Genomic DNA, 42,057 nt, shown 5'->3' with positions numbered 1-42,057 from the left:
TTCCTCCCCCCCCCCCCTCCTCCCTCCGCCCCCCCCTCCCCCCCCCCCCCCCCCCCCCCCCCCCCCCCCCCCCCCCCCCCCCCCCCCCCCCCCCCCCGCGGCCATTTCCGAACGGCATCTGCGGACCGACCGGTGGTGGGTGCCACCGCTGGTCACCGCGCTCGGCCTGGCGGCCTTCGTCGTCTACTCGACCTGGCGGGCCTTCGCCAACAGCCACTACTACGCGGCGCCCTACGTCTCGCCGTTCTACTCGCCGTGCCTGGCGTCGAACTGCGCGGACATGAAGGGCGGCGCCAACTGGCCGCTGTTCGGCGACTGGTGGGGTCTGTCACCGGCCCTGCTGGTGCTGGTCTTCCCGCTCGGCTTCCGGCTGACCTGCTACTACTACCGCAAGGCGTACTACCGGGGCTTCTGGGCCTCGCCGCCCGCCTGCGCGGTCGCCGAACCGCACGCGAAGTACACCGGCGAGACGCGGCTGCCGCTGATCCTGCAGAACGTGCACCGCTACTTCTTCTACTTCGCGCTGCCGGTGGCGGGCATCCTCACCTACGACACGGTGCTCGGCTTCCGCGACGAGCACGACCGCTGGGGCCACATGGGTCTGGGCACGGTCGTCCTGCTCGTGAACATCATCCTGATCTGGGCGTACACGCTGTCGTGCCACTCGTGTCGGCACATCATGGGCGGCAAGCTCAGGCACTTCTCCGCGCACCCGGTGCGCTACCGCCTCTGGGGCTGGGTCGGCGTCCTCAACGGCCGTCACATGCTGCTCGCCTGGTCGTCCCTGATCAGCGTCGGCCTCACCGACCTCTACATCTATCTGGTCTCCAGCGGCGTATTCGACGATCCGAGGTTCTTCTGAGATGACACAAGTCGAACGGCACGCGTACGACGTGGTCGTGGTCGGCGCGGGCGGCGCCGGGCTGCGGGCCGCGATCGAGGCCCGGGAGCGGGGCATGCGTACCGCCGTGATCTGCAAGTCGCTGTTCGGCAAGGCCCATACGGTGATGGCCGAGGGCGGCATCGCGGCCAGCATGGGCAACGTCAACTCCGGTGACAACTGGCAGGTGCACTTCCGCGACACCATGCGCGGCGGGAAGTTCCTCAACCACTGGCGGATGGCGGAGCTGCACGCCAAGGAGGCTCCCGACCGGGTCTGGGAGCTGGAGACCTGGGGCGCGCTGTTCGACCGCACCCCCGACGGCAAGATCTCGCAGCGCAACTTCGGCGGCCACGAGTACCCGCGGCTGGCACACGTCGGCGACCGTACGGGCCTCGAGCTGATCCGCACCCTCCAGCAGAAGATCGTCTCGCTCCAGCAGGAGGACTTCGCGGAGACCGGCGACTACGAGTCGCGGCTGAAGGTCTTCCAGGAGTGCACGGTCACCCGCGTGCTCAAGCAGGACGACAAGGTCGCGGGCGTCTTCGGTTACGTGCGCGAGTCCGGGCGGCTGTTCGTGATCGACACGCCCGCGGTGGTGCTGGCGACCGGCGGCATCGGCAAGTCCTTCAAGGTGACGTCCAACTCCTGGGAGTACACCGGCGACGGGCACGCGCTGGCGCTGCTGGCCGGGGCGCCGCTGATCAACATGGAGTTCATCCAGTTCCACCCGACGGGCATGGTCTGGCCGCCGTCGGTGAAGGGCATCCTGGTCACCGAGTCGGTGCGCGGCGACGGCGGGGTGCTGCGCAACAGCGACGGCAAGCGGTTCATGTTCGACTACGTGCCGGACGTCTTCAAGGAGAAGTACGCGCAGTCCGAGGAGGAGGCCGACGGCTGGTACTCCGCCCCTGACACCCACCGCCGACCGCCGGAGCTGCTGCCCCGCGACGAGGTGGCGCGCGCGATCAACTCCGAGGTGAAGGCCGGGCGCGGCACCCCGCACGGCGGCGTCTTCCTCGATGTGTCGACACGGCTGCCCGCCGAGGAGATCAAGCGGCGGCTGCCGTCGATGCACCACCAGTTCAAGGAGCTGGCGGACGTCGACATCACCGCGGAGCCGATGGAGGTCGGCCCGACCTGTCACTACATGATGGGCGGCGTCGACGTGGACCCGGACACGGCCGCGGCGCGCGGGGTGCCGGGGCTCTACGCGGCGGGCGAGGTCGCGGGCGGCATGCACGGCTCCAACCGGCTGGGCGGCAACTCGCTCTCCGACCTGCTGGTCTTCGGCCGCAGGGCCGGGCTGCACGCGGCGCGGTACGCGGCCTCGTTCGTCGAGGGCGCGCGTCCCGTCGTACCCGAGGAGCAGATCGACACCGCGGCGGCCGAGGCGCTGCGGCCGTTCAGCGCGGAGGACGCGGACGCGGCGGAGGCCGCCGGGGGCGCGCAGGCGGGCGGGGCGCGGCCCGCGGAGAACCCGTACACCCTGCACCAAGAGCTCCAGCAGGTGATGAACGACCTGGTGGGCATCATCCGGCGCGGTCCCGAGATGGAGGACGCGCTGAACCGGCTGACCGGGCTGCGGGCCAGGTCGCGGCGGGCGGGCGTCGAGGGGCACCGGCAGTTCAATCCCGGCTGGCACCTGGCGATCGACCTGCGGAACATGCTGCTGGTCAGCGAGTGCGTGGCGCGTGCCGCGCTGGAGCGGACCGAGAGCCGCGGCGGCCACACCCGCGACGACCATCCGGAGATGGACCGCGCCTGGCGCAAGGTCAATCTGGTCTGCGAGCTGACCGACCCCACCGGGGGCCTGGCGGCCACCGACCCCGACCACGGCCAGATCGGTCTGCGCCGGCGCGCGACGGACCCGATCCGGGGCGACCTGCTCGACCTCTTCGACAGGGACGAGCTGCTCAAATACCTGACGGACGAGGAGCTCGACGGGTGAGTTACGAAGCGCACTTCAAGGTGTGGCGCGGTGACGCCGAGGGCGGCGAGCTGCGCGACTACCAGGTCGAGGTCAACGACGGCGAGGTCGTGCTCGACATCATCCACCGCCTCCAGGCCACCCAGGCGGGCGACTTGGCGGTCCGCTGGAACTGCAAGGCGGGCAAGTGCGGGTCGTGCAGCGCGGAGGTCAACGGACGGCCGCGGCTGATGTGCATGACCCGCATGTCGGTCTTCGCACCGGAGGAGACGATCACGGTCACCCCGATGCGGACCTTCCCCGTCGTGCGCGACCTGGTCACCGATGTCTCCTTCAACTACGACAAGGCCCGGCAGGTCCCGGCCTTCGTGCCGCCGAAGGGGGTCGCGGCCGGGGAGTACCGGATGCAGCAGGTCGACGTGGAGCGCTCGCAGGAGTTCCGCAAGTGCATCGAGTGCTTCCTGTGCCAGGACACCTGTCACGTGGTGCGCGACCACGAGGAGAACAAGACGTCGTTCGCCGGGCCGCGCTTCCTGATGCGGATCGCGGAGCTGGACATGCATCCGCTGGACGCGGCCTCCGAGGCCGGTCTGACCCGCGCCTCGTCCGCGCAGGAGGACCACGGGCTCGGCTACTGCAACATCACCAAGTGCTGCACCGAGGTGTGCCCGGAGCACATCAAGATCACCGACAACGCGCTGATCCCGCTCAAGGAGCGGGCGGTGGACCGTAAGTACGATCCGCTGATCTGGCTGGGCAACAAGATCCGCCGCCGCGGCGAGTAGCTCCCCTCTCCCCTGCCTGCCTGCCCCGCACGGGGCGGGCAGGCAGGGGGAGCAGGCGGGCTGGCGGGCTGGCGGGCGGGCGGGCGGGCGGGCGGGAACAGAAACGGAACTCCGAGTCGCGCTCCGGACACACCGGACATAGCCTCCGAAAAGGAGCACGCGGCAAGCGGCCGTGGCGCGGCGAAGGGCGCGGTACGCATGCGGCGACTCGCGGGAATCGTTGCGGCGCTCGGCGCCCTGATGCTGCTGTCCGGCGCGCCGTCGGCACGGGCGGACGACCCGATCACGCTGTCCAGGTCCGGCCAGATAACCGACAAGGTCGGCGCACTGGGCGACCGGCAGCCGCAGGTCGTCACGGCGCTGGACGGCCTCTACCAGAAGCAGCGCGTCCAGCTCTTCGTGGCGTACGTCCGCACCTTCTCCGGCCGCGCTCCGCAGGACTGGGCGAACGCGACCGCGACCAAGAACGGCCTGGGCCAGCGGGACGTCCTGCTGGCGGTGGCCACCCACGACCGGCAGTACGCGGTCTCCGCCGACCAGGACTCCGGCCTGACCGCGGCCCAGCTCAACGAGGTCAGCAGCCAGGCCGTCGAGCCCGCGCTGCGGCAGAACGACTGGGCGGGTGCCGCGATCGGCGCGGCCACCGGCTACGACGCGGTCCTCAGCGGCCTTCCGGTGACCGTCCCCTCGATCACCCCCGGCACCGCGGACCCGGGCGGCAGCGGGGCGCCCCCGGGCGACTCCGCAGCCGACCTGTGGATTCCGGTGGTGGCCGTCGGCGCCGCGGGCGCGGTCGGGGTGTGGGCGTTCCGCAGGAAGCGCGGCCCGCGGCAGCCCGCCCGCCCGGCGCCCGGCGAGCGCGGCTGGGGCGCCCCGCAGCCGACCCCGCTGCCCGAGCTGGACTCGCAGGCCAAGCACCTGCTGGTGGAGACCGACGACGCGGTCCGCACCAGCCAGGAGGACGTGGGCTTCGCGGCGGCGCAGTTCGGCGAGGAGGCCGCGCGGCCGTTCGCCGAGGCCGTCGAGTACGCCAAGACCGAGCTGACCGCGGCCTTCCGGCTGCGCCAGCAGCTCGACGACGCGATACCCGAGGACGACGCGACCCGCCGGCAGATGCTGGACGAGATCCTGTCCCGCTGCACCCAGGCCAACCGGCGGCTGGACGCGGAGTCCGAGGCGTTCGACCGGCTGCGCGCCCTGGAGGCGAACGCGCCGGAGGTGCTGGAGCAGGCCGAGGCGAAGGCGGCGGCGCTGCCGAGCCGGATCGACACCGCCGAGGCGTCCCTGGCGCCGCTGGCCCAGAAGTACGCGGACGCCGCGCTCGACCCGGTCACCGGCCACCCGGCGGAGGCCAGGGACCGGCTGGAGTTCGCCCACGCCAGCCTCGTACAGGCCAGGGCCGCCGTCGGCACCGACCACGGCAAGGTCGCCGTGTACGTACGGGCCGCCGAGGGCGCGCTGGACCAGGCGGTCATGCTCACCGACTCCGTCACCCGAAGGGCCCAGGAGCTGGCGGAGGCCGACGGGAAGCTGCGGGACGCGCTGACCGAGGCCGACACCGACCTCGCCGAGGCCCGCGGCCTGCTCGGCGGCACCGCCGCCGGGGTCTCCACCGCCGACCTCCAGGGCAGGATCGCCCGCGCCGAGACGGTCGTGGCCGACGTACGGCAGGAGCTGGCGGCGGGGCGCTACGACCCGATCGCCGGGCTGCGGCGGGTCGAGGAGGCGGACGCGGCGCTGGACGAGGCGCTGGCCGGGGCCCGCGAGCGGGAGGTCAGCGAGCAGCGGGCGCGCGGGCTGCTGGACCAGGCGCTGCTGGGGGCGCGCAGCGAGGTGGCCGCCGCCCGCGACATGGTCACCACCAACCGCGGCGCGGTCGGCAGCCAGGCCCGTACCCGGCTCACCGAGGCGGAACGGCGGCTCCAGCAGGCCGAGGCGCTGGCCGGTTCCGACGCGGCGGGCGCGCTGGCGCACGCGCAGGAGGCGGACCGGCTGGCCCGGCAGGCGCAAGACGCGGCCCGGCGGGACGTCGGCGGGTACGGCGGGGGCTTCGGCGGACCCGGCGGCCGGCGCTCCGGCGGCGGCATGGGCGGCGCGGTGCTCGGCGGGATCATCCTCGGCGAGATCCTCGGCGGCGGGCGCGGCCGGGGCGGCGGCGGCTTCGGCGGGGGCTTCGGGGGCGGCGGCTCGGGACCCGGCAGCTTCGGCGGCGGCCAGACCCGCGGCCGGATGGGCGGCGGCGGCCGCTTCTGAACTCCCCTGACCCTCCTTCTATCCGCCCCCTTCCTTTCCGGCCCCCCTACTTTCCGGCCCCTCTTTCCGGCCCTTTCTGGCCCACGGATACGGACACGCAAGGAGTACGACCATGACGAAGCAGACCGTCCTCGGCCGGGTGACCCAGCTCGCCAAGGCCAACATCAACGCCCTCCTCGACCAGGCCGAGGACCCGCAGAAGATGATGGACCAGCTCATCAGGGACTACACCACCAACATCCGCGAGGCCGAGGAGGCGGTGGCCACCACCATCGGCAATCTGCGGCTGATGGAGCAGGACCACGCCGAGGACGTCGCGGCGGCCAAGGAGTGGGGCGACAAGGCGCTGGCGGCCAGCAAGAAGGCCGACGAGCAGCGCGCCTCGGGCAACACCGCGGAGGCCGACCGTTTCGACAACCTCGCCAAGATCGCGCTGGGCCGTCAGCTCCAGTCCGAGAAGGAGGCGCGGACGGCCGAGCCGACGATCGCCTCGCAGAACGAGATCGTGAGCAAACTCAAGTCCGGCCTGGACTCGATGAAGGCCAAGCTGGGCGAACTCCAGGGCAAGCGCGACTCGTTGGTGGCGCGCGCGAAGTCCGCGCAGGCGCAGAACCAGATGATGGACGCGGTCAAGAACATCGACGTGCTCGACCCGACCAGCGAGCTGGGCCGCTTCGAGGACAAGGTGCGGCGCGAGGAGGCCAGGGCCAAGGGCAAGGAGGAGCTGGCCGCGTCCTCGCTCGACGCGCAGTTCGAGTCGCTGGACGCGCTCGGCGACAGCGCGGAGATCGACGCGCGACTGGCCAAGCTCAAGGACCGCGCGGCCTGACCGCCGAGGGCCGTCCGCCTGCCGCGCGCGGCAGGCGCTAGAACATGCTCAGCAGTTCGTCCACCGAAGGACCGCTGGAGTGGGACTGCTCGCCGGGCAGGGCGAGTTCGAACCAGACGGTCTTGCCGCGGTGGGTACGGCGGCTGCCCCAGCTCTCGCTGAGCATGGTGACCAGTTGCAGGCCGCGCCCGCCCTCGTCGGTGTCACGGGCGCGGCGGCGGCGCGGCTGCACCAGGGCGCTGTCCCACACCTCGCACACCAGGGTGCGGTCCAGCAGCAGCCGCAGTCGTATGTCGCCGTAGCCGTGCCGCAGCGCGTTGGTGACCAGCTCGCTGACCAGCAGTTCCGTGGTGTCGACCAGGTCGCCGAGCCCCCAGCTCAGCAGTTGCTCGCGGGCCAGCTCGCGGGCCCTGGCCACCGACGTGGGGCGCGGTTCCAGCGTCCAGTCGCCGACCTGCTCCGCGGGCAGACCGCGGATTCTGGCCATCAGCAGGGCGATGTCGTCCTCGCCGTGCGCGGTGTCCAGGGTGGCCAGCACGTGGTCGCAGATGTCCTCGAGCGGCCTCGGCGGCCCGGCCAGCGAGTCCCGGAAGGCGTCGAGGCCCTCGTCCAGCGGGTGGTTGCGGGACTCCACGAGACCGTCGGTGTACAGGGCGAGCAGCGCGCCCTCGTTCAGCTCGACCTCGATCTCCTCGAACGGCTCGCCGCCGACGCCCAGCGGCACTCCCCTGGGCACTTCGAGCAGCAGCGGCGACTCGCCCGACTCCACGACGACCGGCGGCAGATGGCCCGCGTTGGCGATCGTGCAGCGCCGGGTGACCGCGTCGTAGACCACGTAGATACAGGTGGCCAGGTAGACCTCGGACAGGTCGGCGCCGCCGCGGTCCTTGGCCCGGCGGGTGCGGCCCTGGTTCGGGGAGCCGAGGCCGTTGGCCACCTCGTCCAACGCGCCCAGCACTTCGGCGGGTTCGAGGTCGAGCGCGGCCAGGGTCCGTACGGCGGTGCGCAGTTCGCCCATCGCGACGGCGGCGCGCAGGCCGCGGCCCATCACGTCGCCGACCACCAACGCGGTGCGGTGGCCCGGCAGTTCGATGACGTCGAACCAGTCGCCGCCGACCTCGGTCTCCATGCTGCCCGGCAGATAGCGGCAGGCGATGTCGAGGCCCGCGGCCTCGGGGTCGTCGGGGGGCAGCAGGCTGCGCTGGAGGATCAGCGCGCGCTCGTGCTCACGCCGGTAGAGCCGGGCGTTGTCGATGAACACCGCGGCGCGGGCCGCCAGTTCCTCGGCGAGCATCCGGTCGCGGTCCACGAACGGCTCGCTGCCCTTGGCGCGGGAGAACTGCACCAGCCCCAGAACGGTGTCGCGGGCGACCATCGGCACCACGAGCGTGGACTGCACGAGGGTGCCGCCGAGATCGGGCCCCCCGTCGCCGTCGATCACCTGCGGCTGCGCGGTGCGCAGCGCCCGCGCGCTGGCGGAGCTGAAGCGGTAGCGGTGCACGGCGCCGACCGCGACCGGGCCGTCCGCCACATCGTCGTCGTCCCCGGCCATCGCTATCGGCGCGTCCGACACGGAACTGGCGAACGCCACCCGGCGCACGTCCCCGCTGCCGTCGGTGGTGCCCGTCAGATCCTCGGCGCCGGACAGCAGGGCCTGGTAGAGGTCGACGGAGGCGATGTCGCAGAAGTGCGGGACGGCGACGTCCAGCAGTTCGCGCGCGGTGGTCTCCAGGTCGAGCGAGGTGCCGATACGGGCGCCCGCCTCGTTGAGCAGCGCGAGATTGCGGCGGGCGTGCGCGGCCTCGCGCTCGGCTCGCTGACGTCCGGTGACGTCCATCGCGAGTCCCGCGACGCCGATCGGCCGCCCGGTGCCGCTGTGCAGCCGGTACAGCGACATCGACCACCGCCGCCGCCCCGGATCGCCGGGCACGGTGCCGACCAGCGGCATGTCCAGGACGGGCTCGCCGGTCTCCAGCACCTGGCGCAGCGCGGCGCTGAGCCGGTCGGCCTCGACGCGGGAGAGGAAGTCGTGCGGGCCGCGGCCGTGGTTCTCCTCGGCCTCACGGCCGAAGACGGTCGCGAAGCGCTCGTTGACCCGGATCAGCCGCAGGCTGGTGTCGAAGAGCACGAAGCCCATCGGCGACTGCCCGAACACCGCCTGGGAGGCGGCCAGATCGGTCTCGATCTGGCGCAGCGTGGCGACGTCGACCGCGATGCACAGCGCGCCGTGGTCGGCGGGCATCACGTAGACCTCGGCCAGGCCCTGGCCGCCGGAGGCGTCCCGGTACGGCACGAGTCCGGTCCACTCGTGGCCGTCGAGGATCTCCGCGAGGCGCTCGTGCGCGCGCTCGCGTAGGTGCTCGGGCGCGAAGGCGTTCACCGGGTCGCGGCCGAGCGCGCGTTCTGCCGGTACGCCGAAGAACTGCGCGGCCCGCGCGCTCCACTGGTCGATCCGGCCGTCACCGTCGAGCGAGAACGACGCCACGCGTATGTAGTCGTAGAGCGAACCGGGCGGACTCGACTGCCAGACCGCGTCGACCGCGTCCGTGTCGTCTCGGGGCGGTACCGCCCTCGCTGGCATGTCGCTCACTCGCCCGACCCCTCCAGCTCAGCACACATGGACCGGTTGGAGCCGAGTATTCAGCATGAGGACCGTCCAGCACACGGTCTTGTCGATCACAGCATCATCTCGGCTCCTGGGGTACGGGGACCGTCCCCGGGACAGCGCGGTCACACCCCTCGCTCCCGCGTCTTCGGCATACCCGGCACAGCTCCCGTGAATCATCGCGCGCGTCACGGCAGAGCCAGTTCGAACCAGACGGTCTTTCCGAACGGTCCGTGACGCGTTCCCCAGCGCCGTGAGGCCCGTGCGACCAGTTGCAGACCACGGCCGCCCTCGTCCTCCAGGGTGGCGATCCGCTCGCGCGGCGGGTCCGGCAGCGGGTCGGAGACCTCCACCAGCAGCGAGCCGCCGCGCACCATCCGTACACCGATCGGTCCGTGCGCGTACCGCAGCGAATTGGTGACCAGCTCGCTGACCAGCAGCATCGTGACGTCGGTGAGCTGCGCGAGACCCCATTCGACCAGGGTGTCACGGACCCGGCGGCGCGCCAGCCGGACGGCGCTGGGCTCGGCGGGGAACGTCCAGGAGGCGGTGGATCCGGCGGGCAGCCCGCCGAGCCTGGCCATCAGCAGCGCCACGTCGTCGGGCTCGCGGCCCGGCTGCATGATGGCCAGCACGTCGTCGCAGGAGTCCTCCAGTGAGGGCAGCGGGCGGCACAGCGTCTGGCGCAGCCGTTCCAGGCCCTCGCCGATGTCCTGGCCGCGGGTCTCCACCAGGCCGTCGGTGTAGAGCACGAGGACCGTGCCGTCGGCGACCGCCAGCTCCGTGGTCTCGAAGCGGACGCCGCCGACGCCCAGGGGGACGCCGGAGGGCAGCTCGACCAGCCGGGCATGGCACTCGTCCGGGTGGGCGCCGGGTTCCCCGCCGCCCGGCGCCCGCGTGACGGGTTCGACCAGGACCGGCGGCAGGTGGCCCGCCTGCGCGATGGCGATCCGGCGCGTCGAGGGGTCGTAGACGGCGTAGACGGCGGTGGCCATCCAGCCCTCGGCCTGGCCCTGCGCGAGGTCGTCGCCCAGCTCGTTGACCCGGCGCAGCAGCTCGTCCGGCGGCATGTCGAGCCCGGCGAGCGTCCGTACGGCGGTACGGAGCCGGCCCATGGTGGCCGCCGCGCCCAGGCCGTGGCCCATCACGTCGCCGACGACGAAGGCGACCCGGCCCCCGGCCAGCGGGATCACGTCGAACCAGTCGCCGCCGACCTCCGCGCCGCTGCTGCCGGGCACGTACCGGAAGGCGACGCCGACGCCGGGCGGTTCCACGACGCTCTGCGGGAGCAGGCTGCGCTGGAGCATCAGGGCGCCCTCGCGCTCGCGGACGTAGAGCCGGGCGTTGTCCAGGGCGGCGCCCGCGCGGTTGGCCAGTTCCATCGCGAGGGCCAGGTCGTCGTGGTCGAACGGCTCGCGCTCGCGCGCCCTGCTGACCACCAGCAGGCCGAGGACGACGCCGCGGGCCCGCAGCGGCAGCACGAGCAGCGAGTGGACGCCGAGCGCGATGGCCGCGCGCACCTTCGGGTCGCCGGGGAAGGTGGTGGCCAGCAGCTCCTCCTCCGAACTCACCATCCGGGGCTGCCCGGTGGTCAGCACCGTGCCGAAGATCGACTTGCGGGTGAAGCGGATCGGCTGCCCGGTCAGGATCATCCGCTCGACCTCGGGCCCCCAGCGCACCGCGCCCGTGCCGAGCTGCCGCATCGGGGTGTTGTCCCCGTACGGCGCGGTCGGCAGCTCGCCGCCGTCGGCGACCTCGGCGTGCAGGATCACCCCGGAGTAGTCGCTGAAGGTCGGCACGACGGCGGCGGCCAGCGCCTCGGCGCACCGGCGGACGTCCAGCACGTTCGCGATCCGGGTGCCCACGTCGTTGAGCAGCGCCAGCCGCCGCCGGGCCCGCTCGACCTTCGCGGCGGCCTGCACGCGCTCGGTCACGTCGATGACGGTGGCGCTGATCCCCAGCACCCGCCCGGCCCGGTCGACCAGCCGGTGGTACGACAGCGAGCGGTGGCCGCGGCCGTGCGGCGCGTACGTGACCAGGTCGATCACCGGCCGCCCGGTGGCCAGGACGTCCCGCTGGAGCGCGGTGAGGTCGGCGGCCGACCGCTCGTCCAGCACCTCCTGCACGGTGTGGCCGATGTGGTCGGCGACGGGCCTGCCGTTCATCGCCGCCAGCGCCTCGTTGAGCCGTACGTAGCGCAGGTCGCGGTCGAAGATGGCGACGCCGAGGGGTGAGGAGTCGAAGAGCGAGTCGAGGGCGGCGAGGTCGTGCTCCAGCGTCCGCAGGCGGCTCGTCTCGACCATCGAGGCCAGGACGAAGGGGCGGCCGTCGCCGTCGACCAGCAGCGAGGCGCGGGTCTCCACCTGGACGGTGTGGCCGTCGCGGTGCCGCAGCGAGAGGATGCCGTCCCAGCGGCCCCCTCGCAGCAGGTCGGCGAGGATCTGCTCGGCGGGGCTGGGGTCCGGCATCCGCGGGATCTCGTCCGGCCCGCGCCGCGGGGAGTGTCCCGGCGGGCTCTCGGGCGGCCCGAACAGCCCGCCCACCCGGCGGCCCACGATGTGCTCCCCCGCCCAGCCCAGCACTTCCTGTGCCAGGGGGCTCCACAGCAGCACCCGCCCCGACGTGTCCAGCATGACGACCGCCACCCGCAGTGTGTCGAGCAGCGTCCCCGTGCTCTTTCCCCGCCCCTCACCCCACGGCTCCGGATCGGGATCCAGATCCGGATGATGATGCCGATGCGGCCGCCCCACCCCCGGCTCCCCCTCCCCGGCCCGGTGGCTCTCCCCCGCCGGGGGGCTCTCCCCTGCGGGGACCTGTCCGCCTGCGGCGGGGGCTTGTCCGCCTGCGGCGGGGGCTGGGCTGGCCTCGGCGGGACCGCCACCGGCGGGAGCCTGGCCGCCTGCGGCGGGGGGCTGGCCGCCTTCCTCGGGACCGGCTGCGGCGGGGTCCGGGGCGCGGTTCGGGGACGCCTCAGGGCCATCGCCGCCGCTGGCGCTCATGCGTCACCCCCGACCGGGTCGGGCCGGTTCCGCCCCGGCCACTGTCAGTGGGAATTATCCCTCTTACCCGATATTCCCCCAAACACCCCGATACCGCGCGGGCCACGGGGAGACGGCGTAACGGCCGGGGGCGGCCCGGGGCGGCCGTGAGGCCGGGGGCGACCGTGAGGCCGGGGCCAGCGGGAAGCGCGCGGCGCGGCGCGGGCGCTGGAGGCGACCGGGGTCGGCCGGAGCCGGGAGCGCCAGGCGCGGCGGGGGCGAAGCCAGCGGCGCGGGAAGCGCCTGGAGCGGCGCTAGCGACGGGAGCCCGAGGTCGGGATCGGCCGGGGCCGGCTGGAGGCCGAGGGTGGCCGGGTTGGCCAGGCGCAGGCGTCAGATGCGACCAGGGGTCGGGGTCGGTGGCACGGAAAGCCCCGGGCGCGGCGGGGCAGGTGCGGCGAGAGCGGACACGGGGTCAGGTGCGGCGGGGTCCCGCCGGGGGCGGGTGCGGCGGGGTCCGCGCCAGGGGCAGGTGCGGCGAGGGCGGGCCGGGGGGCGGGCGGGGCCGTCAGGCTAGGGCTAGGGCTTGGGTGAGGGCGGCGGCCAGGGCGGCCGGGCCCTGGACGTGGGCGAGGTGGCCCTGGCCCGGAATGACGTGGACGCGGGCGCGGGGCATGGCGCCCGCGATGCGGGCGAAGGGCTCCCAGTAGGGGCCGACCCCGTCGTCGTCGCCGCCGACCAGCAGGGTGACGGGCATGTCGAGCTTGCCGTAGGCGGCCAGGTCGGCGTGGTGCTCGTTCAGGGCGGTCAGCTCGCGCCCGAGCGGCGCCGCGAGAGGCCGCAGCACCTGCCAGGCCGGGCTCCGGCGCAGCTCGGCGACGTACTCGGCGGAGAATCCGGACACGTCCCGGTTGACGATCTCCACGGCCCGGTCCAGGTCACCGGCCGCGTCGGCCGCGCGCAGCGAGTCCAGCACCTGCGCGCCGAAGGGCCGCACCACCGGCTCGTAGAGGGTCAGGGAACGCACGCCGGAGTGCCGCGTCGCGGCCTCCAGCGCGATCAGGCCGCCGTAGCTCCAGCCGAAGAGGTCCACCCCGCCGTCGCCGCCGTGCCGCCCGGCCACCTCGTCGAGCACCCGCCGCAGATCCGCGACCTCGGTGCCGACCCCGTATCCGTCACCCAGCTCACCGCTGGGCCGTCGGCCGCGCCGGTTCAGTACGTACACCGGCCGGCCGGCCGGAAGCGCGTCCACCACCGGCTGCCACGACACGGCGTCGGCCATGACCCCGGGAACGATCAGCAGCGGCCTGCCCTCGCCCACCCGGTGGCCGAGCACCAGCACCACACCGTCGCGTTCCACCTGCACCAGCATCGAATCCCCCGTCTCGGTCGCGGACACCGAAAAACCCTACCCTCAGGCCGTCAGCCGACCAGAAGGCGTGTCGCCCACTCGACCGCCGGGCGGTCCTGGTCGAGCCAGTCGACGTCGGAGGTCTGCGCGGGGAGCAGCCAGCGCAGCTCGTCGTGGTCCTGGAGGGGGCGGGGCGTGCCGCTCACCAGGCGGGCGGTCCAGACGTGCAGGGTGAGGCCGTTGGCCAACGGCCAGGCGCCGGGGACGCGTTGGAGGGGCTCCACCGTGACGCCCAGCTCCTCGCGCAGCTCGCGCACGAGCGCGTCCGGCGGGCTCTCCCCCGCCTCGACCTTGCCGCCCGGCAGTTCCCAGCGTCCCGCCAGCGCGGGCGGCGCGGTCCGCCGCGCGGCCAGCAGCCGTCCGGCGTCGAGCACGGCCCCGCCCACCACCACACGTTCGGTCATGCGACGCAGGATACGTAAGACGGAGACCCGCGACCCGCACAGCGCGCGGCGGAAACCCGTTACGAGGACTGCACAGCGCGCGGCGCGAACCCGTTACGAGGACTGCACGGCGCGCGGCGTCAACCGCTCGATCACGTAACGCCGTTGCTGCTGGTCCCGGTTGAGGCCGGGACCGTTCAGCGTGGCCGCGACGCGCTCGGCCTCGGCGCGGGTGGCGTAGCGCCCGACCCGGTACCGGTTGCCGCTCTCGTCCTGCCGTATGAGGAGCCATACGAGGTCGGTCGTCATCAGCTCAGGCCCCCTCAGGCGAGGTCGCGGCAGCGGAACCGGCTTCCAGGTCCGCCAGGTGCGCGACATTGTCCCGGTCGTCCGCCGCGTCGCTCGCGGCGCTGTCGAACCAGGCGTCCAGGATCTCGCCGAGCACGGCGCCGGACACCGAACGCAGGCTCAGCGCCAGCGCGTTGGCGTCGCTCCAGCGGCGGGCACCCCGCGCGGTGTACGCGTCGGCGCACAACGCGGCCCGGACGCCCGGGAGTTTGTTCGCGGCGATGGACGCGCCGGTGCCGGTCCAGCAGCAGACCACCGCCTGGTCGGCCGCGCCCTCGGCCATCGCGCGGGCCGCCGCCTCCGCGCTCCAGGCCCAGTCCTTGCGGTCTCCGGGGCGCAGTGCGCCGTAGGCGAGCACCGTGTGACCACGGTGACGAAGCTCGTCGACGACCTGCCTGGCCACCGGTTCATCCATGTCCGAGGAAACGGCGATGCGCATATGCCCGACCCTACGCCCGAGGTTCACGGCGCGGGCACGGAATGACACGAAGAGGTACCGTTCCGGCCAGGTGTTCGACCAGAAGTTGACTGTAGGTCACACGTGTCCGACGCCCCCGGCGGTCACGCCGGGCGCACGCCGGAGTGGGCACCGGCGCCCGTACCGCCCGGACCATCCGTACCGCCAGGCTCCGTAAGGGAGTTGACGGCGGGTCAGCGTACCGGCAGGTGGTAGACGGCCCGGTACCGCTCCGCCGGGATGATGACGTCCGCGGTCTCCACCGGCTGCCCCGAGCAGTAGTACGTGCGCTGGATCTCGATGACGATGTGCCCCGGCACTCCGCCGAGCGCCGCCGTCTCCTCCGCGAGCCCCGGCCGGGCGCCGACCTCCTCGGCCATGTGGTCGACCACCAGGTCGATCGCCGCCATCCGCTCCACGACGCCCTGGCCGCCGACCGGCCCTTCCTCCGGCAGCAGCACCGGTGTGCGGGCGGTCAGCGCCAGCGGCTCCCAGGAGGTGGAGAGCATCGAGGGCTCACCCTCGGTGCGGAAGAGGTAGTGGGTGCGCATCACCCGGTCGCCGGGCTCGATCCGCAGCCGCTCGGCGACGGCGGGCGAGGCGTGGTCCTGGACGCTGCGCGACTCCCAGGTGCCCTTGCACCCCTCGTCCCCCTGCTCCTGCCGGAACGGGCTGGCCGTCCCGGCGGGCCGGTAGCCGCTGCGGACGATGCGCCGCGGCCTCGGCCGCTCCCGTACGTACGTGCCGGAGCCGGACCTGCCCTCCACGAAGCCCTCGGCCATCAGCACCTTGCGCGCTTCGAGCGCGACGGTGTCCGAGACCCCGTACTCGGTACGGATCCGGGCCTGCGAGGGCAGCCGCGCGTGCGGCGGGAGCGTCCCGTCGAGGATCTTGCGCCGCAGATCCTCGGCGACGCGAAGGTAGGCGGGCTGCTCACCGAAAGGCACGTGCCCCTCCCAAGGGGTTGACTGTCTGCGACAGCTTGACAACCGTCGGTGCCCGTCCGCAAGCCCTCCCCCGAGCATCACACTCCGAATCCGGAGTTGGTGCCTCCGTCCTTCACCGAGCCGGTCATCGAGCCGTGCGTGGCGCCGAAGAAGCAGGTCACCTTGTGGTCGCCGCGGCGCCAGCCGTCCGCCGGCGGCATGTAGTAGTAGACGTCGGCGCTCTTCTCCCAGGGCGTGCCGTCCGCGTAGTCGTCCGCGTAAGAGGCGCACTTCGACTCCGCGACGGCCGAGATGCGATCCGTTCCGGGGTAGCCGCCGTCGTCCGCCGCGTCGACGGTGAAGATCGCGTACGCCTCCGCGTCGTGCTCCTCGGAGCAGTCGACGACGTCCACGGTGGTGGAGCGCGCGCCGTCGCCGCCGTAGTCGCCCAGCGAGCTGTCGACCGTGTTGAAGCACTGGCCGACCCTGATCCGGTCGACGCGGGTGTTGCCGTCGTCGAAGGCGCCCGCCACGCCGAGCGCGATGAAGACCGCGAGAAGCACCGTGGCGACGCCGTTGAGGATCAGGCCCGCGACGGCCAGTCCCTTGCCGCGCTCGCCGCGCTTCTTGATCTGGCTGAGCGCGACCAGGCCGAAGATCACCCCGAGGACGGGGATGCAGGTGAAGCCCACCACGAGCGAGGCGATGGCCATGCCGTTGGTGTTCGCCTGCGGGTTGTACCAGCCGGCGGTCTGCGGATAGCCGGGATACGGCTGGGGACCGTACGGATTCTGCCCGCCGTACGGATTCCCGCCGTAGGGGGCCTGACCGCCGTACGGGGCCTGGCCGCCGTGCGGACCCTGGCCGCCGTAGGGAGGCTGCCCGGAATACGGGGCCTGGCCGGGATACGGGGCCTGCCCGCCGTAGGGCGGCGCGGAGCCGGGGGGCTGCTGTCCGCTGTAGGGCGGGGGCACGGAGCCGTAGGGGCCGGGCCCGCCCGATGACGGGCCGCCGTACGTCGGCTGTCCCGGACCGCTGTACGGCGGTCCGCCCTGCTGGTCGTACGGCTTCTGCGGATACGAGGGCAGCCCGGCGTACGGCGAAGTGGGGGCGTCGTGCGGCGGCTGGGACGGGGGCGCGTCGTCGGAGGACGGCGGAGGCGGGGGCGGCGGCGGTATGTCCACTGGGGGATCCTACGGTTCTGCGCCGACGGGTTGTGAACGGGTTGTGCCGTCCCCCTTGACCCTTATTGGTCCAGACCAATACCTTCACGCGCATGCGTCGAAGAATTCTCGGCCGTATGGCCGCAACCGCAGCCACCCTCTCCCTGGTCGCCGTCCTGCCCGCCGTCACGGGCGGCTCCGCCGCCCAGGCGCACGGCCGCGACGACCACGGCTCCTCCGCCTCGTCGTACAAGAGCGTCGGCTACTTCACCCAGTGGGGCGTCTACGGACGCGACTACCAGGTGAAGAACGTCCAGACCTCGGGCACCGCGGCCAAACTCACCCACCTCAACTACGCGTTCGCCAACATCGGCGCCGACGGCAAGTGCTTCGAGGCCAACGTGGCCGGCGAGGGCGACGCCTGGGCCGACTACCAGCGCCCGCTCGACGCCGCCTCCTCGGTCGACGGCACCGCGGACACCGCCGAGCAGCCGCTGGCGGGCAACTTCAACCAGCTCCGCGAACTGAAGGCCGCCAACCCGAAGTTGAAGGTGATGATCTCGATCGGCGGCTGGGGCTGGTCGACGCACTTCTCCGACGCGGCCCGCACCGCCGCCTCGCGCAAGGCGCTCGTCGCGTCCTGCCTGGACATCTTCGTCAAGGGCAATCTGCCGCTGCTCGACGGCAAGGGCGGCCCCGGTTCGGCCGCCGGGCTCTTCGACGGCGTCGACATCGACTGGGAGTGGCCCGGCTCCTCCGGTGACGTCGACACCGTCTACCGGCCCGAGGACAAGCGGAACTTCACCGCGCTCGCGGCCGAATTCCGCGGCCAGCTCGACGCGTTGGGCCGCAAGGCGCACAAGCACTACGACCTGAGCGCCTTCCTGCCCGCCGCACCGGCCAAGATCGACGCGGGCTTCGAGGTCCGGAAGATCTTCAAGTACCTCGACTTCGGCACCGTCCAGGGCTACGACTTCCACGGCCCCTACGAGGCCACCACCAACCAGCAGTCCGCGCTCAAGGCCCCGCGCAACTCGCCCGTCCCGCACGACTTCAGCGACACCCAGGCGGTCGGCGACTGGCTCAAGCGCGGCGCACCCGCCCGGCAGCTCGTCCTCGGCGTGCCCTTCTACGGCCAGGGCTGGACCGGCGTCCCCGACGGCGGCACCGCGGGCCTCTTCCAGCCGTCCACCGGCCCCGCCCCCGCCACCTGGCAGGCGGGCAACGAGGACTACCACGCCCTCAAGGCCCTTGCCTCCTCCGGCACTTACACCGTCCACCGGGACGTGCGGAACGGCTTCGCCTGGCTCTACGACGGCACCAACTTCTGGACCTACGACGACCCGCAGGTCATCGCCCAGAAGACCGCCTACATCAAGCGGGCCCACCTGGGCGGCGCGATGGTCTGGTCCCTGGACGGCGACACGGCGGACGGCGAGCTGATCAACGCCGTTCACCAGGGTCTCGCCGCGCACCACCGGTGACCCGGCGCCTCGGGTGACCCGGCTCCTCGGGTGACCCGGCGCCTCGGGTGACCCGGCGCCTCGGGTAATCCCGCCCCTCACGCCCGGTGCTCCCCAGCCCTCCCTCTCCGCGGGGGAGCACCGGGCCTCCCCACGCGCGGCGGATACGTCAGCCGCGCGCGGCGGAGGCGGCGGCCCGTTTGGCGGCCAGCTTGGCCGCCTGCATGTCGCCGACGACCTGCGTCACCATCCGGACGGACGCGGCGTCCAGCACATTGCCGAACTCGACCACCTCGACCCGCTCCTCGAAGCGCGCCTTCAACTGCGGCATGTCGCTGGGGATCACGACGAGGTCGAGGTCCCCGACGTCCTCCCCCTCGTCCCCGTGCAGCACCCTGACGTTGCTGATCCCGGACTGCGTCAGGGAGTCCCGGATACTGACGGCCTGGCCGTAGGTGGAGTAACAGATGCCCACCGTGCCGCTCCTGGCGGCGGAGGCGATCCGCACCAGCGTCTGCACATGCGGCGCGGCGACGATGGCGACCACCTCGGTCGGCTCCCCGCGCCACAGCCGCCGCACCTCGGCCAGATGGAAGAACGTGGTGAGGGCGAGGTCGTCGTGCTCCTCCTCGGGCGAGAAGTCCCCGAGCACCAGGGGCTTGACCTTGAGACCGAGGTGCAGGCCGAGTTCGCTCGCGAAGTAGCCGGCCCGGTCGGCGTTGCACTCCACGAACGCGACCTTGAGGACGTCGTCCTCGGCGCGCAGGGCGAGGCTCGTCACGAGTGACTGGATCTCGACGGCGGACAGGCCGAGCGCGACGCACTCCCTGGCCGCCGCGTCCAGTACCGCCCACGCCCGGTCCCTGGCGGGCGAACTCGTACGCGCCCGGCCCGTACCGACCACGGTCGTCCCGCTGCGGCCCCGGCTCTCGACCAGGCCCAGCTCGCTCAACTCCGCGTACGCGCGGGCCACCGTGTTGCGGTTGATCTGGAGGTTGTCCGCCAGCAGCCGGGCGCTGGGAAGGGTCTGGCCGACCGCGAGATCGCCGGTCTCGATCATGAACGACACCTGGGTCACGATCTGCCGGTAGATGGGTACGTCCGAGTGACGACTCACCTGCAAGTCGCTGTCCACCAGGTGCCCGGCCTTCCCCGTTGCGCATCTCAGCCAAACCACCTTATCCACGCGGGAGGCAGTCAAGCATGCCCCGTGCACCCTCTTGCCTTCGGCTTGAATTGGCCCAACCGGCTAGGCAGAAAGCACGTCAGGCCGCCCCGCCCCGGCGGAGATCGACAGCGTCCGCACCCCGCTTCGCCTGCGCAAATGCGCCGCAACAGCACAACGGGACATATATCTCTGGCCGTCGCCCGTCCGTGAATCGATGGGTCTAACATCGACCCACCAGGGTAGGCAGTACCCCGCCGCCGAGTGACGGCCCCGGTCGCGCCGGCCTGTGCCGCCCACCCCCATCCGCGACGGGAGCGATCAGTGACCCTTCTCGTTCGAGCCCACGGCACCGGAGACCGGCGCGGGACCGGACGTCCCGGCGCCCGGGGGAACCGCACCCGCTCCCGAGGACTCATCAATAGATGATGCGCATATCCCCCACACCCCTGCCGGCCGACTCCCACGGGTACACGCTGGCGGCCCGCAGGAGAGCGGTGTTCACCGGCAGGACCGCGGAACTGCGGCTGCTGCGGGACCTGATGCTCAGCGACCGGCGCTCCTGCTTCGTGGTGTGGCTGCACGGCATGGGCGGCTTCGGCAAGAGCAGCCTGCTGCACCGGTTCGCCGACGAGGCCGAGGCGCACGGCAGGACGGTCCGCACCGTCGACATGCGCGCCACGGCCGCGACACCGGAGGCGTTCCTGGCCGCCCTCGACGCGCAAGGCCCGTCGCAGGAAGCCCAGTTGCTGCTCATCGACTCCGGTGAGGCGCTCGGGCCGCTGGAGCAGTGGCTGCGGGACGAGTTCCTGCCGCGGATGCCCTCGCACCTGTTCCTGGTGGTCGGCAGCCGGCGGCCCCCGTCGGCCGAGTGGCGGGCCGACGTGCAGTGGTGGCAGGCGCTGCGCAGTGTCGAACTGCGCGGCATGGACACCGCGGAGGCCACGAAGCTGCTGCGCAACCGGGACGTGCCGGAGGCGGACATCCCCGACATCGTGCGGGCCGCGCACGGCGTGCCGCTCGCCCTGGCGCTCTTCGCCGACGCGCGCGAACGCGCCACGGACTCCGTGCAGCCGCGCACCGCCTGGGAGTTGGCCGACTCCCCCGACCTGGTGGGCGAACTGCTGCACCTGCTGCTGCGCGAGAGCCTGTCGCCCGGTCAGGCGGAAGCGCTGCACGTCCTGGCGCTGGCCCGGGTCACCACCGAGGACCTGCTGCGGCACACGCTCGACGTGCCGTCAGCGGAGGCCGGAAAGCTCTGCGCCTGGCTGCGCGGACTCTCCTTCGTCCGCAGCACCGCCGAGGGCCTGGTCCCGCACGAGCTGGTCCGCGAGGCGCTCCTGGTCGAGCTGCGCTGGCGCGACCTGTCGGCGTACGAACGGCTCTTCACCCGGCTGCACGCGCATCTGGCCGAGCAACTGGCGTGCCGCACCGGCAGCCGCTGGGCGTTCGGCGCGGGCCTGGCCTATCTGGGGCGCTCCGGCCGCTTCCCGCGGGAGACGGTCGACTGGCGCGGTACGGACCGGCTGCGGCTGCGCACCGCCCGCCCGGAGGATCTGGACGAGGTGCTGGCCGCGATCGGCAAGGAGCACGGCGACGAGGCCGCCGCTCTGGCCCGGCAGTGGTGGGACCGGCAGCCGGGCGCCTTCTGCGTCGCCGAGGACGGCCGCCGCGGCGTCACCGCCGCCCTCGTCGCGCCCTGCCTGGACCCGGGGGCCACCGGGCTGCCCGACGACCCGACGGCGCGTGCCGCGCTGGAGTACACCGCCGGCCGCCGGCCGCTGCGGCGCGCCGAGCGGCTGCTGCTGGCGCGGTGGAGCACCGGCGGCGCCGCCGCCGCGGCCTTCGCGCTGACCACGCTGTGGGCGACCACGCCGAACCTCGCGGTGAGCTGGACCTGCGCGGCCCCTGACCGGCCGGGTCTCGCCTCGCTGCTCGACCTGTACGGGCAGCAGCGGGTGGCACCGGCCGAAGGACCGTACGGCGAAGGGGCTTACCGCGAAGGGGCGTTGGCCTTCGTGCAGGACTGGCGCAGCGCGCCCTTCGACCGGTGGGCGGTGGATCTGCGGGTCCGGCTGCTGGCCGACGAGCCCGCGCCGGGCCCGGCGCCGGTGACCGTCACCGCGGAGGCCGCCATGCCGTGGCCGGAGTTCGCCGAAGCCGTCAAGCACGCCTACCGCAGCCTCCAGGACGCGCGGCAGCTCGCGGAGAGCTCGCTGCTCGGCACCCGGCTGGTGGCGCCGGACGGGGACGCGGCGGCGCTGCGCGAGGTGCTGACCGAGACGGTGGCGTACCTGCGCGCGCAGCCGGGACGGCGGCAGTTGGGCAACGTCCTGGAGATCACGTATCTGAGCGGGCCGCGCAGCCAGCAGGCCGCCGCGAGCCGGGCGGGACTGTCCTTCAGCACCTACCGGCGCCGCCTGTCCACCGCGCTGGCGACGGCGGCGGAGGTGCTGCGCGAGCGCGAGCTGTACGGATCGGCGCCGCGGTGAGCCGCGCCCGTCCCGGCCCGCGTGAGCGGGCGGCGCGAACGCATCTGCGTACCCTGCCAGTTGGACCTTCCGCGAGTGGGGAGCGGCGTTGAGCGAGAGTGACCACGACGAGGCGAAGCGGCGGCAACGGGCGCGGTTCGTCGAGGCGTTGACGACGCACACCCGTCAGCCCGGCGAGCACTCGCGTGTGGGCAGCAGGGTCGCGGGCGCCGTGGCCGTACTGGCCCTGGTCGCGGGCGCCACGCTGGGCATGGGCGCCTGGCGCAGCCACCAGGCGGACGAGCACGACAAGAAGCGGGACCTGGCGGCCCAACGGACCGCCGCGTACAAGAACATCGCGCACTCCGCGTCGCCGTCGCCCACCCCGAAGCCGACGAAGACCGTGCCGAAGCGGACCGGGAAGCCCGTCCCGCACACCGCCTCGCCCAAGCCGCACAGGACCCCTTCCACCACGCCGACGCCGAAGCGGACGGCCGGGTCGGGCGGCAAGGACCCGCGGGCGCTGACCGCGCACGACCGCAAGGTGCTGATCATGAACGCCTACAGCGGGATGTGCGTCGACATCCCCTACAACGGACCGGGCCAACTGGGCCTGGAGATCGACCAGTACCACTGCGACGGCACCGACCAGGACAACCAGTTCTGGAACATGACGGTCAAGCTCCCCGCGAGCGGCCCCGGCGGCACCGATCTCGTGCAGTTCTCCAACACGATGGACGGTCTGTGCATCGACCCGCCGGAGCGCGGGGCGCAGCCGTCGGGGACCGAGCTGTCCGAGGCGAACTGCACCGGGACGCTGGCAGACAACCAACTGTGGTGGCTCGCCCCGGCCGGGGGCGACACCGTGTGGATACGCAACTACGCGAGCAACCATCTGTGCCTGCGCGTCGAGGGCACCGACAAGAAGGCACCCTCCGCCCGGCTCGTGATCGGCTCGTGCGGCACCGACGACGACAGCCGCTGGCGGCTGCTCGGCTGACCCGGACCGTCGGCGGACGGCCGACGCACGGCCGTCCCCTGCCCGTCGGCGCCCGTCAGACGGTGAACCGCACCGCGTCCAGCCAGCGCGTCTCGTCCAGCGTGCCGCCGAAGATGTAGTTGTCGGCGGTCTGCGGGGTGTCGCAGGCCATGCTGCCCCACGGTCCGCCGCGGCTGTACGTGTTCTGGCAGACGGTGCCCGTCGCCCTGCCGACGCTGATGCCGAAGCCCGAGATGTTGGGCGCGTCCTGCCTGGCCGCGCCGAGGGTCAGATCGGCGCCGTCCTCCACGGTGACCCACGACTTGTTCACCCACCCCTTCGCCTGGAAGTAGGCGTTGGCGGAGGTGCCCTTGGTGCCGGACACGGCGATCTGGATGGCCTTGATGCTCCGCGCGTCCACCTCGGAGCCCGCCACGGACCCGTCGCAGACGGCGAGTTGCCAGCCGAAGGTCGCCACGTAGACCCGGTAGCAGATGTGGCGGCCGGGTTCGCGCGCCGCCAGCCGGAGGACCGTGGCCGAGGCGGTCCTGTCGTCGCCGGGCATCTGCGGGCCGGGGCCGAGGTACGGGGTCGTCGCCTTCCTCGTCGGTGTCGCGGTCGGCCGGGCCGTCGGGCTCGGCGGCGCGGGCGGGCGCGGCGCCACGGCCTTGGTTCTGGCCTTGGGCTTCGTCGTGGGCTTGGCGGCGGGCGACGCCGAGGACTTCTGGGGAAGGGGGATGTGCGGGACGGTCGCGGGCGGGTCGGTGATCCGCCCGGCGGTGCTGGCCGCCGTCGTCAGATGGTCGTTCTTGTGCCCGGAGCCGCTGGTCGCCCAGGCCACCAGGGGCACCGCGAGGATGACCACGCCGACCACGCCGACGGCGGCGAGCAGCGGCTTGCGGGACGGGCCGGAGGGCGGTCCCTCGGCCGGGAGCGCGGCTCCGGGGCCGGTCTCGCGGGTGAGTTCGCGGGTGGCCTTCGCGTCGGGGGTCTCGGCGGGTGTTTCGCCCGCTTCGGTGGTGGGGGCCGAGGCGGTGGTCGGGGCGGAGGCCGAGGCAAGGGTCGGGGCAGGGGTTGGGGTTGGGGCCGGGGTCTCCTCGGCCGATCCCTTTCCGGGCAGCGTCGGCTCCTCGGACGTACCGCCCGCCTCCGCCGTACCGCCCGCCGCGGGCTCAGGCCGCGCGGCGGCGGCCGTCACCGGAGCGGACGACGTACCCGGGCGCGAGGAGGTGTCGGGGGCCGGGGGCGCCGCCGCGCCGGTGGTCCGCGGCACCGCGGGCGTCAGCGCGTCGCCCGGATCGGCCGCCACGGGACCCAGCGTGACCGCCCGGCGCACGGACGAACCGCCCCTGGAGGAAGCCGAGTTCGCGCCGCCTTCGGTGGCGCGGGGCGTTCCGTCGGGGTCGGGTCGGGTCTGACGGCTGCTCATGGTTCTCCTTCGGCCTGGTGGTCAGTCGGTCGTGCGGCGCGGTGTCCTGCCCTGCGTGCCCGGCGGGCGTACGGCCCGGATGTGCGGTGCGGGCGGCTACCCGCTGCCGCCCACGGGCCCGACACAGCGCTCGGGCCAGCTCCGGCCCTCCTCGGCGGGCGGACCACCGGCGAGCGCGTCCTTCAGTTCGGTGAGCGCGGTGAGGTCCCGTGGGCTCAACTCCCGTGCTCCGTCCATGTACGTGGTCGCGTGCGCGGGCAGTTCCCGCAGCAGTACGACCGAGGTCCCGGCGGGTGCGGTCCACGTCCCCAGCACGCGGAATCCGGTGCCCGGCGCGAAGACGATCTCACCGTCCGCCGCCGCCAGATCGCCCACCTCGCGGCCGGTCGTCGACCAGATCGCGTAGCGCACGGCGGTGCCGCCCGCCGCTGGAATCCGGGCCAACGCCCCTATCGGCGCCGGGTCCTGGAGCAGCGCGCCCAACCTCGGCTCGGCACCGCCCGCCGCGCCGCCGCGCAGGGCCACGCCCCGGTACGACGGCAGCCGCCGCAGCCCGGACGCCACGCACCCGGCGTACGCCTGCGACCGCGCCTCGCCCGCCCGCAGGCCCATCGCCAACTCCCGCTGGCTCAGCTGCCCTTCGTCAGCCGACAGATACGCGCGCACCGCGACCAGATCGAGCCGCGCCGCCTCCCGCTCGTCCCCGCGCAGCGCGAGCTTCCGCTTCAACAGCCCGTCCACGGCTGCGGCGTGCCCCTCCCAGCCGTCCCCCACCAGCTCGCGGAACGCCGCCCGTTGCGCGGCGGTGCTGACGTGTCCGGGCAGCACGAGGCGGGGCTCCTCCCGCCTGACGGCCAACGGGGCCGGTGGCTCGGGCTGTTCAGGCCGTTCGGGCTGTTCGGGCTGAGCGACGGGTGCGGGGGCCGGGTCAGGCTTGGGGGTGGGGCCAGGGTCGGGGTCGGGGCGAGGTGAGACGACGAGTGCGCGGACGAGTGCGGAGCCCCGCAGGGGCGCGGTGATCGCGGGTGCCGACCGCGTCGGACCGGGCCCCCGGCTGTTCGTGCGGGGGCCGGGGGCGACCGTACGGCCCGCCTCGGCGGTACCGTCGGGCCGTTCACCGCCCCGCTCCCCCGGAGCGCCCGGCGCGGAACGGTCGCGCGCGGCGACATCCGTCTCCGTCGTCGGCGTGCGGACGAGCGTTCCGTCCGCGCCGCTGTCCCCGGCCGGGGACGCGCTGTCGGTGGGCACGCTCGCGGCGGCCGGACGGCGTACGGGCTCCGCACCCGGCGCCGGTGCCGGTGCCGGTGCCGGTGCCGGTGCCGTACCGGTCAACTCCCTTACAGCGGCCGGTTGTTCACGGCGCGCGTCGGGCGGTACGGCCACGGGCGCGGGAGGGCGCGGGGACGCTGCCGGTCCCGGGCGGTCAGGTCCCGGACGGTCCTGGTTCGGACGGGGCGGGGTCTGCCAGGGGGGCGGGGCCGGGCGGGCGGCGGTGACGTAGCGGATGCCGCGTACGCCGTGTTCCGCCGCCAGACGGCGCAGTTCGGCCTCGCCGCTGGTGAGCCGTCCTCGCACGAGGAGGGTGGTCCTGGCGCGGGCCGTGGCGCCGAGGCCGGTGAGCAGGCGGGACAGCGCGGTGAGCAGGGAGGCGTCCAACCGCTGTCCGGGCGCGCCGAGTTCGATGGCGCAGGTCTCGGGGTCGACGGCGGTTCCCACGAGCGGGGGGCGGGGCGTGCCCTGGGCCCACAGGGCGAGGCCGGAGCGCGTCACCGTCGCCTGCCAGCCGTCCGTGAGCCGTACGGTGCCCGGTTCTGTGCCGCCGGGGAGCCAGTCGGGCGGGAGGCTGCCGAGCAGCCGGGGCAGGGGCGTTCTGCCCCGCGCGTCGGTCGGGAGGCACGCGACGGCGGTGACGTACGGCTGCCAACTCGGTTCTCCGTCACGGCCGATCAGGGTCGGGCGGGGTACGGCGCCGGGCGGCGCGTGGTCGGCGAGCAGCGGCAGGCCCGTCAGGACGTCGACCCGGCTGTCCAGCGTGTCGGCGACCGTGTGGGCCAGACGCAGCAGGTCAACCTGTCCGCCGGGTGCGAGGCACACGCGGGCGCGGTGTTCCGCCGGGAGCGCGGACAGGACGGCGGCGACCTCGTCGGCGGCGACGTCCTCCGCGTGCGGGGCGCCGACCAGCACGACGGCGTGCGCGGAGTCGAGCGGCACCGCGAAGCACAGGTCGTCGGGGCGCGGCCCGGGCGCGTCGGCGGGGCGGATCACCAGGCCCGCCGGAATCTGCTCGACCACGCAGCCGCCCGATGTCCGCGTGGGCACGCGGCCGACGGCCTCCTGCCAGGCCGGTGCGGGCGCGCGGGGGCCCAGCTTCCGGGGTGCCTCGCCGGGCGCGAAGCGCCACCAGCATCCCTCGGGACGGTCGTCGCCCCGGACGAAGAGGCTGCCGCCGGGCGTGATGAGGACGACGCCGTCCGGCGCGAACACCTCGAAGCCCCAACCGTCGGCGATCCTGCGGGCGGTGCCGGGGCGGCCCGGCCGGTCGTCGCCCGCGCCGGACAGGACGAGGCGGACGCGGCGGGTGCCCTGCGCGCGCAGCGAGTCCAGGACGGTGACCAGGCGCGGCCAGTGGCCGCCGCCGTTGCCCTGCCCCGCGCCCTCCGAGCCGACCATGACGGTGACGATGTCCGCCTCGGCGCCGAAGGTGTGGGCCACTTCGGCCAGGACGGCCATCGGGAAGGAGTCGTCGTCCACCGAGCGGACCAGGAGGACGCCGTCGATGTCCTCGACGAGGGGGGCGGGGACGGACTCCGCCGCAGCGGCGCCGCGGCTCGTACCGGCCGTAGCGCTCGTACGGGTCGCGCCGCCCGTACCGCTCGCGCCGCCGCCCTTGCGGGACAGGCGCGAGGCCCAACGGCTCATGCCTGGCCCTCCCCGTGGTCCCCGTACCGTGCCGTCGTGCGCGACGGCGACCGCGGCCGTCCCGCGCCCTGCTGGCTCATCACTGTCCTCGTTCGGTGAGTCGTTCCCGGCCGGTCACGCGAGCCTGCGTGCGCCGACGGGTCTCCGCGGACCGGGCGGATGCGTCCTCATCTCGCGCCACGAGAGACCGGCCCGCGCGGTGTCAGCGCGGGAGCGACGGGACAACGATGTCCGTCACCTCGCGCCGTACCGGACGCGTACCGCTCGCGGACGTGTGGGAGACACCCCACCACCTGCCCTCCCCTGCCCAATCCCGGCCGACCGGAACGACGTTGCTCGGCGGCCGGTGTACTGCCTATCCCTGTGGAGCGATAATCGGCCCTATTGGTTGGGTCATTCAGGCATCCAGATATATCAGACCCCAATGGCACCACGGTGTCGGACCGGCCAACGCCGCGTGGCCGCCCACCGTATGACCCGGGCGGGAGCACGGCGGCCGACCGCGACCGACGGCCCGGCCGGCCTTCCGGCCCTTCTCCCGCCTGCCCCTCCGGACGCTCAGCACGGGGCCCGATCGTGCTCAGACGGTGACCAACCCATGCTCAGCCACGGGGAATCGGGGATCGCCGTCAGTAACATCGCGTCCCGTCCCCCGCCTCCCGCACCCGAGTGCCGTCCCCGGCTCCCGTGACCGTCCACAGGAGAGGTCCGTGTCAGCGGCATTGCCATGCCTATTGACCTGTTTGGCGAGAAGTTAATTCGCTCCGTCCCGGCCGAGGAGCAGTTCACGTATCCCGTGAGCGTCGTTCTCTCGCTGCACCGCGAGCGGACCCCGGCCCTGCTGCGCGCCCTGCGCACCCACCACGTACTGCCCGCGCTGTGCCACCCCTGGGGCTCGGAATCCGCCTACCGCACGCTGCTGCGCAGGGCCGGGACCCCCCTCACCGTGCTGGACGTCCCGAGCCCGCGCGGGACCGGCGATCTGGGCCAGCGCGTCCACGCCCTCAGCCACCTGTCGTCCGTGGTGGTGCTGGTGCCCGACCGTACGGACTCCGCTGATCTGCTGCTGGCCGGCGCCGCCAACGTCATCCCGCGGGACACGGACCCCCGTGAACTGGCCGGCCGCATCCTCGCCGAACGGCGCTGGCTCGACACCAGGTCCTCGCCCCGCCGGCCGCCGGACGCACCGCGCCACGGATCGCCGCGCCCCCAACGCGGCACCCAGCAGGTCCTGTTCGACATCCTCCGCACGACCGCGCGCCCCTGGTGCTGCCACGACCTGTGCCTCCTGCTCGGCGCGGCCGACGAGCCGATGACCCGCCGCGCCTTGCAGGCCCGGATCGTACGGCTCAACGAGCGCTTGGCGCCTGACGGCATATCAGTCGACTGCGCCTCCCAGTGGGGCCGCACCACCTTCAGGGGCCTCACCGCCGAACCGCCAAGAGCGGAAGCCCCATTGAGGCCCGCGTGAGGCCCTGACGTCGTGGCCCAGGCGGGCAAGGACGATCCCTCCCTGCGTAATCTCGCGGGTTACGCCTTCCTCGGCGGGGTCTTCTTCCTCGTCTCCGCGCTGCGCCTCAAGCGCGCGGGCTCTCCCGCCTGAACGCCCCTGGCCGGGCTGCGCGTTGGCGTTCCCGCCCGTTTTCCTGACGACGCGTCGTCGTGGCTACGCGTCGTCGTGGCTACTCGTCGTCGCGCCGTGCGGCCAGGATTCCGATCAGGCGCGCCCGTTCGGCCTCGGTCGCCCCCGGCAGCGTGATGCGGTCCCCGCCGACCTCCCACACGACCGTCGTGTCCGGCCGTTGCCGCGCCAGCCAGCCGCTGACCGCCGTGACCAACGTCGTCAGCACTCCCCCGACGCCGCCAGCGTGATCACCAGCGCCGCCCACGCATGCGCGTCCCCCTTCGCCCCCTCCGGCGCCGCCCCGCCCCGCGGGCGCCCCTCCCGTACCCCGTCCTCGTCCCCCGCCAGGAGCTCCGCCCTCAACCCCCGCGCGGCCCACTCCACTTCCCCGCCATCCGCCCCGTCCCCCGGCCCACCGGCCGAGTCACCGCGAGTGCGAAGCGAGCGAAAGCAGCAGATGCGAGGACTCCGGATGCTGGAAGTCCGAGTGCGCCCCGGCGGGCGACAGCCGGGTCCCCCAACCACCCCGGTAGAGCCATCCCGCGTCCACGTTCATGATGCGGTGGTCGAGATCGTCCAGCCGGTACGCGGTGCGCGTCGTCCGCAGCCGGATCGAGGACTGCGGTACGGGCGTCCTGCCGACGCCCGAGTGGCCGATCCCCGACGCCCCTTCCGCCCGCAGATGCCAGAAGCCCGTCGCCCGGTCCCAGCGGGAGTGGGTGAGGACCAGCGGACCCCGCAAGGGCGCGCCCGCCCGGCCGGGGGCGGGGAACAGCGAGGTGAAGGAGTCGGTGAACGCGTCGCGCGGCGCGGCCATCTGGAAGATCAGCATGCTGTCGACGGTGAAGGGCCGGGCACCCCGTAGGACAGCCCGGTGACCGGCGCGTAGACGCCCCGGGCCGCCGTCTCGTACGGATCGATCTCCTCCCACCCCCGCCACGGCTGCCCGCTGGGCTCCGGGTCCACCGCGAACGTGCCCCGCGCCATGAGCACCGGGAGCTGCACCGCGTTCCCGTACCTCTGATACGCGTCGACCGGCAGCTCAACTTGCGATACTGAGGCGGTCAGCTCACCGCCACATCCCGCGCACGCAAAACGAACAACCACCCTGCAAAACAGCCGCATCGTCGCATTTCAGCGGCAACCGCCTCACCGGTTTTCCGCGCCGCGACGGCCGCCATGCGGTGATGCTCGCTTGCCGCTCGCAAGCGGACTACGGGAGGCGGAGAGATAGCCTTTTCGGCCTCAGCCGAGCCGTTCCAGGCGAAGAGTGCGTGGTGCGCGAGAACGTCCCGGATGCCGCGCTGCGACGCGCCGTCCTGGGTGGCGCCGCCGAGGCGTTGCCCAGGACGGTTTCGAGGCCGCAGCCATGGCGCGATGAAGGGCAGTGCGCCGCACAGCAGAACGGATAGCTCCCGGCGTCCGAGGAAGTGCCCGGCTTCTTCTGCGGAGGTACAGCGGGGCGGCGAAGGTGTGATGTCGCTCACTTCGTCAAGTGTTTCAGGTGCGATACGCGGCTTTTAGTTGCTACGCAAGCGGTGATTCGTGACGGTCTGCAGTTATTTGGCGAGCCGACTGAGCCTTCGGCTCACTCAAGTCGTCTATGCCTGCCCTTTAGCTCCACATGGCAGTTCCTTTGAACTACTCCCCTCCGTGTGATGGATGTGTGAAGATCCGACCGTTTTCTAGTCGCGGGGGCAGCTCTGCGCCTTGGGGGTTCTGACGAGGAGGGGTCGTGGGGATGTTCTGGGGGGGTGCTCGGCGTTCCGCGCCGGGCGGTCTGAGACACGCACGTTCATCGTCTTGCTCGTCGTTGTGGTTGCGGCGGGTGTCGGTGCTTGTGGTGATGGCGCTGGCCGTTGAGACGGCGACGGTGGCGGACTCAGGTATGGCGTTCGCCGCTCCTCGGTCGGAGCGGGAAGGGACCGTCGCGTCGGCGCCGTCGTACGGGGCGGCGGAGGCGCGGGATGTGCTGTCGGCGCGGCTGATGGCACGGTTGCAGGGCCGGCGGATCGAGGCGTTGAGCGAGCGTACGGATGCTTCGCAGACGTTCGTGAACGCCGACGGAACGGTGACGTACACCGCGTTCGCGGAGCCGAAGTGGACCCAGCGCGGCGGCTCGTGGGTGAATCTGGACCCCACGCTCCAGTTGCGGGCCGATGGCAGTGTCGTGCCGGTGGCGGCCGAGACGGATCTGGTGCTGTCCGGCGGTGGTTCGGGGCCGTTGGCTTCGTTGACGGTCGACGGCAAGAACCTGTCGCTGACGTGGCCGACGGCGTTGCCGATGCCGGTGCTGTCCGGTGCGAAGGCGACGTACGCGAACGTGCTGAAGGACGTGGACCTTGAGTTGACCGCTTCGCTGAAGGGCGGGGTGGAGGAGACGCTGGTGGTCAAGTCCGCCGAGGCGGCCTCGGGCCCGGGGCTGTCGGATCTGGTGCAGAGCGTGTCGACCAGCAACGGCGTCATCGCGGCGACGGACGCGGGCGGGAATCTGACGGTGACCGACGGCACCGGCCGTCTGCTGGTGAACTCTCCGGCGCCGGTGATGTGGGACTCCGCGACCAGTACCGAGCCCGCTGCGGCGGGCGGCGGGAACAGCATCGCCGGGCTCGCGCCCGCGGAGGCGGACAAGGCGAAGCCCCGCGCGGGCACCCGTTCCACCGCCCAGGGGCCGGGTTCGCACGCCCACCATGCGGCGGTGAAGACCACGTTGAAGGACCGCAAGCTCCATCTGACGGCCGACCGTGGGCTGTTGACGGCGAAGAGCACCGTCTTCCCGGTCTACATCGACCCCGCCTATGTGCCGCATCCGGCCAGTGGCAGCCGCCTGCACTGGAACGAGGTGCAGCAGGCGTACCCGAACACGTCGAACTACGACTCCAGCCCATCGAACGGCAACGGTGTCGGGTACCAGGGGTTTTCCTCGCCGAAGGGAATCGAGCGGACCTACTACCGCGTCAGCATTCCCCCGGCGATCTGGGGTGGCACGGTGCTGAGCGCCGACATGAAGATGACGGAGAGCTATTCCGCGTCGTGCGGCACCACGTCCTACGGTGTCCAGGCGTGGTCCACGAATGTCTTCGACGCCTCCACCACGTGGGCCAACGCGCCGGGGAAGGTCGCCCAGCAGAGTTCGGTGAACTTCGGTCCGGCGTGTACGTCCAGCCCGTCGGGGACGTTCAGTTTCATGAACCAGGTCACCAACGCCGCCGCGAACCACTGGCAGACCATCTGCTTCGTGCTGGTCGCCAGCAGTGAGATCAACGAGGTCCAGTTCAAGCGGTTCTCCAGCGCCGCGTCACTGTCGATCACGTACAACACCCCGCCCACCACGCCGACTTCGCTGGCGGCCTCGCCGACGGCGACCGACGGTTACGCGGCCAGTGCGACTCCGACGCTGTCGGCGAAGGCCACCGACGCCAACAGTGACACCGTGCGTCTTGACTACCAGGTGCTGTCGGGTACCACCGTCAAGGCTTCGGGGAGTTCGGCGTTCGTCAACTCCGGCACTGCTGGTACGTGGAAGGTGTCCACGGCCCTGGCGGACGGCTCGTACACCTGGAAGGTCAGGGCGTACGACGGCCGCGACTATTCCGCGTGGACGGCGGCCAAGTCCCTGATCATCGACACCACGGCACCGGCCAACACCACCGTGTCCTCCACCGCTTTTCCGGCGGGGGCCTGGTCCGGCACCCCAGACGCCTCGGGGAACTTCACCGGCTCCTTCACCTTCACCCCGTCCAGTACGGACGTGGGCCTGGTGGCCTGGCAGCTGGACGATGGCGCCTGGACCTACACCTCCACCACAGGCGCCGCGTTCACCAAGTCATTGACGTTCAGGGCGGGTAAGCACACGCTGATCGCGAAGACCCATGACAAGGCCGGGAACCTCGCCTCCGGTACGTACTACGTCTTCTACGCCGGATCCGGTGCGGCGCTGCTGACCCCGGCGCAAGGTGACCGGCCAGCCCGCCGGGTGGCATTGACCGGGCAGGGCAAGCCCGCCGAGACCGGTGTGACCTATCAGTACCGGATCGGTGAGACCGACATCTGGCACAACGTGCCCACTGCCCATGTGACCGTCCGTTCATCCGGTGCGCCGGTCGTTTCCTGGCCGCTGGCCGCGCCGGGCGGAGAACCGGTCGCGCTGACCTGGAACATCACCGACACGTTCACGCAGGACGGTCCTGTCGATGTCCGGGCGGTGTTCACCGACGGCACGACGAGCGACAACTCGCCCGTGAACACCGTTACCGTGGACCGCAACGCGGGCACCGCCCCCTTGCTGAGCGCGGGTCCGGCCTCGGTGAACGCCCTGACCGGTGACGCCTCGCTGTCGGCCACGGACGCCTCCGGGTTCGATCTCACCGTCACCCGTAGCGCCTCCTCCCGCCGTCCCACGAACGGGTCGGCGCAGGAGGGGCAGGCGGCGATCTTCGGTCCGCAGTGGACGGCGGGCACCACCGCCGAGATCACCGGCTCGGACTGGTCCTACCTCCGTAAGGCGTCGGACAGGTCGGTGGCGCTGGTCGATGCGGACGGTGATCCGACCGGGTTCACCGCGGCCTCCGGCGGCGGGTGGAAGCCCGAACCGGGCGCGGAGGACCTGACACTGACCGGCTCCCTGCTCACCGGCACCTTCACCCTGAAAGACAGCGAAGGCACGACCACCACGTTCGCGAAGGTCGACCCCTCGGCCACGACGTGGCAGGTGACCTCGACGTTCCTGCCGACCACCAACTCCACCACCCAGGTCGTCTCGGAGAAGATCCCGGTCGGCAATACGTTCCTGGCCCGCCCGAAGTACGTGATCGCGCCGACGTCCGCGGTGACGCAGTCCACCTGCACCACGACTCCCGGAACCAAGGGCTGCCGCGTACTGGAATACGTGTACGCCACGGCCACGACCGCGACCGCCTCGGTGTTCGGGAACTTCAACGACCAGGTCTCCCAGATCAGACTGTGGGGAACCGACCCCGGCGCGTCCGCGGCGACCGCGGTCACGGTCGCGCAGTACGCCTACGACACCACCGGCCGCCTGCGCCAGCAGTGGGATCCGCGTATCAGCCCGTCGCTGAAGACGGCTTACGACTACGACAGCGCGGGCCGGATCACCACGCTGACCCCGCCCGGTGAACTGCAGTGGACGTTCGCCTACGGCAGCGCCGGGAACACCGCGACGGCGGGCGACGGGATGCTGCTGTCGGCCTCCCGGCCGACGCTCACCCCCGGAAGCGCCACCCAGACCAACGGCACCGCGAGCACGAACCTGGTCTACGACGTGCCGCTGAGCGGCGGTAAGGCGCCCTACCCGATGTCCGGCGGCGACGTCACCGCCTGGGGGCAGAGCGACGCGCCCTCGGACGCGACGGCGCTGTTCCCCTCGGACGCCGTACCCGCGTCGCACGACGGCGCCGCGCTGACCGCCAACGCCTACCAGCGCGCGATCATCGCCTACACCGACGCCTCGGGCCGTCAGGTCAACACCGCCAACCCCGGCGCACACATCACCACCACCGAGTACGACCGGTACGGTCACACCGTCCGTGAGCTGACCGCAGCCAACCGTGAACTGGCCCTCGCCACCGACGGCGACAGCCTGGCCGAGCAGCAACAACTCGGCATCGACGCTCTGCCGTCCGCCGAGCGGGCTCAACTGCTGTCGACCGTATCGGTGTTCAACACCACAAGCGTGGCGGCCGACGCCGGTACGAACAAGGACACCGACCCGGCCAACGCCGGCCAGCGGGAGCTGGAGAAGTCCGGCCCCCTGCACATGGTCACCCTTGCCAAGGCCCTGCCCGCGACCGCGGGCGGCACCAGCCTGCCCGCAGGGTCCTTCGTCCCGGCACGTGCGCACACCGTCACCGCGTACGACCAGGGCCGCCCGACCAACGGCACCGCCACCGTGACCAACCAGCCGACCACCGTCACCATCGGCGCCGACGTCCACGCGGGCGACGCCTACACCAGTGACGGTGACACCCGGACCAGCACCACCGGATACGACTGGGCCAAGGGCCTGCCCACCACTACGGTCACCGACCCGGCCGGACTGAACCTGGTCAGGACCACCGCCTACGACGCTCAGGGCCGCGTCATCAAGACCACCCTGCCCAAGTCCACGGGCACCGACGCGGGGGCCACCGTCACGACCTACTGGTCCGCCACCGGCACCGGCGCCTGCAACGGACGACCTGAATGGGCCGACCTGCTCTGCTCGACCGGCCCGGCCGCCGCGATCACCGGCGGCGGCGCCAACCCGTCGCAACTGCCCACCACAACCACGACCTACGACCGGTGGGGCAGCGCCGCCACCGTCACCGACACGGCGGGCAGCAGCACCCGCACCACCACCACGAGCTATGACGCGGCCGGACGCTCCACCGGCACCTCGGTGACCGGAGGAATGGGCACCGCCGTGCCTGGTGCCACGACGTCCTACGACCAGGCGACCGGCAAGCAGGCCACCATCACTGCCGGCGGCCACACAGCCAGCCAGACCTACGATCTCCTTGGTCGGCAGATCTCCTACAGCGACGGTGCGGGTAACACGGCCACCACCTGGTACGACGCCCTCGACCGGCCCATCAGGGTGACCGACTCGGCCCCGTCGACCACCACCTACACCTACGACACCGCCAGTGATCCGCGGGGTCTCGAAACCGGCCGCGCCGACTCCGTCGCAGGCACCTTCAACGCCACCTACGACTCCGACGGCCGCCTGGCCACAGAGGCCCTGCCAGGCGGTTACACCGTGACGTTCACTCGGGACGAAACCGGCGCCGACACCTCACGCACCTACGCCAGTGACAACGACGGCCTGATCGTCACGGCTGACTCGGCCACCCTGACTGTCCATGGCCAGCAGGTCACCCACACCACCGACACCGGAAACCAGGCATACACCTACGATGCCGCAGGCCGGCTGACTAACATCGAAGACGTCCAAGACGCCACCATCACCCACCGCGCCTACGCCTTCGACAAGAACACCAACCGCACCAGTCTCACGACAACAGTCGACAACCCCGACGGCACCGCCGGAACCCCGGCCACAGTCAACTACACCTACGACAGCGCCGACCGTCTCTCCACAGCGGGCACGGTCTACGACGCACTGGGCCGGACCACTGTCCAGGCCACCGGCACTACCCTCGGCTACTACGCGAACGACGTCCTCCAGCAGGAGATGATCGGCGGGAAGCGCGAGCGCTGGAGTCTCGACGCTGAGAACAGGCTTTCTCTGTCCACCGTGGAAACCCAGCAAACAGATGGCAGTTGGACAGCAACGAGCAGCACGGTCAGCCACTTCGGCTGCGGTTGTGACAGCCCAACCTGGTCACAGAGCGGCGGCACTATCGCCCGTAACGTTCAGGACTTGGAAGGTCGGTTGAGTGCCATCACTTCCGCGACCGGTGGTGTGATCCTCCAGCTCACCGATTTGCACGGCGACGTCACTGTCCAGCTTCCCTTGGACGCAAGCCAATCGCTCTCGGTCTACCGTTACGATGAATTCGGCAACGCCATCGGAACATCCGCAACCCCAACCTACGGCTGGCTTGGCGCTTACGAGCGGGGCAGCGATCACATCGGGGGCGTGATGCTTATGGGCGTGAGGGCGTACGACCCCTCCACGGGTCGCTTCCTCCAGACGGACTCCGTGCCCGGCGGCAACGCGAACGCCTATACCTACCCTTCGGACCCGATCAGATCCTTTGACCTCACAGGCCAGTTCAAGGTCACCTGGGGGTGGGTCAGCGGGACGATCTACCTCAACAGAAGGGAAACCAAGAAGGCGGGCCGCGCCGCCACCGCGGCCACCATCGTCAATGCGGCGTCCACAGTTCTCGTTGGCTCGGGTGTCGGGGTCATCGCGAAGTGGGTCTTTATGAACGCCGGGACCATCGCGGTGAAGGCCCAGTGGGCATACGCGGACCACAAATGCCTCAAGCTGAAGTGGCCTTTTGGATATCCTGGGTTGATTCCAGGTAGCTACAAAAAGGGGTACTGCAAGTAACATGCGCAATCTGAGTGCATTCAGCATGCTATTGAGCGGCCTCGTCCTCGTAATCGCGACAATCGCCATGATCACGACGGACGACATGTGGGTGCGTATCGGGTTCGGCGTGGCGGCGGTGTTCGTCGTGGTGGGCACCGTGCGGGAGATTCGGAACTCTCGACGAGACTGATAAGCCATCTCGGCCAGGTGCCGGGTCACGCCCACATGGCGTGACCCGGCATTCGGTAAGTTCGAAGACCCGCTATGCGCCGCCGCGATCGACCAACGCCTCGCCTACGACGAATTCGGCAACCCCGAAACCCTCACCGCCGCCACCCTCATGGGCGTCCGCCTCTACGACCCCACCACCGGCCGCTTCCTCCAAACCGACCCCATCCCCGGCGGCAACGCCAACGCCTACGAATACTGCAACGGCGACCCCGTCAACTGCTACGGCCTCGACGGTAAATTCGGCAGTTGGCACTGGCGCAACCCGATCCACGTAAGCCGCTGGAGCCCTCTCCACCGCGACTGGGGAAGCGTTGCCAAGAATTCCTGGAAATGGACGAAGCGGCGCACTCGTCACTATTCCCCCGCACCCTTTAATAGTGCCCTGCGCTATACAAGCACAGTTTTTCGAAATCACTATTTCCGGGCCTGCCTCTGGGGCGGAGCCTCGGGAATAGGTATTTCCGCAGTGACCAAGGTGGCCAAAAAACTTCTGCCAGGCGCCCTGCTGGTTGGCTGTGCGGTCGGAGCAGGGCAATATCGATAAAACTAAAGAGGGCCAATCGTATGGAAAATAAGCAAAGCAGAAGTCAGGGGAGGTGGCGGGTGAACGAACCTCTGAATTTCATCGGGTTCACCTGCTGCATGGTATCCATGGTGGTCATACGGGCAGCGTGGCCGCGTTCTCCCGAGTGGGTACCTCCGCTTGCCTCAGTGGCGATTGGCTACGTCTGCTGGTTGACGTATCGCCTACTGAGAAGGAGAGGGGAATGAAAGAAGAGCGAGAATTCGGAACTCTCGACGAACGGACCCGCGCCGCCGTCGGCAAGGCGTACGCGGACAGCCCCGACGAGGGCGACGAGATGTCGGTGCTCCTGCGGATTCGGTGCGGGCCCTGAGGCCGCGCACCTCCTCCGCCGCAGTTCAGACGGCCCTCCGCGCAAGCGGCTACACGTTAAAGCGGAATTCGACCACGTCGCCGTCCTGCATCACGTATTCCTTGCCCTCCATGCGGGCTTTGCCCTTGGCGCGGGCTTCGGCCACGGAGCCGGTGGAGACGAGGTCGGCGAAGGAGATGACCTCGGCTTTGATGAAGCCCTTTTGGAAGTCGGTGTGGATGACGCCGGCGGCCTCGGGGGCGGTGGCGCCGCGCTTGATGGTCCAGGCGCGGGATTCCTTGGGGCCGGCGGTGAGGTAGGTCTGGAGGCCGAGGGTCTCGAAGCCGACGCGGGCGAGGGTGGCGAGGCCGGGCTCCTCCTGGCCGACGGACTGGAGGAGTTCGAGGGCTTCGGCGTCGTCGAGCTCGACGAGGTCGGACTCGAGCTTGGCGTCGAGGAAGATCGCCTCGGCGGGGGCCACGAGGGCGCGCTGCTCGTTCTTGAAGTCCTCGTCGGCCAGCTCGTCCTCGTCGACGTTGAAGACGTAGAGGAACGGCTTGGTGGTGAGCAGGTGCAGCTCGTGGAGGAGGGTGCCCTGCTCGGTGCCCTTGGTGATGCCGCGCGAGAAGAGGGTGTCACCCGCGGCCAGGATCTCCTGGGCGGCCTCGGCGGCGGCGAGGACCGCGGCCTTCTCCTTCTGGAGGCGGGCCTCCTTGGTGAGGCGCGGGATCGCCTTCTCGACGGACTGGAGGTCGGCGAGGATCAGCTCGGTGTTGATCGTCTCGATGTCGTCCTTGGGCGAGACGCGGCCGTCGACGTGCACCACGTTGTCGTCCTTGAAGGCCCGGATAACCTGGCAGATCGCGTCGGACTCGCGGATGTTCGCGAGGAATTTGTTGCCCAGGCCCTCGCCCTCGGAGGCGCCGCGGACGATGCCCGCGATGTCCACGAAGTCGACGGTGGCGGGCAGCACCCGCGCCGACCCGAAGATCTCCGCGAGCGTGCCGAGGCGGGCGTCGGGGACGCCCACGACTCCGACGTTCGGCTCGATCGTGGCGAACGGGTAGTTGGCCGCCAGCACGTCGTTCTTGGTCAGGGCGTTGAAGAGCGTCGACTTGCCGACATTCGGCAGACCGACGATTCCGATGGAGAGCGACACGTGGAGACTTCCCGGAGCGGTGGGCTGGTGGGTGTTCGGACGGCCACCAGTCTACGGGCCGCCGCCGTACCGCCCGGCCGCCCGTCGAACACCGGCCCGAGGACGTCACCGCACCCGGTACGGGGACCGCTCCGAGGACGTGCGCGCCAAAAAGCCCCGCCCCGCCCCGGAGGGGCAAAGCGCGTGTCCCGCCGTGCGATCACCCGACTGCCGTGCCTACTGTAAGTAGGTGGACCAACACAGTGCGCGTTCAGGTGCAGCTCCGGGACCCGGCGGAGAGGCCACAGTCGGGGTGTACCGCGCCCCGCGCCCCCGGCAGGCCGTCATGGCCACCGCAGTACGGCAGACCGTCCACCGGCTGCGTACCGCCCAGCGGCCCAGGCCACGGCTGACCGGCCTCGGCACCGGGCTGCTGACCACCGCCGTGACGGTCGCGGGCGGCGGGATCGACGTCCTGCTCTTCGACGGTCCCGGCGTCTTCTTCGGCCTGGTCTTCGTCGCGGTGTGCGTGGCGGCGGCGGTGTACGTACGCCCGTACGACCTGGTGGCGGCCCCGGTGGCGGCGCCGATCGCCTTCGCCGTGGGCATCGCGCTGACCGCCGACAGCGGTGGCGGCGGCCTGGCCGGTCATCTGCTCGGCATCTTTACCGGGCTGGCGCTGATGACCGGCTGGCTCTACGCCGGGACGGTGCTGGCCGCCGCGATCGTCGGGATCAGAGCTTTGCGGCTGCCATCGCGGCGCCGACGATCCCCGCGTTGTTCTGCAGTTCAGCGGGAACGATCTCGGCGCTGATCCCCTTCACCAGGGGCAGGAACTTCTCCGACTTGCGGCTGACGCCGCCGCCGATCACGAACAGGTCGGGCGAGAAGAGCATCTCCACGTGCGCCAGGTACTTCTGGAGCCGGTGCGCCCAGTGTTCCCAGCTCAGGTCCTCGTCCTCGCGGGCCTTGACCGACGCCTTCTTCTCCGCGTCGTGCCCGTGCAGCTCCAGGTGGCCCAGTTCCGTGTTGGGCACCAGATTGCCGTCCACGAACAGGGCGCTGCCGATGCCGGTGCCCAGCGTCAGCATGATGACCGTGCCGCCCCGGCCGCGGCCCGCGCCGAACGTCATCTCCGCGACACCCGCCGCGTCCGCGTCGTTGAGCACCACCACGGGCAGGCCGAGGCGGTCGCCGAGCATCCCGCGCGCGTCCAGGCCGACCCAGCCGCCGTCCACGTTGGCCGCCGTACGGGTGGTGCCGTCCACCACCACCCCGGGGAAGGTCACGCCGACCGGGCCCGACCAGCCGAAGTGCTCGATGACCTGGTGCACCCCGTCGATCACCGACTCCGGAGTCGCGGGCTGAGGGGTGTCGATCTTGTAGCGATCGTCCGACAGGGCGCCCTGGTCCAGATCGACCGGAGCGCCCTTGATTCCCGTACCACCGATGTCCACACCGAACATATTCATGGCCCCCAGGTTAGAGGTGACGGGAAAAAGTCACCTCTTGGCGGATTCCCCGGCGGCGGCCTCGGCACGCAGATCGCGGCGCAGTTCCTTGGGCAGCGAGAACTGGATGGACTCCTCGGCGGAGGTCACCACCTGCACATCGGCGTAGCCGCGCTCGGCCAGCCAGTCCAGGACGCCGTCGACCAGGATCTCCGGGACGGACGCGCCGGAGGTGACGCCGACGGTGGTGACGCCGTCCAGCCACGCCTCGTCGCACTCCTCGGCGAAGTCGACCAGGTACGAGGCGCCGGCGCCGGACTGGAGGGCGACCTCGACCAGCCGGATGGAGTTGGAGGAGTTGCGGGAGCCGACCACGATCAGCAGGTCGGCGTCGGCGGCGATCTGCTTGACCGCGACCTGGCGGTTCTGCGTGGCGTAGCAGATGTCGTCGCTGGGCGGCGAGAGCAGGTTGGGGAAGCGCTCCTTGAGCGCGTCCACGGTTTCCATCGTCTCGTCCACCGACAGGGTGGTCTGGGAGAGCCAGACGACCTTGGACTCGTCGCGGACCGTGACCTTGGCGGCGTCGGCGGGGCCGTCGACCAGGTGCATGTGGTCGGGCGCCTCGCCCATCGTGCCGACGACCTCTTCGTGGCCGTCGTGGCCGATCAGCAGGATGTCGTAGTCGTCCTTGGAGTAGCGGACGGCTTCCTTGTGGACCTTGGTCACCAGCGGGCAGGTCGCGTCGATCGAGGCGAGGCTGCGCTGGGCGGCCTCCTCGTGGACGACAGGGGCCACGCCGTGCGCGGAGAAGATCACGATGGCGTTCTCGGGCACCTCGTCCGTCTCGTCGACGAAGATCGCGCCCTTCTTCTCCAGCGTCTGGACCACGTATTTGTTGTGCACGATCTGCTTGCGCACGTAGACCGGGGCGCCGTACTGCTCCAGCGCCTTCTCGACGGTGATCACGGCCCGGTCCACGCCCGCGCAGTACCCGCGGGGGGCGGCGAGGAGGACGCGGCGGGGGCTCGTAGCGGCAGTCATGGGGTCCATCGTACGGGGGCGCTGATCGCACGCGCGGGGGCGTACGGGGGTGCGGCCGTTCGGCGGCGGTGTCGGTCGCGCCCACTACGCTGCGGGCATGGCTCTGAACACCTCGGCGCAGACGCCGATCCCCGTCGGTGAGGTGTCGCGGCTGATCGGCGGCTGGATCGACCGGCTGGGCGCGGTGTGGGTGGAGGGGCAGATCACCCAGTTGTCGCGGCGGCCGGGCGCGGGCGTGGTGTTCATGACGCTGCGCGACCCCTCGCACGACGTGTCGATCACGGTGACGTGCTTCCGCGGTGTCTTCGAGCAGGTCGCGGA

General features: G+C 71.8%; 33 protein-coding genes (1 of these 33 only partly in view). 15 read left to right on the top strand and 18 right to left on the bottom strand.

What is annotated here, in order from left to right; all coding sequences use genetic code 11:
- Positions 1–103 precede the first annotated feature (103 nt).
- The 5 genes from ACZ37P_RS29945 (at position 104) to ACZ37P_RS29925 (ending at position 6,677) form a co-directional block, all read left to right on the top strand.
- The gene (locus ACZ37P_RS29945; protein WP_467349505.1) at positions 104–862 is read left to right on the top strand and encodes a hypothetical protein; all 759 of its coding nucleotides are present in this window, start codon (positions 104–106) and stop codon (positions 860–862) included.
- Between the two features lies 1 nt (position 863).
- Positions 864–2,831 (top strand): fumarate reductase/succinate dehydrogenase flavoprotein subunit, encoded by a 1,968-nt coding sequence (locus ACZ37P_RS29940; protein WP_355348296.1) that lies wholly within the window; start codon positions 864–866, stop codon positions 2,829–2,831.
- A complete protein-coding gene (locus ACZ37P_RS29935) occupies positions 2,828–3,595 on the top strand; it encodes a succinate dehydrogenase/fumarate reductase iron-sulfur subunit (protein ID WP_355348299.1) in 768 nt (255 codons plus the stop codon). Before ACZ37P_RS29940 ends, ACZ37P_RS29935 begins: the two co-directional genes overlap by 4 nt.
- 198 nt (positions 3,596–3,793) lie before the next feature.
- The gene (locus ACZ37P_RS29930) at positions 3,794–5,848 is read left to right on the top strand and encodes a TPM domain-containing protein (RefSeq protein WP_467349472.1); all 2,055 of its coding nucleotides are present in this window, start codon (positions 3,794–3,796) and stop codon (positions 5,846–5,848) included.
- A 112-nt stretch (positions 5,849–5,960) separates the two neighbouring features.
- Positions 5,961–6,677, top strand: a complete 717-nt coding sequence (locus tag ACZ37P_RS29925; RefSeq protein ID WP_467349470.1) for a PspA/IM30 family protein — start codon at positions 5,961–5,963, stop codon at positions 6,675–6,677.
- Positions 6,678–6,714: 37 nt separating this feature from the next.
- On the opposite strand, the gene ACZ37P_RS29920 is transcribed toward ACZ37P_RS29925, so the two are convergent.
- From ACZ37P_RS29920 to ACZ37P_RS29885, 8 genes are all read right to left on the bottom strand, one after another.
- On the bottom strand, positions 6,715–9,258 hold the full coding sequence (locus tag ACZ37P_RS29920; protein ID WP_401313141.1) for a SpoIIE family protein phosphatase: 2,544 nt from the start codon (positions 9,256–9,258) through the stop codon (positions 6,715–6,717).
- A 212-nt stretch (positions 9,259–9,470) separates the two neighbouring features.
- Positions 9,471–11,927 carry a SpoIIE family protein phosphatase gene (locus ACZ37P_RS29915; RefSeq protein WP_467349469.1) on the bottom strand — a complete coding sequence of 819 codons (2,457 nt, stop codon included), beginning with the start codon at positions 11,925–11,927 and terminating at the stop codon, positions 9,471–9,473.
- A 901-nt stretch (positions 11,928–12,828) separates the two neighbouring features.
- Positions 12,829–13,659, bottom strand: coding sequence for an alpha/beta fold hydrolase (locus ACZ37P_RS29910; protein WP_355348310.1), 831 nt, complete (start codon positions 13,657–13,659; stop codon positions 12,829–12,831).
- 23 nt (positions 13,660–13,682) lie between these two features.
- Positions 13,683–14,075, bottom strand: a complete 393-nt coding sequence (locus tag ACZ37P_RS29905; RefSeq protein ID WP_355348313.1) for a (deoxy)nucleoside triphosphate pyrophosphohydrolase — start codon at positions 14,073–14,075, stop codon at positions 13,683–13,685.
- A 93-nt stretch (positions 14,076–14,168) separates the two neighbouring features.
- Positions 14,169–14,363, bottom strand: coding sequence for an SPOR domain-containing protein (locus tag ACZ37P_RS29900; protein WP_355348316.1), 195 nt, complete (start codon positions 14,361–14,363; stop codon positions 14,169–14,171).
- Between the two features lie 4 nt (positions 14,364–14,367).
- Positions 14,368–14,841: an RpiB/LacA/LacB family sugar-phosphate isomerase gene (locus ACZ37P_RS29895; RefSeq protein WP_467349467.1), complete on the bottom strand. Its 474-nt coding sequence runs from the start codon at positions 14,839–14,841 to the stop codon at positions 14,368–14,370.
- Positions 14,842–15,053: 212 nt separating this feature from the next.
- Positions 15,054–15,806: a GntR family transcriptional regulator gene (locus tag ACZ37P_RS29890; protein ID WP_355348321.1), complete on the bottom strand. Its 753-nt coding sequence runs from the start codon at positions 15,804–15,806 to the stop codon at positions 15,054–15,056.
- A gap of 77 nt (positions 15,807–15,883) precedes the next feature.
- The gene (locus ACZ37P_RS29885) at positions 15,884–16,969 is read right to left on the bottom strand and encodes a DUF4190 domain-containing protein (protein WP_467349464.1); all 1,086 of its coding nucleotides are present in this window, start codon (positions 16,967–16,969) and stop codon (positions 15,884–15,886) included.
- A 92-nt stretch (positions 16,970–17,061) separates the two neighbouring features.
- On the opposite strand from ACZ37P_RS29885, the gene ACZ37P_RS29880 reads away from it, so the two are divergent.
- Positions 17,062–18,432: a glycoside hydrolase family 18 protein gene (locus ACZ37P_RS29880; protein ID WP_355348326.1), complete on the top strand. Its 1,371-nt coding sequence runs from the start codon at positions 17,062–17,064 to the stop codon at positions 18,430–18,432.
- 148 nt (positions 18,433–18,580) lie between these two features.
- Here the strand turns inward: ACZ37P_RS29880 and ACZ37P_RS29875 are convergent, their stop codons facing one another.
- Positions 18,581–19,528 (bottom strand): GntR family transcriptional regulator, encoded by a 948-nt coding sequence (locus ACZ37P_RS29875; RefSeq protein WP_467349461.1) that lies wholly within the window; start codon positions 19,526–19,528, stop codon positions 18,581–18,583.
- A gap of 473 nt (positions 19,529–20,001) precedes the next feature.
- Here ACZ37P_RS29875 and ACZ37P_RS29870 point away from each other — a divergent pair, with 473 nt between their 5' ends.
- Both ACZ37P_RS29870 and ACZ37P_RS29865 read left to right on the top strand, forming a co-directional pair.
- Positions 20,002–22,068: an ATP-binding protein gene (locus tag ACZ37P_RS29870; RefSeq protein WP_467349459.1), complete on the top strand. Its 2,067-nt coding sequence runs from the start codon at positions 20,002–20,004 to the stop codon at positions 22,066–22,068.
- Positions 22,069–22,156: 88 nt separating this feature from the next.
- Positions 22,157–23,047 carry an RICIN domain-containing protein gene (locus ACZ37P_RS29865; RefSeq protein ID WP_401852606.1) on the top strand — a complete coding sequence of 297 codons (891 nt, stop codon included), beginning with the start codon at positions 22,157–22,159 and terminating at the stop codon, positions 23,045–23,047.
- Positions 23,048–23,102: 55 nt separating this feature from the next.
- Here the strand turns inward: ACZ37P_RS29865 and ACZ37P_RS29860 are convergent, their stop codons facing one another.
- Both ACZ37P_RS29860 and ACZ37P_RS29855 read right to left on the bottom strand, forming a co-directional pair.
- The gene (locus ACZ37P_RS29860; RefSeq protein ID WP_467349458.1) at positions 23,103–24,455 is read right to left on the bottom strand and encodes a hypothetical protein; all 1,353 of its coding nucleotides are present in this window, start codon (positions 24,453–24,455) and stop codon (positions 23,103–23,105) included.
- Between the two features lie 96 nt (positions 24,456–24,551).
- Positions 24,552–27,374, bottom strand: a complete 2,823-nt coding sequence (locus ACZ37P_RS29855; protein ID WP_467349457.1) for a hypothetical protein — start codon at positions 27,372–27,374, stop codon at positions 24,552–24,554.
- Between the two features lie 727 nt (positions 27,375–28,101).
- Between ACZ37P_RS29855 and ACZ37P_RS29850 the strand changes: the two genes are divergently transcribed.
- The gene (locus tag ACZ37P_RS29850; protein ID WP_467349455.1) at positions 28,102–28,845 is read left to right on the top strand and encodes a hypothetical protein; all 744 of its coding nucleotides are present in this window, start codon (positions 28,102–28,104) and stop codon (positions 28,843–28,845) included.
- Between the two features lie 211 nt (positions 28,846–29,056).
- Here the strand turns inward: ACZ37P_RS29850 and ACZ37P_RS29845 are convergent, their stop codons facing one another.
- From ACZ37P_RS29845 to ACZ37P_RS29830, 4 genes are all read right to left on the bottom strand, one after another.
- The gene (locus ACZ37P_RS29845; protein ID WP_467349454.1) at positions 29,057–29,224 is read right to left on the bottom strand and encodes a hypothetical protein; all 168 of its coding nucleotides are present in this window, start codon (positions 29,222–29,224) and stop codon (positions 29,057–29,059) included.
- Between the two features lie 198 nt (positions 29,225–29,422).
- Positions 29,423–29,830, bottom strand: coding sequence for a hypothetical protein (locus ACZ37P_RS29840; protein ID WP_402711084.1), 408 nt, complete (start codon positions 29,828–29,830; stop codon positions 29,423–29,425).
- Positions 29,824–30,003, bottom strand: a complete 180-nt coding sequence (locus ACZ37P_RS29835; RefSeq protein ID WP_391049229.1) for a hypothetical protein — start codon at positions 30,001–30,003, stop codon at positions 29,824–29,826. Before ACZ37P_RS29835 ends, ACZ37P_RS29840 begins: the two co-directional genes overlap by 7 nt.
- A gap of 59 nt (positions 30,004–30,062) precedes the next feature.
- Positions 30,063–30,485 carry a hypothetical protein gene (locus tag ACZ37P_RS29830; protein WP_391049226.1) on the bottom strand — a complete coding sequence of 141 codons (423 nt, stop codon included), beginning with the start codon at positions 30,483–30,485 and terminating at the stop codon, positions 30,063–30,065.
- Positions 30,486–30,826: 341 nt separating this feature from the next.
- Here ACZ37P_RS29830 and ACZ37P_RS29825 point away from each other — a divergent pair, with 341 nt between their 5' ends.
- From ACZ37P_RS29825 to ACZ37P_RS29810, 4 genes are all read left to right on the top strand, one after another.
- A complete protein-coding gene (locus ACZ37P_RS29825; protein ID WP_467349452.1) occupies positions 30,827–37,018 on the top strand; it encodes an RHS repeat-associated core domain-containing protein in 6,192 nt (2,063 codons plus the stop codon).
- Position 37,019: 1 nt separating this feature from the next.
- Positions 37,020–37,190, top strand: coding sequence for a hypothetical protein (locus ACZ37P_RS29820; RefSeq protein WP_391161684.1), 171 nt, complete (start codon positions 37,020–37,022; stop codon positions 37,188–37,190).
- Positions 37,191–37,196: 6 nt separating this feature from the next.
- Positions 37,197–37,775: an RHS repeat-associated core domain-containing protein gene (locus tag ACZ37P_RS29815; RefSeq protein WP_467349503.1), complete on the top strand. Its 579-nt coding sequence runs from the start codon at positions 37,197–37,199 to the stop codon at positions 37,773–37,775.
- Positions 37,776–37,998: 223 nt separating this feature from the next.
- Entirely contained in the window at positions 37,999–38,127 is a 129-nt protein-coding gene (locus tag ACZ37P_RS29810; protein ID WP_467349450.1) for a hypothetical protein, read from the top strand.
- A 49-nt stretch (positions 38,128–38,176) separates the two neighbouring features.
- Here the strand turns inward: ACZ37P_RS29810 and ychF are convergent, their stop codons facing one another.
- The gene (gene ychF / locus ACZ37P_RS29805; protein WP_355347978.1) at positions 38,177–39,265 is read right to left on the bottom strand and encodes a redox-regulated ATPase YchF; all 1,089 of its coding nucleotides are present in this window, start codon (positions 39,263–39,265) and stop codon (positions 38,177–38,179) included.
- A gap of 325 nt (positions 39,266–39,590) precedes the next feature.
- Between ychF and ACZ37P_RS29800 the strand changes: the two genes are divergently transcribed.
- Positions 39,591–40,058: a DUF6542 domain-containing protein gene (locus tag ACZ37P_RS29800; RefSeq protein WP_467349448.1), complete on the top strand. Its 468-nt coding sequence runs from the start codon at positions 39,591–39,593 to the stop codon at positions 40,056–40,058.
- Here the strand turns inward: ACZ37P_RS29800 and ppgK are convergent.
- Both ppgK and ACZ37P_RS29790 read right to left on the bottom strand, forming a co-directional pair.
- Positions 39,979–40,716, bottom strand: a complete 738-nt coding sequence (gene ppgK, locus ACZ37P_RS29795) for a polyphosphate--glucose phosphotransferase (RefSeq protein WP_355347972.1) — start codon at positions 40,714–40,716, stop codon at positions 39,979–39,981. The genes ACZ37P_RS29800 and ppgK overlap by 80 nt on opposite strands.
- A gap of 30 nt (positions 40,717–40,746) precedes the next feature.
- Entirely contained in the window at positions 40,747–41,745 is a 999-nt protein-coding gene (locus tag ACZ37P_RS29790; protein ID WP_355347969.1) for a 4-hydroxy-3-methylbut-2-enyl diphosphate reductase, read from the bottom strand.
- Between the two features lie 88 nt (positions 41,746–41,833).
- Between ACZ37P_RS29790 and xseA the strand changes: the two genes are divergently transcribed.
- Positions 41,834–42,057: the 5' end (the start) of an exodeoxyribonuclease VII large subunit gene (gene xseA / locus ACZ37P_RS29785; protein ID WP_355347966.1), read on the top strand. The gene runs 985 nt beyond the window's last position; the window shows 224 of its 1,209 coding nt (coding positions 1–224); the start codon lies at positions 41,834–41,836; the stop codon falls past the right edge of the window.

It is taken from the genome of Streptomyces sp. NPDC024632, from assembly GCF_055559175.1.
This window is presented reverse-complemented; position numbering and strand designations above follow the sequence as displayed.

Excerpts from the sequence above, each read along its gene's own strand:
- ACZ37P_RS29930 (WP_467349472.1), top strand. The coding sequence starts at position 3,794 with ATGCGGCGACTCGCGGGAATCGTTGCGGCGCTCGGCGCCCTGATGCTG.
- ACZ37P_RS29855 (WP_467349457.1), bottom strand. The coding sequence starts at position 27,374 with ATGAGCCGTTGGGCCTCGCGCCTGTCCCGCAAGGGCGGCGGCGCGAGC.
- ACZ37P_RS29895 (WP_467349467.1), bottom strand. The coding sequence starts at position 14,841 with ATGCGCATCGCCGTTTCCTCGGACATGGATGAACCGGTGGCCAGGCAG.
- ACZ37P_RS29920 (WP_401313141.1), bottom strand. The coding sequence starts at position 9,258 with ATGCCAGCGAGGGCGGTACCGCCCCGAGACGACACGGACGCGGTCGAC.
- ACZ37P_RS29850 (WP_467349455.1), top strand. The coding sequence starts at position 28,102 with ATGCCTATTGACCTGTTTGGCGAGAAGTTAATTCGCTCCGTCCCGGCC.
- ACZ37P_RS29840 (WP_402711084.1), bottom strand. The coding sequence starts at position 29,830 with ATGCTGATCTTCCAGATGGCCGCGCCGCGCGACGCGTTCACCGACTCC.
- ACZ37P_RS29800 (WP_467349448.1), top strand. The coding sequence starts at position 39,591 with ATGGCCACCGCAGTACGGCAGACCGTCCACCGGCTGCGTACCGCCCAG.
- ACZ37P_RS29925 (WP_467349470.1), top strand. The coding sequence starts at position 5,961 with ATGACGAAGCAGACCGTCCTCGGCCGGGTGACCCAGCTCGCCAAGGCC.
- ACZ37P_RS29870 (WP_467349459.1), top strand. The coding sequence starts at position 20,002 with ATGATGCGCATATCCCCCACACCCCTGCCGGCCGACTCCCACGGGTAC.
- ACZ37P_RS29860 (WP_467349458.1), bottom strand. The coding sequence starts at position 24,455 with ATGAGCAGCCGTCAGACCCGACCCGACCCCGACGGAACGCCCCGCGCC.
- ACZ37P_RS29900 (WP_355348316.1), bottom strand. The coding sequence starts at position 14,363 with ATGACGACCGACCTCGTATGGCTCCTCATACGGCAGGACGAGAGCGGC.
- ACZ37P_RS29880 (WP_355348326.1), top strand. The coding sequence starts at position 17,062 with ATGCGTCGAAGAATTCTCGGCCGTATGGCCGCAACCGCAGCCACCCTC.
- ppgK (WP_355347972.1), bottom strand. The coding sequence starts at position 40,716 with ATGAATATGTTCGGTGTGGACATCGGTGGTACGGGAATCAAGGGCGCT.
- ACZ37P_RS29940 (WP_355348296.1), top strand. The coding sequence starts at position 864 with ATGACACAAGTCGAACGGCACGCGTACGACGTGGTCGTGGTCGGCGCG.
- ACZ37P_RS29905 (WP_355348313.1), bottom strand. The coding sequence starts at position 14,075 with ATGACCGAACGTGTGGTGGTGGGCGGGGCCGTGCTCGACGCCGGACGG.
- ACZ37P_RS29820 (WP_391161684.1), top strand. The coding sequence starts at position 37,020 with ATGCGCAATCTGAGTGCATTCAGCATGCTATTGAGCGGCCTCGTCCTC.
- ACZ37P_RS29810 (WP_467349450.1), top strand. The coding sequence starts at position 37,999 with ATGAAAGAAGAGCGAGAATTCGGAACTCTCGACGAACGGACCCGCGCC.
- ACZ37P_RS29790 (WP_355347969.1), bottom strand. The coding sequence starts at position 41,745 with ATGGACCCCATGACTGCCGCTACGAGCCCCCGCCGCGTCCTCCTCGCC.